50 protein-coding genes are annotated in these 57,671 nt (G+C 48.6%); 17 read left to right on the top strand and 33 right to left on the bottom strand.

The annotated features are described in order from the left end of the window. The first annotated feature begins 103 nt into the window (after positions 1 to 103). The gene (locus tag JFT56_RS06855; RefSeq protein WP_198782930.1) at positions 104 to 1,669 is read left to right on the top strand and encodes a S8 family serine peptidase; all 1,566 of its coding nucleotides are present in this window, start codon (positions 104 to 106) and stop codon (positions 1,667 to 1,669) included. 221 nt (positions 1,670 to 1,890) lie between these two features. On the opposite strand, the gene JFT56_RS06850 is transcribed toward JFT56_RS06855, so the two are convergent. From JFT56_RS06850 to JFT56_RS06830, 5 genes are all read right to left on the bottom strand, one after another. Then, positions 1,891 to 2,160, bottom strand: a complete 270-nt coding sequence (locus tag JFT56_RS06850) for a hypothetical protein (RefSeq protein ID WP_198782929.1) — start codon at positions 2,158 to 2,160, stop codon at positions 1,891 to 1,893. Positions 2,161 to 2,207: 47 nt separating this feature from the next. Further along, the gene (locus JFT56_RS06845; RefSeq protein ID WP_198782928.1) at positions 2,208 to 3,494 is read right to left on the bottom strand and encodes an acetyl-CoA hydrolase/transferase family protein; all 1,287 of its coding nucleotides are present in this window, start codon (positions 3,492 to 3,494) and stop codon (positions 2,208 to 2,210) included. 236 nt (positions 3,495 to 3,730) lie between these two features. Further along, complete coding sequence (locus JFT56_RS06840) at positions 3,731 to 4,801, bottom strand: ACP S-malonyltransferase (RefSeq protein WP_198782927.1); 1,071 nt, start codon at positions 4,799 to 4,801, stop codon at positions 3,731 to 3,733. Further along, the gene (locus tag JFT56_RS06835) at positions 4,798 to 7,125 is read right to left on the bottom strand and encodes a dehydrogenase E1 component subunit alpha/beta (protein WP_198782926.1); all 2,328 of its coding nucleotides are present in this window, start codon (positions 7,123 to 7,125) and stop codon (positions 4,798 to 4,800) included. Before JFT56_RS06835 ends, JFT56_RS06840 begins: the two co-directional genes overlap by 4 nt. A 73-nt stretch (positions 7,126 to 7,198) precedes the next feature. Next, positions 7,199 to 8,374 carry an acyl-CoA dehydrogenase gene (locus tag JFT56_RS06830; protein WP_198782925.1) on the bottom strand — a complete coding sequence of 392 codons (1,176 nt, stop codon included), beginning with the start codon at positions 8,372 to 8,374 and terminating at the stop codon, positions 7,199 to 7,201. A gap of 156 nt (positions 8,375 to 8,530) precedes the next feature. Here JFT56_RS06830 and JFT56_RS06825 point away from each other — a divergent pair, with 156 nt between their 5' ends. Next, a complete protein-coding gene (locus JFT56_RS06825) occupies positions 8,531 to 9,373 on the top strand; it encodes a LysR family transcriptional regulator (RefSeq protein ID WP_198782924.1) in 843 nt (280 codons plus the stop codon). Here the strand turns inward: JFT56_RS06825 and JFT56_RS06820 are convergent. From JFT56_RS06820 to JFT56_RS06800, 5 genes are all read right to left on the bottom strand, one after another. Continuing rightward, positions 9,357 to 10,478 carry an ABC transporter permease gene (locus tag JFT56_RS06820; protein WP_198782923.1) on the bottom strand — a complete coding sequence of 374 codons (1,122 nt, stop codon included), beginning with the start codon at positions 10,476 to 10,478 and terminating at the stop codon, positions 9,357 to 9,359. The genes JFT56_RS06825 and JFT56_RS06820 overlap by 17 nt on opposite strands. Next, positions 10,468 to 11,424, bottom strand: coding sequence for an ABC transporter ATP-binding protein (locus JFT56_RS06815; RefSeq protein ID WP_198782922.1), 957 nt, complete (start codon positions 11,422 to 11,424; stop codon positions 10,468 to 10,470). Before JFT56_RS06815 ends, JFT56_RS06820 begins: the two co-directional genes overlap by 11 nt. Next, entirely contained in the window at positions 11,421 to 12,395 is a 975-nt protein-coding gene (locus JFT56_RS06810; RefSeq protein WP_420136016.1) for an HlyD family secretion protein, read from the bottom strand. The genes JFT56_RS06815 and JFT56_RS06810 overlap by 4 nt, the downstream gene beginning before the upstream one ends. Continuing rightward, entirely contained in the window at positions 12,392 to 13,096 is a 705-nt protein-coding gene (locus JFT56_RS06805) for a TetR/AcrR family transcriptional regulator (RefSeq protein ID WP_198782921.1), read from the bottom strand. Before JFT56_RS06805 ends, JFT56_RS06810 begins: the two co-directional genes overlap by 4 nt. 220 nt (positions 13,097 to 13,316) lie before the next feature. After that, entirely contained in the window at positions 13,317 to 13,664 is a 348-nt protein-coding gene (locus tag JFT56_RS06800) for a hypothetical protein (RefSeq protein ID WP_198783514.1), read from the bottom strand. A 745-nt stretch (positions 13,665 to 14,409) separates the two neighbouring features. Here JFT56_RS06800 and JFT56_RS06795 point away from each other — a divergent pair. The 8 genes from JFT56_RS06795 to JFT56_RS06760 all read left to right on the top strand — a co-directional run bounded on the left by JFT56_RS06795 (position 14,410) and on the right by JFT56_RS06760 (position 24,793). After that, on the top strand, positions 14,410 to 15,267 hold the full coding sequence (locus JFT56_RS06795; RefSeq protein ID WP_198782920.1) for a hypothetical protein: 858 nt from the start codon (positions 14,410 to 14,412) through the stop codon (positions 15,265 to 15,267). A 26-nt stretch (positions 15,268 to 15,293) separates the two neighbouring features. After that, positions 15,294 to 16,613 carry a DUF4785 domain-containing protein gene (locus tag JFT56_RS06790; protein WP_198783513.1) on the top strand — a complete coding sequence of 440 codons (1,320 nt, stop codon included), beginning with the start codon at positions 15,294 to 15,296 and terminating at the stop codon, positions 16,611 to 16,613. 424 nt (positions 16,614 to 17,037) lie between these two features. Beyond that, the gene (locus JFT56_RS06785; RefSeq protein ID WP_198782919.1) at positions 17,038 to 20,280 is read left to right on the top strand and encodes a winged helix-turn-helix domain-containing protein; all 3,243 of its coding nucleotides are present in this window, start codon (positions 17,038 to 17,040) and stop codon (positions 20,278 to 20,280) included. An 18-nt stretch (positions 20,281 to 20,298) separates the two neighbouring features. Next, the gene (locus tag JFT56_RS06780; protein WP_198782918.1) at positions 20,299 to 20,676 is read left to right on the top strand and encodes a DP-EP family protein; all 378 of its coding nucleotides are present in this window, start codon (positions 20,299 to 20,301) and stop codon (positions 20,674 to 20,676) included. Between the two features lie 329 nt (positions 20,677 to 21,005). Further along, positions 21,006 to 22,025 carry a sensor domain-containing diguanylate cyclase gene (locus JFT56_RS06775; RefSeq protein ID WP_198782917.1) on the top strand — a complete coding sequence of 340 codons (1,020 nt, stop codon included), beginning with the start codon at positions 21,006 to 21,008 and terminating at the stop codon, positions 22,023 to 22,025. A 60-nt stretch (positions 22,026 to 22,085) separates the two neighbouring features. Further along, the gene (locus JFT56_RS06770; RefSeq protein ID WP_198782916.1) at positions 22,086 to 23,093 is read left to right on the top strand and encodes a LamG-like jellyroll fold domain-containing protein; all 1,008 of its coding nucleotides are present in this window, start codon (positions 22,086 to 22,088) and stop codon (positions 23,091 to 23,093) included. Between the two features lie 220 nt (positions 23,094 to 23,313). Beyond that, positions 23,314 to 24,216: a DMT family transporter gene (locus tag JFT56_RS06765; RefSeq protein WP_198782915.1), complete on the top strand. Its 903-nt coding sequence runs from the start codon at positions 23,314 to 23,316 to the stop codon at positions 24,214 to 24,216. 43 nt (positions 24,217 to 24,259) lie between these two features. Then, positions 24,260 to 24,793 (top strand): lipocalin family protein, encoded by a 534-nt coding sequence (locus JFT56_RS06760; protein WP_198782914.1) that lies wholly within the window; start codon positions 24,260 to 24,262, stop codon positions 24,791 to 24,793. A gap of 283 nt (positions 24,794 to 25,076) precedes the next feature. Here the strand turns inward: JFT56_RS06760 and JFT56_RS06755 are convergent, their stop codons facing one another. Continuing rightward, positions 25,077 to 26,669 (bottom strand): ABC-F family ATPase, encoded by a 1,593-nt coding sequence (locus JFT56_RS06755; protein WP_198782913.1) that lies wholly within the window; start codon positions 26,667 to 26,669, stop codon positions 25,077 to 25,079. Between the two features lie 207 nt (positions 26,670 to 26,876). Then, entirely contained in the window at positions 26,877 to 29,111 is a 2,235-nt protein-coding gene (locus JFT56_RS06750; protein WP_198782912.1) for a heavy metal translocating P-type ATPase, read from the bottom strand. 142 nt (positions 29,112 to 29,253) lie between these two features. On the opposite strand from JFT56_RS06750, the gene JFT56_RS06745 reads away from it, so the two are divergent. Then, positions 29,254 to 29,655 carry a MerR family DNA-binding protein gene (locus tag JFT56_RS06745; RefSeq protein ID WP_198782911.1) on the top strand — a complete coding sequence of 134 codons (402 nt, stop codon included), beginning with the start codon at positions 29,254 to 29,256 and terminating at the stop codon, positions 29,653 to 29,655. A gap of 125 nt (positions 29,656 to 29,780) precedes the next feature. On the opposite strand, the gene JFT56_RS06740 is transcribed toward JFT56_RS06745, so the two are convergent. The 12 genes from JFT56_RS06740 to JFT56_RS06685 form a co-directional block, all read right to left on the bottom strand. Beyond that, positions 29,781 to 31,820 (bottom strand): S9 family peptidase, encoded by a 2,040-nt coding sequence (locus tag JFT56_RS06740; protein ID WP_198782910.1) that lies wholly within the window; start codon positions 31,818 to 31,820, stop codon positions 29,781 to 29,783. Positions 31,821 to 31,878: 58 nt separating this feature from the next. Then, the gene (locus JFT56_RS06735) at positions 31,879 to 32,121 is read right to left on the bottom strand and encodes a hypothetical protein (RefSeq protein ID WP_198782909.1); all 243 of its coding nucleotides are present in this window, start codon (positions 32,119 to 32,121) and stop codon (positions 31,879 to 31,881) included. A 197-nt stretch (positions 32,122 to 32,318) separates the two neighbouring features. After that, positions 32,319 to 33,077: an SDR family oxidoreductase gene (locus JFT56_RS06730; RefSeq protein WP_198782908.1), complete on the bottom strand. Its 759-nt coding sequence runs from the start codon at positions 33,075 to 33,077 to the stop codon at positions 32,319 to 32,321. Between the two features lie 24 nt (positions 33,078 to 33,101). Then, positions 33,102 to 34,004, bottom strand: coding sequence for a 3-hydroxyisobutyrate dehydrogenase (gene mmsB, locus JFT56_RS06725; protein WP_198782907.1), 903 nt, complete (start codon positions 34,002 to 34,004; stop codon positions 33,102 to 33,104). A 28-nt stretch (positions 34,005 to 34,032) separates the two neighbouring features. Next, a complete protein-coding gene (locus tag JFT56_RS06720) occupies positions 34,033 to 35,175 on the bottom strand; it encodes an enoyl-CoA hydratase/isomerase family protein (RefSeq protein WP_198782906.1) in 1,143 nt (380 codons plus the stop codon). Next, complete coding sequence (locus tag JFT56_RS06715) at positions 35,175 to 35,948, bottom strand: enoyl-CoA hydratase (RefSeq protein WP_198782905.1); 774 nt, start codon at positions 35,946 to 35,948, stop codon at positions 35,175 to 35,177. The genes JFT56_RS06720 and JFT56_RS06715 overlap by 1 nt, the downstream gene beginning before the upstream one ends. A 71-nt stretch (positions 35,949 to 36,019) precedes the next feature. Then, positions 36,020 to 37,177, bottom strand: coding sequence for an acyl-CoA dehydrogenase family protein (locus JFT56_RS06710; RefSeq protein WP_007646873.1), 1,158 nt, complete (start codon positions 37,175 to 37,177; stop codon positions 36,020 to 36,022). A gap of 88 nt (positions 37,178 to 37,265) precedes the next feature. Further along, a complete protein-coding gene (locus JFT56_RS06705) occupies positions 37,266 to 38,765 on the bottom strand; it encodes a CoA-acylating methylmalonate-semialdehyde dehydrogenase (protein WP_198782904.1) in 1,500 nt (499 codons plus the stop codon). A gap of 130 nt (positions 38,766 to 38,895) precedes the next feature. Beyond that, positions 38,896 to 40,086 carry a thiolase family protein gene (locus JFT56_RS06700; protein WP_198782903.1) on the bottom strand — a complete coding sequence of 397 codons (1,191 nt, stop codon included), beginning with the start codon at positions 40,084 to 40,086 and terminating at the stop codon, positions 38,896 to 38,898. A 347-nt stretch (positions 40,087 to 40,433) separates the two neighbouring features. Then, the gene (locus JFT56_RS06695) at positions 40,434 to 41,483 is read right to left on the bottom strand and encodes an NAD(P)-dependent alcohol dehydrogenase (protein WP_198782902.1); all 1,050 of its coding nucleotides are present in this window, start codon (positions 41,481 to 41,483) and stop codon (positions 40,434 to 40,436) included. Between the two features lie 65 nt (positions 41,484 to 41,548). Then, a complete protein-coding gene (locus tag JFT56_RS06690; RefSeq protein WP_198782901.1) occupies positions 41,549 to 42,649 on the bottom strand; it encodes an alpha/beta hydrolase in 1,101 nt (366 codons plus the stop codon). Positions 42,650 to 42,666: 17 nt separating this feature from the next. Beyond that, positions 42,667 to 43,875, bottom strand: coding sequence for an MFS transporter (locus JFT56_RS06685; RefSeq protein ID WP_198782900.1), 1,209 nt, complete (start codon positions 43,873 to 43,875; stop codon positions 42,667 to 42,669). A gap of 104 nt (positions 43,876 to 43,979) precedes the next feature. On the opposite strand from JFT56_RS06685, the gene JFT56_RS06680 reads away from it, so the two are divergent. Beyond that, positions 43,980 to 44,891: a LysR family transcriptional regulator gene (locus JFT56_RS06680; protein WP_198782899.1), complete on the top strand. Its 912-nt coding sequence runs from the start codon at positions 43,980 to 43,982 to the stop codon at positions 44,889 to 44,891. 80 nt (positions 44,892 to 44,971) lie between these two features. Here the strand turns inward: JFT56_RS06680 and metA are convergent, their stop codons facing one another. Together metA and JFT56_RS06670 are read right to left on the bottom strand one after the other, a co-directional pair. After that, positions 44,972 to 45,913, bottom strand: coding sequence for a homoserine O-acetyltransferase MetA (metA, locus tag JFT56_RS06675; protein ID WP_198782898.1), 942 nt, complete (start codon positions 45,911 to 45,913; stop codon positions 44,972 to 44,974). A 70-nt stretch (positions 45,914 to 45,983) separates the two neighbouring features. Next, positions 45,984 to 46,418, bottom strand: coding sequence for a YbaY family lipoprotein (locus JFT56_RS06670; RefSeq protein ID WP_198782897.1), 435 nt, complete (start codon positions 46,416 to 46,418; stop codon positions 45,984 to 45,986). A 117-nt stretch (positions 46,419 to 46,535) separates the two neighbouring features. On the opposite strand from JFT56_RS06670, the gene JFT56_RS06665 reads away from it, so the two are divergent. Continuing rightward, positions 46,536 to 47,279, top strand: coding sequence for an SDR family NAD(P)-dependent oxidoreductase (locus JFT56_RS06665; protein ID WP_198782896.1), 744 nt, complete (start codon positions 46,536 to 46,538; stop codon positions 47,277 to 47,279). Between the two features lie 67 nt (positions 47,280 to 47,346). Here JFT56_RS06665 and ompW read toward each other — a convergent pair whose 3' ends face one another. The 7 genes from ompW to phhA form a co-directional block, all read right to left on the bottom strand. Then, entirely contained in the window at positions 47,347 to 47,994 is a 648-nt protein-coding gene (ompW, locus tag JFT56_RS06660) for an outer membrane protein OmpW (protein WP_198782895.1), read from the bottom strand. Positions 47,995 to 48,357: 363 nt separating this feature from the next. Then, the gene (locus JFT56_RS06655; protein WP_198782894.1) at positions 48,358 to 48,966 is read right to left on the bottom strand and encodes a nucleotidyltransferase family protein; all 609 of its coding nucleotides are present in this window, start codon (positions 48,964 to 48,966) and stop codon (positions 48,358 to 48,360) included. An 8-nt stretch (positions 48,967 to 48,974) separates the two neighbouring features. Further along, entirely contained in the window at positions 48,975 to 49,625 is a 651-nt protein-coding gene (maiA, locus tag JFT56_RS06650; RefSeq protein ID WP_198782893.1) for a maleylacetoacetate isomerase, read from the bottom strand. Positions 49,626 to 49,715: 90 nt separating this feature from the next. Next, the gene (locus JFT56_RS06645) at positions 49,716 to 50,702 is read right to left on the bottom strand and encodes a fumarylacetoacetate hydrolase family protein (RefSeq protein ID WP_198782892.1); all 987 of its coding nucleotides are present in this window, start codon (positions 50,700 to 50,702) and stop codon (positions 49,716 to 49,718) included. A gap of 326 nt (positions 50,703 to 51,028) precedes the next feature. Further along, positions 51,029 to 52,567, bottom strand: coding sequence for a transcriptional regulator TyrR (tyrR, locus tag JFT56_RS06640; RefSeq protein ID WP_198782891.1), 1,539 nt, complete (start codon positions 52,565 to 52,567; stop codon positions 51,029 to 51,031). A gap of 260 nt (positions 52,568 to 52,827) precedes the next feature. Next, positions 52,828 to 53,166 carry a 4a-hydroxytetrahydrobiopterin dehydratase gene (locus JFT56_RS06635; protein ID WP_007646849.1) on the bottom strand — a complete coding sequence of 113 codons (339 nt, stop codon included), beginning with the start codon at positions 53,164 to 53,166 and terminating at the stop codon, positions 52,828 to 52,830. A gap of 99 nt (positions 53,167 to 53,265) precedes the next feature. Next, positions 53,266 to 54,075 (bottom strand): phenylalanine 4-monooxygenase, encoded by an 810-nt coding sequence (gene phhA, locus JFT56_RS06630; RefSeq protein WP_198783512.1) that lies wholly within the window; start codon positions 54,073 to 54,075, stop codon positions 53,266 to 53,268. Positions 54,076 to 54,400: 325 nt separating this feature from the next. Here phhA and galU point away from each other — a divergent pair, with 325 nt between their 5' ends. The 4 genes from galU (at position 54,401) to JFT56_RS06610 (ending at position 57,419) form a co-directional block, all read left to right on the top strand. After that, entirely contained in the window at positions 54,401 to 55,309 is a 909-nt protein-coding gene (galU, locus tag JFT56_RS06625; RefSeq protein ID WP_198782890.1) for a UTP--glucose-1-phosphate uridylyltransferase GalU, read from the top strand. Further along, positions 55,309 to 56,322 (top strand): UDP-glucose 4-epimerase GalE, encoded by a 1,014-nt coding sequence (gene galE / locus JFT56_RS06620; protein WP_198782889.1) that lies wholly within the window; start codon positions 55,309 to 55,311, stop codon positions 56,320 to 56,322. The genes galU and galE overlap by 1 nt, the downstream gene beginning before the upstream one ends. 77 nt (positions 56,323 to 56,399) lie before the next feature. Further along, the gene (gene napF, locus JFT56_RS06615) at positions 56,400 to 56,894 is read left to right on the top strand and encodes a ferredoxin-type protein NapF (protein ID WP_198782888.1); all 495 of its coding nucleotides are present in this window, start codon (positions 56,400 to 56,402) and stop codon (positions 56,892 to 56,894) included. A gap of 84 nt (positions 56,895 to 56,978) precedes the next feature. Beyond that, entirely contained in the window at positions 56,979 to 57,419 is a 441-nt protein-coding gene (locus JFT56_RS06610; RefSeq protein WP_198783511.1) for a bactofilin family protein, read from the top strand. Positions 57,420 to 57,671: the final 252 nt, after the last annotated feature.

Here is a 57,671-nt window from a genome sequence, read left to right as displayed (position 1 = left end):
GCAATTTCCTAAGTACTCAGACTTTAGTCGCAGCATAGGGATGCAGCTAGATATTCCATGCAGCTTAGGACTTATAACTTTGATAACAAATGGAGCAAGAACAATGAAATTAACCAAAATTGCCAGTGCCATCATCGCTTTATCTGTTGGCGTTATCGCCCAAGCACAAGCCGATGACAATCGTTATGTCATTCAAGTTGAAGCGGGACACAAGGGCGTCGTTAAGGCACTCGCTAAAAAATTAGGCGGCGAAATCAAACTCGAAGGGGATGAGTTTATTGCGGCGACTTTTGCAGGGAAAGACCTAGCGCAAGTGAAAGGACTACTGAATAACCCACATATTACCCTAATTGAAGAAGACGTCCGTCGTCAGCCAATGGCGCTATATAACGACGATGCGGGCAACCCAATGACACAGCAAGTGACGCCCTATGCCGTATATCAATCCCGTGCAAATCAAGTGACTTTCAATCCAAATGCGGGCATTAAGGTCTGTGTTATTGACTCAGGTTTAGACAACTCAAACCCAGATTTCAACTGGAATAACATCACAGGCGATAACGATTCAGGTACTGGCAACTGGTTCCAAAACGGTGGCCCACATGGAACTCACGTCGCCGGCACCATTGGCGCGGCAGATAACAACATAGGTGTGGTCGGTATGGCACCTGGCGTACCTATGCACATTGTTAAAGTATTCAATGCATCCGGTTGGGGTTATTCATCTGACTTAGCCTATGCGGCGAACAAATGTAGCAATGCGGGCGCGAACATTATTAGCATGAGCTTAGGTGGCGGCGCGGCAAACAATACCGAAAAGAACGCCTTTGATGCCTTTACCGCCGCAGGTGGTTTAGTGGTCGCTGCCGCGGGTAACGACGGTAACTCTGTACGCTCATATCCTGCGGGTTACCCATCGGTCATGATGATTGGCGCCAACGATGCCAATAACAATATTGCCGATTTCTCACAGTTTCCAAGTTGCGTGAGCGGCCGTGGTAAAAAAGCCGTCAACGACGATGGTATCTGTGTTGAAGTCACCGCTGGCGGTGTCGATACCCTCTCAACCTACCCTGCTGGCATGGCAACCGCGTCAACCTTAACCGCCGATGGCGCAGCTGTAACCTCATCTGCAATGGAAAACGCAGGTTCAGCATCGGGCAACACTTATTTTATGGGCACAGCGCAAGCCGTTGATTCTGGCGCTAACGGTAAAGTCTGTGTTATCGACCGCGGCGTGATCTCCTTCCACGATAAAGTGCTGAACTGCGAAAACTCAGGCGGTGTGGGTGCAATCCTGATCAACAATGAAGCGGGCATGCTCTACGGCACTCTGGGTGATACCAATGCGACTTCTATTCCTGCAGTGGGCGCGGCATTAGAAGACAGAGCAAACTTGCTGGCAGCGCAAAATGCCACTGTCTCTATCGATTCAGTGGATTATGGCTTTATGAGCGGAACCTCAATGGCAACACCTGCGGTATCTGGTATGGCTGCACTGGTATGGTCTAACCATTCACAATGTACTGGTACCCAAATTCGTAAGGCGTTAAAAGCGACCGCTATGGATGCGGGTGCCGCAGGCAAAGATAACTACTTTGGTTACGGTATTGTCAACGCACAAGCCGCCAATGCCTACCTCACCACCTATGGCTGTTCAGGTAAATAATCACCTGACAGCATAAGGACAATGTTCTAGCAGCAAACACCAGCACTTGTGCTGGTGTTTTTATGTTGGAATAAACTGGTAGCCTTGGAATCCATCAATTAGTGCTCTCATTCCAGTGGATGCTTAAGCCAACTTCTGATACCCCAGAGCTTTCAAGAAAAAATCCAGATCTCTCATTTTTCGTGCCGAGCAAGCATTGAGATTGCAAATATGATGTCTACTTAAAATTCATCTTCCCACGGCAGTTCTGGCAATTTATCCAAGTTTTGATTGTAACGCTGAGGGTTAAATTCCTCTTCGTTTTGAAGTACACCAAATATTTCAATCGATAAGGCACAGGCGATATATTTTATTGATTCCTTTCGACTTATGCCCAAAGATTTTAGTCGTTTTAATGTTTGTTTTACCTTAGGTGGATCATTATTTTTTATTTGCTGTTCTACGGCGTCTAAGATGGCTTTTCCTGCTACTGAAGGTGCTTCTTGATTCATAGTGTTGGCTTCTCCAAAGCTTTAAAAACGGCTTAAAAACGCTAAAACTACACCCTTAATCCCCATACCTCAAAGGCATCGCGGCTCAGTTGGTCCCTAAAATCGGGGTGGGCGATGGCGATCAAGGCTTGTGCCCGCTCGCGCAGGCTGCGGCCGCGCAGATTGGCGGCGCCGTATTCGGTCACAATATAATGCACATGGGCCCGAGTGGTGACCACACCCGCACCCGGGGATAACACAGTGGCGATACGGGAAATAGTGCCCTCCGCGGCGGTGCTTGGCAGGGCAATCACAGAGCGACCGCCTTCGGATAAACAAGCGCCGCGAATAAAATCCATCTGTCCACCGACGCCGGAATAGATTTTAGTGCCAATGGAATCGGCGCACACTTGGCCGGAGATATCCACCTGTAACGCCGAGTTAATCGCCATCACATTGGGATTTTTTCGGATAATGGAAGTGTCGTTCACTTGCTCTATATCCATAAAAATCACCCCGGGATTATCGTCCACATAGTCGTATAATTTCTGACTACCAAGGGCAAAACCTGTCACCAATTTACCGGGATAAAAACGCTTCTTGCTGTTGTTAATCACACCCTTTTCAACCAGTTGCAGTATACCGTCAGAAAACAGCTCAGTATGAACGCCTAAATCCCTATGCTCGGTTAAGCAAGATAACACCGCATCGGGAATCGCGCCTATGCCCATTTGCAGGCAATCGCCATCGCGCACCAACTGGGCGACATTTTTGCCTATCGCCAAACTCACGGCATCGCCCGTGCCGAAGGAATGGATTGGCAGGGCCGCACTTTCTTCATACACGGCGGCAAAACGGTCGATATGGATAAAGCCATCGCCGTGGGTGCGTGGCATTTGCGGATTAATATGGGCGATGATCTTGCCTGCCACTTGGCAGGCGGCGAGTGTCGCTTCGACCGAAATCCCCAGCGAACACATACCATGCCTATCCGGCGGTGAGACTTGAATAATCGCGGTATCGATTTTTTGCTCACCGGAGCGAAACAGCTTAGGGACCTCAGAGAGAAAAATCGGCACATAATCCGCATCACCATTTTGCAGCAAGGCCCGCGTCGGCACGCCACCAAAAAAGCATCGATGGCGTAAATGTCCCTTTAAACTTGGATGACTTAAGGATTCAGCACCCTCGGTATGTAATTGTAATAATGTGAGATTATCTTTAGTGAGCGCGTGCTTGGCCAGCGCATCGAGTAGCACTCGTGGGGTTGCCCCCATGGAATGGGTCCACAGCGTCTCGCCGCTTTGAATTAACGCAACCGCATCGAGCGCACTGTTATATTTGATTGGAGGCATACTGAACGTCCTGGGATAACCGAGCTTGGCTGTATAGGGCAAATGCGAGTTAAGCATCATTTATTCAACATCTTACCCAAAGTGTTTACCTTTAACTTTGCGTTATATCAAAGGGGGGCTCGCAAGGCATATTTTGTAAGCCATATATTGTAAAACATAGTGAGCCTTCGACTTATGCGAAAAGGCTTAGGTAAAAATAGGGATAAAGCTTATCCCTATTCGTAGACACTGATGACTTAATCCGCCAGCGCCATTGGCCTTTGCTGTTCATTGCCCATGGCAATTAACTTGGGTTCGCTGCCCTGGGCGGCACTGAAATCGGCCTTTGTCTGCCAGCCAAAACCATTGATGGCGATCAGTGATTGCGCCACTGGGCCACCTAAGGTATTGCCAGGCCCGAGCACGATCACTTTATCGGGGGCAAATTCTTTTATTGCCACGGCAACTGCCTTAGAAAAATCATAGGGCTCAACTACTTGTTCGCCTAAAGTGTACTCCCTCAGTTTGGCCGTATCTGTACTGTATTGCGTCCAGATCTGACCTCGGCCGTCCACCAGCGGGACCTTAGGCGTTTGAAACAGGCTCAAGGGCAGCTGGGCAAACCCCTTGTTTGATACCCCATGCAACAGGGGCGAGTGGAATGCGCCGTGATTATATAAACGCATCGGATAGCGTTCATCGAGCGGGGGTAACTGCTCCTCGGCGAGTTTAAGCCCTGCCTCATTGCCCGCCAACACGCGATAACCGCCAAGGAAGATAGAAGTAAACAGCTCACAGCCCTCATGGCGATTAACATCCGCAATCACCTTATCGAGCAGTGCGGTTTTAGTCGCATCTCGGCGCCACTGTTCATCCATTTCAGGATAGATCAATTGGCCGCCAATTAAGCCCTCGGACATCATGGAGCCCATAGTGTTGATCACTTCAATGGCGGCCTCGGGTGTCAATGCCCCCGCTAACGCCAAGGCGATATACCAACCCATGGAATTTCCCGTCACTGCGACTATCTCAAACTGATCTGTGTCTATATCCATAAAATCCGCCATGGCACAGGCGTAGATCAGGGCCGAGGCGTTTTCCCCCGGAGTGTGCAGTTTGAATGAATACTTGGCTTCGGCATCTAAGGCGGCAATACCCACTTGGCCTAGGGCTTTGCGATATACATCAATATCGGCAATAAACTCTTGTTTATCAGTATGAAAGCGAGCCAGATAACCGAGTTCTTCCTTGTTGTAACAGCCGCGTCCCGGCGCGATAACCACGACACGTTGCTTAGGCTTAGCGCCGTCTATCGATATGGCACTCATGGTTGCACCTCCCTCTCAATTATCTCCTCCCTTTCCATTAAAGGCGTCACATTCGACGCCCTCTTTAATGTGCTTTGGCCCTGTGGCCTGACTAAGGCCAACGCGGCACTGACTATGCCCTCGACACTCGGCAGCGGCAAGGTCGCGGCATCCGCGAGCGGAATAAAACAATCTTCGGCGTTTAAGCGCAGGATCGGCGGACAATGGGCACCTAAGTGCTCGTGTAAGCTAGTGTAGATGGCCTCACTCACAGATCCGCTGCGACGGCATTCGTCGACAATTAAGATATGTTCACATTGGCCCGCCGCATTGGCGATGGCCTGTTCATTGAGTGGCACCAAATAACGTAAATCGAGGACAGTGCAATCGATACCCTGCTCGCTTAAGCGCTGTTCAGCCTGCCTGCTGAGGTAATAACCATTGCCATAGCTGATGATACACAGGCGCTTACCTTTGCCATATTGGCCAATCTCACCAAAGGGCAATCTTGGGGCCTGATGCTGGTGTTGGTATTCGGCGCTCCACAAATTATCGCCCGCTTGGTGTAAGTCTCGCGTCATATAGAGTGCGATTGGTTCTAAGAAAATCACCACCCGCTGCTCCTCTTGGGCTAAGCGCACGCATTCCCTGAGCATGCCCATGGCATCTTGGCCATTGGACGGACAGGCCAAAATCAACCCAGGAATATCCCTAAACACAGTAAAAGAGTTGTCATTGTGGAAATGCCCACCAAACCCTTTCTGATACCCTAGGCCCGCAATACGGATCACCATAGGATTGGTAAATTGGCCATTAGAGAAGAAGGAGAGCGTCGCCGCCTCGCCACGAATTTGATCTTCGGCATTATGGACATAGGCCAAAAACTGGACCTCGGGGATAGGCAAAATGCCATTGTGCGCCATGCCGATGGCGAGCCCGAGGATCGAGGTTTCATCCAGCAGAGTGTTAATCACCCTATTGGGCCCAAACCGTTCCACTAAGCGCGATGTCACATGGTACACCCCACCTTTCTTGCCCACATCCTCACCACAGATAACGATATTAGACTGGCTCGCCATCAACTCGGTTAAGGTTAAATTGATAAGTTTGCCCATATGCACTGGTTTACCTAGGGATAACTTATCGGCGATAAACAATGATTCCAGCGCCTGGGGGGAAAGCGCTGTCCCCAAGCTCTCGGTTTTCAAGCTATCAGGCCCCAAGAGCGCCGACTCGCGTTTAGGTGGCACTATGGATGCCATGGCCGCGGTGACTGTCGTCAACTTAGGCCGAGTCACAGCGACGGCGGCAATGGCGGCAATCCTCGCCTTTAATTCGGCGTATAGCGCGACAATTTGTGTCGGCGTCATCAATCCCGCGCGAATAATTTGCTCGGCACTGACCAACAAAGGATCTTGGGCCTCATTATCGAGTATTTGCTGTTTCTTCATATAGGCGATTTCGGCATCACTGCCGGCGTGGCCCATTAAACGCACGGTGCGAACATGCAAAAATACTGGCTTACGTTTGCTGCGCGCATAGTCGGCGGCCTGCCGACTGACACGGTAACAATCCAGCAGATCGCGGCCATCACAGTAAAAATATTCAATGCCTGGGCGTTGGCTAAAGTTCGCCGCTATCCAGCCCTTAGGTGTGGGAGTTGAGATCCCGATGCCATTGTCTTCACAGACAAACATAAGCGGCAGAGGCACCTGTTGATAGGCAGCCCAACCCGCCGCATTAATGGCCGTCTGCGCGCTAGCATGATTAGCCGACGCATCGCCAAAGTTACACATGACTATGGCATCCTTGGGCAAATTAGCCGGCAAATTAAGCCGCTCGGTCAACGGAATACTCAATGCCGCCCCAACGGCCTTAGGAAGATGGGAAGCTATAGTCGAGGTTTGCGGCGGGATCATTAAGCTCTTACTGCCCAGCACTTTATGGCGGCCACCCGAAATCGGATCCTCACTGGAGGCGGCGAAGGATAACAACATATCCCAGAGCTGCGTCTCCCCCGGCACATGGCGGCCCCGCTCCAGCATAAATGCCGCACTGCGGTAGTGCAGAAACGCCATATCCGTGGGACGCAGCGCCATCCCATAGGCGGCATTGCCCTCGTGGCCCGAGCTACCTATGGTATAAAAACCTTGGTTGCGGGCACGCATACGACGTGACTCTAGATCCAATAACCGACTCTTAAGCTGAGATTCAAACATGCCCAAAAAGTCGGCGTCACTCAGGCCCAATTGCCTATGATCCCAACCCTGGCTCAGGGGTTGAAACTCTTCCTTTAGCACTCGTTCGACAAATTGTCTGTCGAGGGCAATTGCTCTGTCTTCCATTATTCACCACCAAATTGACCGTTTTAAGGGGCTGACACAGACTGATACCAACAGGAGGCTAACGCCTTAGCGGCTAGCCAAACGCTTGGATGCCCGTCTGGGCACGGCCTAAAATCAGTGCGTGAATATCATGGGTGCCTTCGTAGGTGTTGACCGCCTCAAGATTCATCACATGGCGGATCACATGGAATTCATCGCTAATACCATTGCCGCCGTGCATATCACGGGCAAGGCGGGCGATATCTAATGCCTTACCGCAGGAATTGCGTTTAATAAGCGAAATCGCCTCCACGGGTAAGCAGTCTGCATCCATCAAACGCCCCGCCTGCAGACAGGTAAATAGCCCTAGGGTGATCTCGGTTTGCATATCGGCCAATTTCTTTTGGATCAACTGATTAGCGGCAAGTGGACGATTAAATTGGATGCGATCTAGGCTATATTGACGTGCCCTATGCCAGCAAAACTCCGCCGCACCTAACGCCCCCCATGCGATACCATAACGGGCCTTATTTAAGCAACCGAAGGGGCCTTTCAAGCCCTCAACATTGGGCAATAGGGCCTCTTCACCCACTTCGACGTTATCCATCACGATTTCCCCCGTGATAGAAGCACGCAGGGAAAACTTACCCTCAATCTTAGGGGCGCTTAGGCCTTTCATGCCCTTTTCAAGCACGAACCCACGGATGACGCCATCGAGTTTTGCCCACACCACAAACACATCGGCGATAGGCGAGTTAGTGATCCACATTTTGGCCCCCGAGATCCGGTAGCCGCCATCGATGCGCTCCGCACGGGTTCTCATGCCACCGGGATCTGAGCCGACATCGGGCTCAGTTAAACCAAAACAGCCGACCCATTCACCCTTGGCCAATTTAGGCAAATATTTACGTCGCTGCGCCTCGCTGCCATAGGCATAAATGGGGTGCATAACGAGGGAGGATTGCACACTCATGGCGCTGCGATATCCGCTATCGACCCGCTCAATTTCCCGCGCGACTAAGCCGTAACTCACATAGTTGCTATTGGCGCAACCATACTCCTCGGGCAGAGTAGCCCCGAGCAGGCCTAACTCCCCGAGTTCATTCATGATCTCGCGGTCAAAATGCTCATTACGGTTGGCCATTAACACCCGGCTCATCAACTTTTCCTGGGCATATTCATGCACCATGTCACGGATCATCCGCTCTTCTTCGCTCAATAGGGAGTTAAACTGCAATGGGTCTTGCCAGTCAAAGTTAACACGGGCCATAGGTCGATTCCTTTCCAGAAAATGATGGTAATAAGGTACGCGCATGGGCGGTACCGCTTGCTAATTTGCCTAGCATAGGCATAATTTTGCCCTAGGAAAAATATTCTTTTTCTCTATCATCCATAGTTATTTCCTATATCTTACGCAAAGGTAAAGATGAATTTACGTGCCCTAAGCTATTTCGTGGTGGTGTTTGAGAAAGGCAGTATTAGCGCCGCGGCAAAACACTGTTATATCGCCCAGCCGTCGATTTCGGCGGCCATTTCAAGCCTAGAATCTGAGCTCAATACCCAATTATTCCAGCGCCATGGCAAGGGCGTGAACCCCACCGATGCGGGCCATAGGCTATATCCATTGGCAAAACGGCTATTAAATGAATCCAAGGCCATTAGCTCCCTGTTCAGTAAGCCTGAAATCCAAGTCCCCTTTAAATTAGGCTTGATCCGCTCCCTCGGGGTTCAGCGTATGAGCATGTTATTAAAAGATTTTACTAATGCCTGTCCTGATATGGATCTCACCTTAGTGGAGCCCACAGAGGATGCCGATGCGCGCATCATCACCACCAGCGACTTAACCACCCAGGAAAGTTTTTTACCGCTGTGGCATGACACTTATCTGCTCGCCATTCCACCGTCCTTTAGCCTGAGCCTGCAAGATACGATTCGCTTGGAGGATCTGCATCAGCAGCCCTTTATTCACCGCGCGCCCTGTGAGGCCCTGACGAGTTTGCAACAATTGTTAGATATGGAAGGGATTAAGCTGCAGATCAGGGCGAGGATCCAAACCGTGGAATATGCCGTGGGTTTAGTGGCAGCCGGTTTAGGTATCGCGCTGATCCCCGCGATACCGGCATTGCTCGAACAGGCCGATATCGTATTTCGCCCCTTGCACGATATCGAACTTAAACGCACAGTCGGATTAGCCATGCCCCTAGGCCACTCCCCCACAGCTCAGCAAAAACAACTGATGGAACTTTGTAAACTCAATCTAAGCGCTTAGAGAAGCGCAAACTGGCGATCAGCAAACCTATGCAGGTAAAGGCTATCAACCACAGGGCGTCAAATTGCAGATCCATCACCTCGGCGTCCCGCAGCACTATGGCCCGTGACATCCGCATAAAATGGGTGGCGGGTAGCACTTCGGCAATCCACTGCGCCGCGATAGGCATGGCCTCATAGGGGAACATAAAGCCAGAGAGCAGAATCGAGGGCAGCAGTACAAATACCGTCATTTGCATCGATTGTAGCTGGGTTTTGGCTATGGTTGAAATCACTAAGCCTAAGGTTAAACTGGCGCAAATAAACAGCATGGCCGCCAAGGCGATGGAATCTAAGCCACCGCGGATAGGCACAGCAAATAACAGGTGCCCAGCGGTTAAGATAATGCTCACCTGCACTAACCCCACCAACACATAGGGCACGATTTTCCCGAGCATCAACTCCAATGGCCGCACTGGCGTGGTGATCAAAAACTCCATATTGCCCTGCTCACGCTCGCGCACTATGGCGGCGGAGGTAAACATCACCATGGTCATAGTCAAAATCACCCCGAGCAGGCCGGGCACTATATTGACCACAGAGCGCTGCTCTGGGTTGAAATATTGCACCACTTCAAAACTCGGCTGGCTGGTTTTTAGCGCTCTGCCCGCGATTTCATCCAGCGGCATTTGCCTTAGACTGCGAATGGTTGAGGCAACAACCGTATCCGAGCCATCCACCAACCATTGGCCTACCGGTTGTGATAAATAAGCATTCCCCGCAAAGGCGGGATGACGCACTAAGCGCTCATCGAGATCGGCACCAAGGTACAGCACGGCCTTCACTTCACCGCGGGTAATGGCCGCCTCGGCCTCCTGAGCACTGAAATAAGTGCGTTTAAAATCGACCACTTGGGTCGCTTCTACCGCTTTAATTAAGGCTCGGCTGTAGGCGGAATCACTTAAATTGACCAGCCCAGCGGGCAAATGGCGCGCATCGGTATTAATCGCGTAACCAAACAGCATCAGTTGCACCAGCGGGATCATCACTATCATGCCAAAGGTCATGCGATCCCGAGACAGTTGCCTAAGCTCTTTGATCACTATCGCAAAAATTCTACGCCACATGGCTAGCCTCCCCCTGAACATTCACGGGAGCCCGCCCACCAGTGCAAGTGACAAACACATCCTCAAGACTGGCGCGCACTTCTTCCATGGTTCGGCTCGCGACCCTAGGTTTAAGCCAAGCAAGTGGCTCACTGATATTGCTACGCACTAACACCCGCAAACGACTGCCGATCTGCGCCGCCGACAAGACCTCGGGCTCACTGATCAGCGATTGTTTTAATGTGCGTAAATCATCACCACTGACTTCAACCACCCTAGCGCCCATCGCCGCCATCAGCTGCTGGGGTGAACCATCGGCGCGTTTGATCCCCCGCTCTAGAATGGCTAAACCGTGACAACGCTCGGCCTCATCCATATAGTGGGTCGAGACCAAAATCGTGGTGCCTTGGGCGCAAAGATCGAATAAGCGCTCCCAAAACTCACGGCGATTTTCAGGGTCGACCGCCGAGGTGGGCTCATCGAGAAACAGTAACTCTGGATGATGTAAGGTCGCCGCCGCGAGGGCTAAACGTTGCCTCTGGCCGCCACTCATCGAGCCCGCCATTTGCTTCTCGCGGCCATTTAGCTCATACAGTGCTAAGAGTTCCACTAAGCGTTGTGCGGACTGGCGACGGCTTAGCCCATAAATTTGTGCAACAAATTCAAGGTTTTCTCGCACCGAAAGATTGTCATACAGGGAGAATTTTTGCGTCATATAGCCGATGCGACGGCGCAATTTTTCCTCGGCGCCGGGCAAGGTTTCCCCCAGAACGCGAATATGCCCCGAGGTGGGGCTAAGTAGCCCAGTCAACATCCGAATCGAAGTGGATTTTCCGCAGCCATTGGGGCCAAGAAAACCGTAAATTGTGCCCTTGGGTATGGCTAGATCGAGATTTTCCACCGCATTAACGCCGCCAAAGGCACGGGTCATGCCCTGGGTCTCGATGGCAAAATCGGCGTTTTTCATGGCAGTTCCACCTCGACTGCCATGCCCGTTGGCAAGTCCTGATCCGCAGCGGAAATCGTGATATCGGTCAGATACATCAGCCTTGCCCTATCGCGCTCATTTAGGGCATAAAACGGTGTGTAGGCGGGTTGGCTGCGGATATTACGCACTGTGCCAACAATCGGCGTCTCGCGGCCATCAACTAAAATGTTGACACTATCCCCCGCCTTCACTCTGTCTAACCAAGTCGCCGGCAGATACACCCGCGCATAGGGATTAGCGCTCGCCAGTAAACCAATCAACTGAGTGCCTGCGGCAACGCGATCGCCCACCCGCCAGGGCAGAGTATCGACAATCCCATCTCGCGCCGCCACTAAGCTTAAGTCTGCTAAGGCTTTTTGCTCGATGGCGACACTGGCGCTGGCCGCGGCAACCGCCGCCTTGGCCTGCTCTAGCTGCTCACTGCGGGTGCCATTTTCTAGCAGCCGTAGGCTCTGCTGCGCCTCGGCTTGTTTAGCTAAACTCGTATCCCGCGCCGCACGGGCCGCGTCTAAATCCGCTTGGCTAAGCACTTTTGTGGCAAATAATCGATTTGTGCGCTCAAAACTCAGCAAGGCTTCTTTCACACTGGCATTGGCGCCGTCTAGGGCAGCTTTGGCTTTCTCAATATCCTCTAAACGTGCACCTGTCACCGCCTCAGCAAGTTTCGCCTTGGCCTGTTCCAGTTCAGCTTGGCGCTGGACAAGGCGCGCATTGGCCGAAGTCGTATCGAGTATAAGTAATACCTCGCCCGCCTTAACCTGTTGACCTTCAACCACATTCACTTGAGTAATCAACTCTCCTACTGGCGCGGTCAGTGTTAATCTGTCACGCTCGATGGTGCCAAATACCCTCAGCGAGTCATCGCTGCATCCTATTAGTTGCAGCAGTAAACAGCCGAAAAGTGACCCTATGATTTTTTTATTTAAATTCATTTTTCTTTCGCAATTCATAGGGTACTCCTAGGTTCAGCTAACACGCCCTGGGAAAACACGTGCATATTGTGCCGTGCTAGTCGCTGTAAACCCTCGGCATCGGCACTAAAAATGCCAAACTGACGCATCAATACTGACGGTGCGATCAGCGGAAAGACCATCAAACTCACAAAACTTAGGCGTGCTAAATTAGGATCTATGCCTTCTTTTAATAACCCTGCATCGACTAAGGTGGTTTCAAGCCATTGTCGAGACAAAGATAACACTTGTTCAAATACGGACAACAAAATGCGGTAGGGTTCTGAGCCATCCCCCTCCTGCAGTACCCGCATAATTAACCGTGGCAATCCGGGGTTAGGCGCCATAACGCGATAATATGTCTGCATTAGTTCAGCCACATTATTCGGGGCTCCGGCTGCGGAGATTTCACGTAGACGCGCTAATACTGGCTCAAGGGTTTCCCGCACCATATGTTCGAACAGACCCGCTTTTGAACCGAAATAGTAGCGAATAAGTGCGGCATCAACCTCGGCTTCGCGGGCGATTTCACGGGTAGATACGGTTGGATAACTACGATGACCAAAGAGGTTTAAGGCGGCGGAAATTAAGCGTTGGCGTGCGTCTGAGTTGCCCTTAGGACGACCTTGGATCTGCGGCTGTGATGCAGACAAACCAGTAAATGGGACCATCCCTTTCGGGCGAGCGGGGATAAGCGACATGGCAAGCTCCAGCAAAATTCATCTATTGATGAATATACTGAAAAGCCGCATAAAAAGGCAGCAGTTAAATTCCTCATTTTCATCAAATTTGAGGAATTTAATCCGGGCTCACAACGGAGAAAAACTCCCCGCTGCATTGCCACCCAGACTCGAAACGGCTCAATTTGTGTCCTTTTACTTATGCCCTTTTACTTATGCCCTTTTACTTATGCCCTTTTGCTTATGATCCTTTTACGATAGCACTCAAACGGCTGATAAATTGCTGCACGGCTTCGACGGTATCAAAACTAAAAGCGAGGCCGTAGTGGGTTTCGGTCAGGCTCTTATGCAAACGCTTAGGGAAGCGCGTCATCTCCCCATTATGAAAGTAATCGTATTTAGCATGCACACCTGCAATCGTGGCCAATTCGCCGGAAAAAACCTCAAAGGCGGGGCGAATAATGAGATTGGGGGATTTACCGTCGAGGTGTAAATAAAAGGCCTCTTTGGTCTCTGGTAGCATGTATTCGGTAATGTTTTTTATGGTGAAGTTAGTGCGACATTGCAGCCCACTTAAGCAGCTCACCATCTCATTGTGTTCTATTGCCAAATGTATTCTCCCTTTTTGCCCGTAGAGTTCCGCCCATTACCCTAACATCTCTTCGCCGCTCGCACGATGGCGCAGGATTGTAAGATATAGGCGGTATTAGTGTTAATCAGATTTAAGCTCAGACTAATAGGTTTAGCCCTTAAATGCACTAAAGGGATGCTTATATCGAGGAACAATACTTAAGCTTAAAACGTCCATCACAAAAGTCTTTAATATACAGAATGATAAACTAATTAACTTCAATGTAAGACGAGTGTCACAGAAAATTCTTTTGCTTACACTGGCCAAAATTTCAAACGCAACAAAACGGCATACCGTTTATTAGCCATTGCTTATCATCGGTTTACCACTCCCCCTATTAACATTAAAACGAAGCCAACCAAATGCTGCCATGCCATTAAAATCTATGGCAATTTTTTTACTTGCCAGCAGAAAATGTTGCGTTTAGGTTAATTAACTTGAATTGAGTCCTGTTGATGATTGCCGATTGCATCAGCCCCATGTAATGCCGACGCAAACTAGCGCATTTAATCTATCCCGTCGTATTCAGGCCTTGAATCATGTTTTACCCAAAATGAGTAACCTGCGCTTAAGCGCATATAAACAGAGCCATGCCAGCCGATTGCTAATTTAGGGCAAATCCTGAGCGTCACCCATTTGCCTTTAACTGCCTTAGCGGACTGCGCGGCCACTCTCAACAAGACCAACAACACGAGATATACCCATGAAGATCAACAAAGCCCTTATGCTCTTGGGTCTGTTAGCTGTCAGCCCAGCGACATTAGCCGCAACTGGTATTGCCTTTATCCACGGCACGGGTCATCAGACCAATGCCCTCGCCGATTACTGGACGTCCGAATTTGTGAACTCGGTGCGCCAGGGCATCCCAGTACCCAACAATTACACAGTGATCAACTGTGACTTTGACCAATATATGTGGGAAGAAAGCGCCGCAGGTTGCCTCGCTACCCAGCTCAACGGTTTTATCCAAGCCAAGAATATCGACGACTTGATCTTGCTCACCCACTCCAATGGCGGCAATGTCGTGCGCTGGATTTTATCTAACCCCACCTGGGATAGCCGTTATCCCGCGGTGATCAACGCCACCTCAAGGGTTATCGCCCTCGCGCCATCGAGTGGCGGCACACCACTGGCCGATGCCGTTAACCAAGGTAATGTGTTCGAAACCAGCTTAGGTTGGCTCCTAGGTTATGGCAGCAATGCGGTCAAACAACAGCAAGTAGGTTGGATGACCAACTACAACAGCACTTGGCTCTATGGCACGTCGGGGCGCCCAGCCTTAGGCAAACCCTTCGAGGTGGTTGTGGGCTCGGATGTGGATTCCGCCATTTGGGACAGCGACAGCTACTGCGCGGGTTATCAGTATCAAGTGGCCCTGGAAACCACCCAAAACTGGCTCGATAGCTGCTCCGACGGCTTCTTAAATTGCAGCTCGCAGAAGGCGGCAGGCACCGTCTGGTTTACCGATAAACAAAAGACCCGTGGCCAAGAACCGCTAAGCCATCAGCAGAGTCGCCGTGCCTGCTTTAACTTAGACACGCTGATCCGTAGCCATATTTAAGGAGTCCTCCCATGCCTACATTTAACATGCACACACTCGGCAAACTTGCCAGTGTTTTAGCCCTAAGCGGATTGCTTAGCGCCTGTCAGGATGATGCGCCAACACCTGAGCCGCAAAAAGAAGCCAGCCCTATGTATGCCAAGGGGTTAACCTTAACCGCGCCAAGCGATACCGATCTTGTCGATAGCAATATTGCCAGCCCAACACTTGCGCCCATCAATACCAATACGGATTACGTCAGTTTTATCACCCCGCTCTACGGCGAATATCAAGCGAGCCTTCCCATACTGGAACAAGCTAGCCAAAGTGATGAATATTGGCTCAATGTCACCGGCGCTGAGCTTAATACGGGCGTAACGCTCACCATGAGCCAAGCGGCCAGCTTAGTGCGAATCGCACCTCGAGGCGATATCAGCTCCGGCGCCTTAATGCACGCAGAGACGATAGCCCCCGAGCGCGTACAAATTCAGCGAGTAAGCCAAGCACCACAGGGCAAAGCCGCGGCCAGCAGTGCAATAGCAACTGAGTCCTTGGTCAAATCTATGGTCAGCGCCGAAGTCCTAGCGAGCGCAGGATTAACCGATGATTCCAGCGCCCTGCAAATGTCGGAAAAGGCCACACCGGGAGAATATCGCCTGCAGGTCAGTCAGCCACTAACGCCGAGCGCCAGTTACTTAATCAATGTGAAGGAAAAAGGTTCGCCCTACCAACTGAGTCTGAAAGCCCCGACAGTGGTCGCGGCAGATGCACAAACCCTCGGACTTAAACTCGCATTAAGTCAAAGTGATAACACTTTCGAGCCCCAGGCAAAACTTAAGCAAGCCGATGGCGAAATTCAAAATGTTACCATGGTAAAACAAGGTGATACCTGGCAAGCCCAAATCCCCCAGGGCATGCAATTAGCCAATAGCAATGCGGGTTTCAGTGAAATTGAAGTCACAGTACAAACGAGGGTCGATGGTCGCCCAGTACTGCGCACTGTGAAATCCGTCTTTAAGTCCTATGTGAATTCGGCCAGTATCAAGCCAGAAGTGCTGACCGTGTGGGATAAGGGATTGCCAAACCAAGTGAATTTTGAACTGGATGTCGCCGAGGCTGGACGTTTTGGCTTAAGTGGCGTGCTCACAGGCACCAATGCCGAAGGGCAAAAGGTGGCGATTATGCGCACCCAAGCGGCCAATTGGTTAACGCCTGAATCCTCTAAGCTCAAGCTGATATTTGACCCTAAGCTAATCCAAGCCTCGGGTTTACAGTCGCCCTTCGAACTCAATGGGTTAGAGCTGCAGGATCAAGGGCAAATGGCACGGTTAAGTTTTCAGGCCAATGCGCTCGTGCTCTCCCGTTAAGCTGAATATTGCATTCGGCTAATCAGATTTTCGCCATCCCATACAGCGTGCACGATTAAGGGCACGCTTCTTAAAATCCCCCTTAGTCCGCCAGGCTCTCGTCCCCTGCTCTTCTATCTGCACAAATTGCACAAACTGCATAAATTGCATAAATTGCACAAAACGCGCCTCTATTGGCGCAAAAAAATGCTGCCAAACGGCCCATTAGCGCCAGAGTTTCTCGCTTAAATTTACATTGATCATCAATAACTATTCCTTTTAAATAACAAGTTCAATCGGCATAATGCCTATGTTTTAACATCATACAAATTAATGACAACACAGCTTATTTCAGCATAAAAGTTAAACAATTTGAGAAGACTCGCAGCGACTCACGGTGCAATTCCTGCCGCACACTGATTAATATTCGATAAATGGAAACCCTATGAGTGACAGCACATTTTTCTTTGGTGAATGGCAAGTTAATCCCAGCGCCAACAGCCTACGCCTTGGTCATCAGGTCAAACAGCTTGAACCTAAGGCAATGGATGTGTTGTTGTTTCTCTGCCAAAGGGCGGGCGAAGTGGTCAGCGGCGATGAAATCGTTAGCCATTGCTGGCCGGGGGTGGATACGGGCGATAACCCGCTGCACAAGATTATCAACCAGTTACGTCGCGCCTTAGGCGATAGCGCCACCGAATCTAGCTACATTGAAACCATTCGCAAACGCGGCTATCGCACCTTAGCCGAAGTGCGCTTTCCCGTTGGCCACGAGGCCAGCGCCGCGCCGCAAACCTGGCAAGGTGGCTCGCCCTTTCCGGGCCTGCAAGCCTATAGCGCTAACTATGCCGAGGTATTCTTCGGCCGCAGCGAGCAAATTAGTACCCTGCTCAATCGCATTAGCCAGCAAATCCAATTTGGCCGCGCCTTCTGCTTAATTTTAGGCCCAAGTGGCAGCGGTAAATCCTCCTTAATTAATGCAGGCGTATTGCCTAACTTAATGGCCGCCAATGGCTTTAATGGCGTTGGCGTGGTGGCCTATAGCAGCCTCGATTTTGCCGATGTCGCCAAGGGGCAACTGCTCACCGATCTTGCCAGTGCCATGCTCGATTGGGAGGTAAACGATACCCCAGTGTTTGAGGGGATGAGCGCCGACTCGCTCGCCGCCAAGCTTGAGCAAGATCCGCAGGGCATTGTCGAAATATGTAAACAGAGCCTTAAAAATCAGACTTATGCTACGCCACGCTTTGCCTTGTTTATCGACAGATTAGAAGTATTGCTATCATCGCCGCTGTTTAGCGATACCGAGCGCAGCGCCTTTATCACGCTGTTAGAGCACCTTGCCACTTCCCATGCGGTATTGATTTTAAGTGCCTGTCGCAACGACTTTTATCCGCTGCTGGTCAATTATCCCAGCCTGATGGCGGGTAAGGCCCGCGGTGCCCATTTCGACTTAGCGCCGCCCAGCCGCACCGAACTGTTGCAGATGATCCGCCTGCCGGCGATTGCCGCCAATTTAACCTGGGACATTGACAGCGACACCGCCATGCCGCTCGATGAAATGCTCTGTAGCGATGCCGCCAGCAACCCAGACGCCCTGCCCATGTTGCAATACACTTTACAGGCGCTGTATTTACAACGCAGTGACGATGACAAGCTATTAGTCTCTGTGTATCGCACCTTGGGCGGCATCGAAGGCGCTATCGGCAAAAATGCCGAGCAGGCCATCTCCCATTTAAGCGAGGCCGAAAAAGCCAGTCTGCCGCGGATTTTATCCCTGTTAGTCACCCTGCGTGAGGATGAAAAGTCCATCACTAGCCGCACTGCCCGCTGGTCGCAACTGCAAAGCACGGCCGAAACCGCCCTAGTGCAAGCCATGGTCGATAGCCGATTATTTGTGTCCCACCTGCAAAATGGTGAGCCCTGTTTTAGCATCGCCCACGAAGCCCTGCTGCGTCGCTGGCCAAGGGCAACGGCATGGATCAGCGAACATAATGACAGCCTAAGCATTAAGAGCCGCCTCCAGCATTTATCTAAGCGCTGGCTGAGCGAAGCCAAACACAGCGCCTATCTGCTCGCCGAGGGTAAACCCTTAAAAGAAGCACAGAGCCTCAGTCAAAACCCGTTATTTATATTAGATGAACGGGAAACCGACTTTATTGCCGCCTCCAGCAAACGCGCCACTATGCTGCGCAGGACGAGGCGCGTCACCGTCGCCCTGCTGTGTGTACTCACCTTAACCTCAGTGATTATGAGCGTGCGCAGTATCGAAGCCGAAAAGCTTGCCCAGCAAAAACGCCTCGCAGCCGAAGATCTACTTGGGTTTATGGTGGGCGACTTCGCCGATAAAATGCGTGGCATCGGCCGAATGGACTTACTCGACGGGATCAGCAATAAGGCATTGGAATATTTCACGGATTTCTCCAGCCAAGACGATGAAAAATACTTAAGCTTCGACGCCCGCTTCCAACATGGGCAGACCCTAGAGGCCATGGGCGAAGTCGCCTATTCACGCAATAAAATCGATGAAGCCCGCAGCGCCCTGCTCGCCGCGCAGGAAAAAATGCTGCCGCTGCTCGAATTGCAGCCAGAAAACTTAGCCCTGTTAAAAACCTTAGGCGCCAATGCCTTTTGGTTGGGTCAAATAGAGTACGATGATAGAAAGTGGGAATCGGTCACCCCCTTCTTTGAACTGTATTTACAATACAGTTCAAAGATGTATTCCTTAGCACCTGATGATAAGGATGCATTGATGGAACTATCATATGCTTACAATTCATTAGGCTCACTTTTTATGAGGCAACAAAACTTTTCTCAAGCAAAGCCTAAATTTGAAGAGTCCTTGAGGCTAAAACTCGTAGCAAGCCAACAAGATCAAAACAATGCCCAACTTCATGCAGATATAGCAGACACTCGTTCTTGGCTAGCTAGTGCAACAAGTGCGACAGGTGATTTTTTCTCCGCCATTTCTATTCATGAACAACTACAAAACGAACTACTGAATACTTCACTTAATCCTTATTCATTAGAGAGACTAGCAAGTAGCTATTTTTTATTAGCCGACCTATTGAAATATCAAAATAATGATAGTCAAGCCTTAGTTAAGGCTCAGAAAGGGTTAATAGCAGTAAAGAAAGCTCTCGAACAAGATCCCAAAAATGACACATGGAAAAAGCTACAGTATGATTTAGCAATAAAAAACATAGAATTAAACAAAGATATTTCTATAGATGGTGACGAATCACAAGCCATAAAAAATGAAATAGAAAATGATTCTTTTAACTCCAAAAGGCAAAAAAAAGAATTATTAGCCAAGTACAACTTAGCTTTAGCTCATAATCTTCACTCAAAATATTTATTTTCTGAAAGCGAAATTTATGTTGACATGTCAATTGAAAACTATAAAGAATTATCTTCTGAAAACTTAAGTAATACTCCATACTTGGCTTTACTATCGGAGAGTTATTTGATGAAGGCAAAGATATTTAAAATTAAGAAAGATGAGAGAAATAGCTTTAACTCCTGTAAAAAGGCATTAGAAAATATTGACAATATATTTAAATCAAATAAAGCTCCTCAGTATGCTGAAACCTACTTAAAAACACTAGACTGCCTAGGGGAATTAGATAAGAACAATGAAATGCTTAACTTCATAAAAAGTAGTGGAATTAAGAATTACAAATTTTAACTAACACGGAGAACTAAAATGTCACAAACATCTGGAATAGCCAATCTGTATAAAGTTGTCGTAACTCTAGATAATGATGTTCCATCATTCCAGTATTTTAACTTTGACGATACACCATGTTGTGGCAACGTAGTTGTCACGCAGAATGGGACAATCACCTATCAACTCATTGACAAAACAAATCAAGGACTAAAATTTATTGGTGCTGCATTCCAAACCCCCTTCGATCATATTGTTGATGCAGTAACACTAAGCAGTGACGGTTCTTTAATTCAACTACTCGATTTAGACAAAACTCTAGGTACAACCAAATTCCAGTTTGTTTTAAGTAATACAACAAACACGCTGTTGTTACTTAGCCCGGACCCACAGGTAGTAAATCGCCCTGAAGTGTAAAAATTATTGGGACAGTTAATCCTGTCCCCTTTTTCCCTCTCCACATTCCCTTCAACCCCCTATCCAACACTCCATAAAGCAAGTTACTAGGCCTGTTCTACCAATTCCTCTTCACAAATTTGTGCGTTATTTCGCCTTAACATTAAATAAATCGCACCGAATAGGCGTGAATACGACCCAAACCGCTCGAAAAACTAATTTTTTATTCATTTATAAACAATAAGTTAAACCAGAAGGTAAGCAGAAGGTATCTTTTCTTCCGCCAGAATAAAGTCATCCTCAGAAAAGCGCCTAGCGCAGATGATTAAAGTTCACGGAGAAAGATAACAATGACAAACTCACCGAAACTGGCACGCCAACAACCCGCCTTATCCATTGTCGATGATGCTGCATTGCCCGCAACTCAGCATGCAAAGGCTGCCGAGCTACCGCTGAACTTTTTCGAGCATTCTTCCCTCGAGACCATTGAGCTCTTTATTCAACATTTAACCGAGCCAGTGATCCTAGTGAATGCCAACGGTTTTATCCGTTCGTGCAATCAGCGCAGTGCCGAGCTACTCGATTGTCCACAGGTCAGCTTAAAGGGCCAAGATTGGCGCAATTTTTTAACCGAGCACCACCAAGCCCATTATGACAATCTGCTCAGTCACGATATCCAATTGGGTAAAAACTGCGGTCAGCCAGTGCAACACCCCGCGAAGGAAATGACCTTGATCAGCGCCTCCGGTAAGGCAAAGGACATCGAACTCTCTGTCTCCTATATTCCAAGCCATGAACCATTGTTTGTGATGGTGATGCACGATTTAACTCAACATAAGGTGGAAAACCAAAAACTGCGCAAACTCGCCGCCACGGATTCCCTCACCCAGCTGGCCAACCGCCGTTATTTCGATGAAATGCTGCAACAACATTGGGAAGAATGCACCGCCAAACTGCGCCCCATTAGCGTGGTCATTATCGATGTGGATTACTTTAAGGTGTTTAACGATCAGTTTGGTCATATCCAAGGTGATGAATGCCTTAGAAAAATTGCCAAAGTCATCGCGGATATTGTGCCTATCGAAATTGGCCTTGCGGCTCGCTACGGCGGCGAAGAGTTTGCGCTGATCCTGCCCAATCATAATGCCAAAATGGCACTCACTATTGCGCAAAAAATCCAGCAAGGCATTAATAACATTCGCTTTAGCGATCAAGGACTCAGGGATTATGTCTCAGTGAGTGCCAGCCAAGGCATTGCGAGCGAAATTAATGGGCAATTTCGCACCTCACTCGCCATGCTGTGCGCCGCCGATACGGCCCTTTACCGTGCTAAGGCCGATGGCCGCGATAGAATTAATGCCTCCCTGTGATGGTATTTATCGGAAATAAAGCCAAAGGGTTATGGATGACATAACCCAAGGATATCGCCCATGAAAACCTCAAAAACCTTATATGCTGGCTCGAATAGCTTAACTCAGGATGTATCTCGAGAAATAGCGCAAGAGACGCCAGACAATACGGCTAAAACACGCCTATTAGGCACGGGGACACTCGATGTTTTCACCTTTCAAGCTTGGATAAAAACTTCGCATGGGGGGCTGGTCTTTCAATATTTTTGTGAGTTTAATCATACCGGTTTTATGGTCAAGCTTAATGCACAGGGCCATATTGAATCTGTCGTTAATAGTCGGTTATTATCTATTGAAATGGTATCAATTCCTGGTGAATTCAATGATGATTATTGGCATTTATTATCCATCAGCTATCAATACCATAAGCTAAAATGCTATATAGATGGCGATGAAATCGAGCTTCAGCAGCAAATTACTCCTTTGACGGTTCAAAATACATTAAAAGCCATATGTACTGAAATAGCCTTGTTCGATGGTGAAATCACGAATATCAGTTTAATTGAAAACTGCTTAACGGATAATCAAATCTTAGACTATTATCGGCAGCCATATGTTCAAGACTCCATCACTGATAATAATCTTTATACCTATTCAGATAAACAGTCAAAAATGAATATCGATTTAAACCCGCTTTATTCAGTAAGACAGGAAGTGATGCTGATTATTTTTAACGATACCGAATATCAATTTATCAAAAACGCCTTAAACACGAACAACTTTAATAAACAACTCCCCAATAGCATTCCCGCCAATGAGCGCTGCGCTTATATCATTGAGTCAAACAATCAAACGTGGCCACACTTTATTTATCAAGCAAATTATATTACCGAAGAAAAACCCGATATTGAATTAACTTTTGATATATTAAAATCCCTCACCCCGAAACGTTCCCATGTTCATTTGCAGCTCGCTAATGAACTGACCTTTGATTGTTTTATCAGCCAATCAACCCCGAGTCGATTAATCGCCGAAATTCGTATCAGTGAAACTAGAAGTGAACAGGCGCGCCCCTTATATCGTCGATAACAAAGATCCCCTTATCATTAATGGCATAAGTGGCCTTTAGCACTAGCACTATAACCACAGTAACCACAGTAACCACAGTAACCACAGTAACCACAGTAACCACAGTAACCACAGTGCAATCTAATACCTCTCTAGCCTAGTGGCGTATTTTAGGGCAAACTCAGCGTCCTTACTCCTTGGGATACTTCTACGGTACGCAATCGCACGCTAAAGGTGACACATGAATCCGCCCCCCGCTTTGGCCTTAATTTTTGCCCTATTGGCTGCCACCTTAATGGGCACTATTGGCGTATTCGCACGCTTTGCAGCCCTGCCCGCCGAACATATTACCTTTTATCGTTTACTCTTTGGTGCCTTGTTTTTAACCGCTTACATGGTGTTTAACGGCAAGCGGCAGGAGATCCACCATAGGCCCAGCAAACGAACCTTGATTAATGGCGCTATGCTCGCGGGATTTATGGCCTTTTATATTGAAGCCATTCAGTACACCCAGATGGCAACCGTGATTATGATTATCTACCTCGCGCCTGTGGTGTCTTCGGTATTTGCGCACTTTGTGTTTAATGAAAGACTCAACCGATTCAGTATGGCAAGCGTGGTACTCGCCTTAGCGGGCTTTATATTAATGCTGCCTATGACATCGAGCCAGTCGCTATATGATTCTGAAATATTGGGATATTTTTATGCTTTACTGTCGTTATTGACCTATAGCGGCTTTATCTTAATCAATCGAAAACCCAGCGCGGCCTCGCCCTACCAAAGCACGCTCGTACAGTTAAGTGTTGGCGCTTTATGCCTGCTGCCCTTAGTGTTAACCACGCCATTGCTGCCAAGCCTTAATCAATTTGCTTGGCTACTCGCCATTGGATTCTTTCCGGGATTTTTAGCGATTTTATTTGCGGTAAAAGCCCTAAGCCAACTGCCCTCTGTCACCTATGGCACACTCTCCTATGTAGAACCTGTCGTAGTGGTGGCGCTGGCATGGTGGCTATTTAATGAGGCCTTAACGGCGCAGCAGCTGTGCGGTGTTGGATTGATTATTCTGGCTGGCATAACTCAAGGTTGGCTAAGTCAGAGAAAAGCCCTAAAAAGCACAGAAGATCCCTCGGCTTGCCATAATTAATTGATGAGTATAATAAACTAAACCTTATAGATAGGAGCCGCACTTGAAAAAACTACTCTTAATGCTCAGCGCCTTGGTCCTGACAGGCTGCCTAGGAATGCCCAACTATGTCGAACCCGTTAAGGATTTTGAACTCGACCGCTACTTAGGCAAATGGTACGAGATAGCGAGGCTTGACCACTCTTTCGAACGCGGCTTAACCCAAGTCACCGCCGAATACAGCCTTAAGCCCGATGGCGGCGTTAAGGTGATTAATCGGGGTTATTCCGCCGCTAAACAGGAATGGAAAGAGGCTGAAGGTAAAGCCTATTTTGTGAATGGTGAGAATGAAGCCTACTTAAAAGTCTCCTTCTTTGGGCCATTTTATGGCGCCTATGTGGTGTTCGGGCTCGATCAACAAAATTACCAATACGCCTTTATCTCAGGGCCGGATACGGATTATTTATGGCTTTTAGCCAGAACCCCAACGGTATCCCCCGAGGTAATTCAGCAATTTGTCGAGATGGCGAGCGCCCGCGGCTTTGATACCAACAGCCTGATTTATGTCGAGCAAAAAGCCGCCGAGGTAAAGCAATAGTCGCTCATCTAGGAAACCGTTTCCAATAGTAGAGCACTTTATAGGGCGAGCAGGATATCGGTAAGCAGGCCCTCTGCGCCAAGGATGGCGCGGTGGAGCCTTCAGAAGAGTTGATGGCGTGTCTGCGTGCGATACCCTGCGATGTAACATATTTATGATCAGTTAGTTAGGGCAAACTCCCTAAACAAAAACGCCACTCAATTTGAGCGGCGTTTTATTCAAACAGGGTTTGTAAACACGTAAGGCAATTTAATACTTAAAGTTTAATACTTAAAGTAACTGATTAGCCTTCGATGCCCTTGCTGGCAAGGAATTCATCGTAGGTGCCCTTGAAGTCATTCACGCCATTAGGGGTGATTTCAAGGATACGGTTTGCCAATGACGATACAAATGCGCGATCGTGACTCACAAACAACAGTGTTCCTTCGTATTTTTCTAAGGCGTTGTTTAATGACTCGATAGATTCCATATCCATATGGTTAGTCGGTTCGTCGAGCATCAGAATATTGGCTTTTTGCATGATAAGCTTGCCAAATAACATCCGGCCCTTCTCACCACCCGACAGCACTTTAACGGACTTTTTAATGTCGTCGGCGCCAAATAACATACGGCCTAAAATGCCACGGACAGATTGATCGTCATCTTCGGGTTTGCGCCACTGGCTCATCCATTCGAATAAAGTCATGTCGTTCGCGAAATCAGACTCGTGATCCTGGGCGTAGTAGCCAATGTTGGCGTTTTCGGACCATTGAATATGGCCTTCATCCTGTGGAATATCATGGATTAAGGTGCGCAGCAGGGTCGTTTTACCCACCCCGTTTTCACCTAGAATCGCAATACGCTCGCCCACTTCGACGATCAGATTCAAATCTTTAAATAGGGGCGTGCCATAACCTTTGGTTAAGTTTTCAACCACTAAGGCGTTGCGGAACAGTTTCTTTTCCTGTTCGAAACGAATAAAGGGGTTCACGCGGCTAGAGGCTTTGACTTCATCCAGCTTAATTTTGTCGATTTGACGGGCGCGGGAAGTCGCTTGTTTTGCCTTAGAAGCGTTAGCGGAGAAACGTGCAACGAAGGTTTGCAGCTCAGAAATTTGAGCCTTTTTCTTCGCATTATCCGCAATTAAACGCTCGCGTGCCTGGGTGGCCGCTTGCATATATTCGTCGTAGTTACCTGGGTAAACGCGCAGCTCACCGTAGTCTAAGTCCGCCATATGGGTACAGACTGAGTTTAGGAAGTAACGGTCGTGGGAAATGATGATCATGGTACTGTCGCGTTGGTTCAATACGTCCTGTAACCAGCGGATGGTGTCGATGTCCAAGTTGTTGGTTGGTTCGTCGAGCAGCAGTACATCTGGGTCAGAGAACAGGGCTTGAGCAAGCAAAACCCGCAGTTTTAAACCTGGGGCGATTTCAGACATCAAACCAAAGTGGCTTTCAATGCCAATACCCACACCGAGCAACAACTCGCCCGCACGGGATTCGGCGGTGTAACCGTCCATCTCGGCAAATTCCATCTCAAGGTTTGCCACGGCAATGCCGTCTTCTTCGCTCATTTCTGGCAGTGAATAAATTCGGTCGCGCTCTTGTTTTACCTTCCACAGCTCACGGTGGCCCATGATCACTGTGTCGATCAGGGTGTATTCCTCATAACCGAATTGGTTCTGGCTTAGTTTACCCAGACGCTCGTTCACGTCTAAAGATACGTTACCGCTGCTTGGCTCTAGATCACCGCAAAGGATCTTCATGAAGGTTGATTTACCGCAGCCGTTTGCACCGATAAGACCGTAACGGTTACCGCCGCCAAATTTAACTGAGATGTTTTCAAACAGTGGCTTAGAGCCAAACTGCATGGTGATATTCGCTGTTGTGATCAAAATGAACTTCCAAATCGAGTAATGTTGGCCAGATTATTGGCAGTGCAAATAAGCATAAACCAATTTCCACCAGCCTGAGGGGGTAAAAATAAACGTGGCACTATAGCAGTTTGGGCTAAATTATCAACTAAAAAGGCCTCATCCTTCTCCCCTGCAACGCCTTGTCATGGCGGCGAAATCCAAATCGGATCTGCGTCAAGGCTGAGGCTACAACTGCTGTTTCCTTAAACGATTGGCGTTGGTTACCACGGTAAGCGAAGATAAGGCCATCGCCGCGCCAGCAATCACAGGGCTTAACAACATGCCCGTTAGTGGATAAAGCACGCCCGCCGCCACCGGAATACCTAAACTGTTATACACAAAGGCACCGAACAGATTCTGCTTAATGTTGGTAATGGTCGCCCGCGACAGGGCCAATAAGTTAGCAATCACTATCAACTGATGGGAGAGCAGCGTCATATCGGCGCTCTCAATCGCCACCTCAGTACCCGATCCCATGGCAATGCCGACGTCGGCGCTCATCAAGGCCGGCGCATCGTTAATGCCATCCCCGACCATGGCAACCCTGTGCCCCTGTTGTTGCAATGCTTTAATATGTTGCTGTTTTTGCTCGGGTAATACGCCGGCTATCACTTCGGTAATGCCGACGCTATCGGCAACGGCCTGCGCCGTTAACGGATTATCCCCCGTTAATAGCACCACACGGATCCCCTGTTGCTGCATAGCCTCGATCGCACTTTTGGCATCGGGCTTAATCGGATCGGCAAGGGCGATAGTGGCCACTAACTTGCCCGCTTTGGCCACATAGATAGGCGTTTTACCTTGTTTAGCAAAGTGTGATGTCGCCTCAATATCTAATCCAGAGCCATCCTCTTCGACCACATTAAATGCCATCATCAGGGCAAGGTTGCCCACCAGCAGAGTAACGCCATCCACTTGTCCCTCAATCCCTTTACCTTGATGGTTAGTGAAGGCTTGCGTCTCTGGCAATAGGGTTAAGGATTGCTTGGCATAATGGACAATCGCACTCGCCAGTGGATGTTCGGAGTGCTGCTCTAGGCTCGCAATCGCGCCGAGTAGGGATAATTGTTCCTCTTCAGCCATTACAGATAACCAATTCACATCCGTCACTTGGGGTTTACCGAGTGTCACAGTGCCGGTTTTATCGAGCACCACACAATCGACTTGGCTGGCGCTCTGTAGGGCTTCACCATTTTTAACCAATACGCCCATCTGTGCGGCGCGGCCCACGGCCACCATGATTGACATGGGTGTTGCTAGCCCTAGGGCGCAGGGGCATGCAATGATAAGTACACTGGTCAGCACCACGAGTGCGTGACTTAAAGCGGGAGCGGGGCCAACAATGTACCATATTGCCGCCGCCAGCAGCGCAATCACCACCACACTCGGCACAAATACCGCCGAGATCTTATCCGCCAGTCGGCCAATGGGCATCTTCGATGTTTGCGCCTCCTGCACTAAGGTGATAATTTTCGCAAGCCGCGTATCCTTAAGCCCAGCTGTCACCCGATACACTAAGCTGCCATTGCCGTTGACAGTGCCTGCACTGAGGCTATCACCGATATTTTTAGGCACGGGAATAGGTTCACCCGTGAGCATGGCTTCATCTAGCAGTGATTGTCCCGACTCCACCACCCCATCTAAAGCGACTCTGTCTCCTGGGCGTAAACGCAGTTTATCCCCCAGTTTAAGCTGATCGATTTCAACCTCTTCATCGCCCTTTTCCCCAATGCGGATAGCGGTAGAAGATTGCAGGCCGAGTAAACGCTGCACGGCTTCACTGGTTTTACCCCGCGCCTTAAGCTCGAGGGCATGGCCTAGGTTAATCAGACCTAAGATCATCACACTCGCCTCAAAATACACATGGCGGGTATCCATGGGGAATGCCGTTGGGATCAAGACCACCAGCATGGAATAGGCCCATGCCGTACTCGTCCCCAGCACGATCAAGGTGTCCATATTGGTGGTTTTAGCCTTAAGCGCGCGCCACATTCCTTGATAGAAATGGCGCCCTGTGCCGACCAAGAGTGCCAGCGTAACTAAGCCCATAATGCCCCAGCCTAACTGCATGCTAGGGCTATTGATCATCATCTCACCGCCCAGTAATCCCCAGAGCATCATAGGCACGCCGACCGCCAGTGCCGCTAGCGCTTGGCGCATCCGCAGCCGATACTCGGCCGCATCTTCTCGCCGCTTTTCCTCTGCAGCAGCCTTAGCATCGATAACCACCTGCGCCGGATAGCCCGCATTTGCCATCAGCACCAATGCGGTATCTGTGCTCATTGCACCTTTTACTGTGACTTGCTTATCGGCGAGATTGACCCTAGCTTCGATACCCTGCTGGGCGGCAAACGTCTTTTCAATTTTGGCCACACAGCCAGCACAATTCATATTGGCGACATAGAGTTTTATCTGAGACATGGATATTCCTTGGTTGAACTTAAACCGGATAGTCTTAAGATAGAGTCTCCCACCGTGGGAGAGTCAAGGATGAATTATCAGCAGTTCACCTTTACACTATATGTGCGTAAAAAACAGGTGTATCAACAATAGGTATATCAAAATGAAGATAGGCGAAGTGGCAAAACAGACGGGCTTAAGCGTTAAGAGTATCCGTTATTATCACGATATTGGTTTGGTCTGCGGTGGTCGAAATGAAGCGGGATATCGCGTCTATCGTCAGCGGGATATTGAATCCCTTAAATTTGTACACCAATGCCGCGATCTCGGCTTTAGCCTAGAGGACTGTAAACAACTGCTGGAATTAAGGAATAACGAGAGTCGCAATGCCGAGGATGTGAAGCAACTGACCCGCAGCCACCTTGACTATGTCGAGCAACAAATTTTGAAGCTACACAGTCTGAGGGCACAGTTACAGCAGATGGTGAACGAGTGCCAAGGGGGAACACAACCCCACTGCGCGATAATCGATTGCCTAAACCATGAGCCTAAGCAATCAACCTAAACAATGAGCCTAATCCGTAAAGCTAAGCCGTAAATCTAGGCCGTACATTTAGGCGATAAAAAGCGAGGGCATAAACCGTCAACCCATTCACAAGCCTTTGTTAGTATTATTTTAGTTTGACGCATTTATCTGCGTCGCAGTGCAGATGCATTATCCAGCACAAGTTTTGGTAGCTTACCCGCCGGGGTAAATTCAAATACTTTGCCATAGAAAGCCAATTCGGTTTCTAACCCCGCCGCCTTATGCTCTGGCGTTCTGCCCTCATCGGGCTCATCCTCATAACCTATATAGGCCGTAGGTACACCCTTTGCTTTAAGCGCCTCATATATTTGCCGCGATTGCTGCGCCGGCACTATCTTATTTCTTAGCCCTTGAAAGATAAGCAAAGGTTCATTGAGTCCCTCTAGATGGTAAAAAGGCGATAGCTCACGGTAGCGGGCTTTATTTTCAGCATAGGGGCCAATCAGTTGGTCTAAATAACCCGTCTCAAACTTATGGGTGCCTTTGGCAAGTTGTTCAAAATCGCTGATCCCCTCATAGCTCACCCCAGCTTGGAAGACATCGTAAAAAGCCAAGGATGACATCACAGTCAAACCACCCGCGCTGATCCCACGGATCGCCAATTTGCTGCCGTCAACCCAGCCCTTAGCGACTAAATACTTGGCCGCGTTGATCGCATCTTCCACATCACTCTGCCCCCATTTGCCATAGAGACTCTGGCGGTAAGCGCGGCCAAAACCACTGCTGCCGCGAAAATTTAAATCGAGCACCGCAAAGCCGCGGCTGGTCCAAAATTGAATATCACTGCGATAGGCGAGGCTCGCCCTTGCCGTCGGGCCGCCGTGCAACATGACAATTAACGGCGGGCGCGTATCGTTTGGTGCAATATAATTTGGATTCACGGGCCCATAAAAATAGCCATAGGCCTGCTGATGTTTACCCGTCGTGAAGGCAATATTTTTCGCCCGCGACACATAGTTAGGATCCAGTTTAGGCAGCGCTGGGGCGTAGACTAGCTCAGTACCACGGCCAACGACACGGTAAATGCCTTTTTCAGGGGTCGCTTTAGCGCCAACAAAGTAAACGCCGTTTTCCCCCTTCACGACTTGGGCTATTTCGGCAAAATCCACCGCTAAAGACTCGGTTAATCCTGAGTCTAAATGTATGCGGATCAACGCCGCCTGATTACCTTCAACATAACTGGCAATCAAGGTATTGGCGCTTTCAAAGGCGTAATTATGATTCCCTAAGCGCCAATCGGGAACGGCAAACTCGGCGCTTTTAGCCAGCACAGGCGCGAGCGAGCCCTCAGGCGTGACGCGGTAGATATTCCACCAATTATTGATATCGGATACCACATAAAGCTGACCATCTGGGCTAAACAGCGGCTGGGTTACGGAGGAGTCTTTAGGGGTGTTTATTCTGCGGACATGACGCAACTGGCCCTTACGGTCTAAATCCCCCACCCACAACACACTGTTATCCCAAGGCATATAGGGATGTTCCCAGGTGATCCAGGCAAGCTGAGTGTTATCGGGGGAAATCCGAGGGGAAGTAATAAAATCATGGCCAGAGACAAAGGTATCCCCCTCACCCGCAAAGTTCAGATTGATAGTGACTAGGCTCGCCTTTGGCTCCCCTGACTGGCGGTGATCCTCCCGTACGCAGATAATGCGTGACCCCTTAGGATAGGAAATACAATCGGCATGGCGCGTGCCATTTGGAGTTAAGGGAAACGGAGGTTGATTGGGGGCAAAACGGTAGAATAGCTGATCCTGCTGCTTGGTCACAAACAGACTCTGGCCTATGCCTAAGAATGCCGCGCCGCCATATTCATATACCGCAGATTTAGCATTGAACTCAGGGGGAACCACCTCAGTGACATTGGCAAATTTATCGAGGCGTTTAATCCCAACCTTACCCTGTGCTTTGCCGCTGGACTCGGAAAAATAAATCGCCTCACCCACACTCTGTAACTCGGCAATATCATCTACCTGTTCAAAGACTTCTGCCGCAGAAAGGGGCGATTGCCAGCTACCATAGGGAGCAACAATTCTATCGCCATGTTCCTTGGCGGATGAGCTCTGTGTATCCGTACGCTCACAGCCATTAAGCAGCAGTAAAACTAGGCTTAACAGATATGGAAAATAGCGTCGTAATTCCATTTTTTCCCCAAGTTCGATCATGTTAGCAACCGCAGCGGTATCTCAATGTACCTTTAGGCTATTTTTTAAACTTTTGAACAAACCAATTTAACACTTTTAGCTGCTGCACCTGTGTCAAACCAAAATAAATGCAGATCCAAGGCGACACGAGGAAAAACCACGGAATGACAGCCAGCGAACGACCCGTAAAGAGGAGGAAAAAGAAACCGCTGTAGATCACTAACACACCTAAAATACCGACCATCAGCATCATACGTTTGGTGATTTTCTCAAGCCAAAGGGCTTTTTCCTGCCAAGACATTCAGATAATCAACTCCATCATCATGTCGTTAAACATGTTTGTAAACTTATGTAAAAAAGTGGCTGGCGATTGTTGAAGGTTAACAACCAAATGTCAACTCCAGCAAGCAAATTCCACCAAGGGCGAGCAATATATTAGCAATAAATAAAAAACCGAGCCTAGACTCGGTTTTGCTTAACAACGGTAGGGAATTCCCATTAGATGCGAATGCCGCCATCGACTTCAAAGACACGCCCATTGACATAGTCGTTCTCAATAATAAAGCGTACGGTCGATGCGATTTCATCGGCATGGCCTAAACGACCAACGGGTACCAACTTCTCTAACCGCTCTAACGCTTCAGGCTTCATTGCTGCCGTCATCTCGGTGGCGATCACTCCAGGAGCTACCGCAGCACTACGGATATTGTAACGCGCCAGTTCCTTAGCCCAGCCTACCGACATGGCCGCCACGCCCGCCTTAGAGGCCGCGTAGTTTGACTGGCCCATATTGCCCGCCTTGGCAAGGCTTGAAATGTTTACAATCACGCCCGCTTGACCGGATTCGATCATCGCCGCCGCTGCTTCACGGCCGCAGAGGAAACTGCCCGTCAGGTTGACATTGATCACCGACTGGAACTGTTCAAATGACATACGGTCAGTCACTTTACCGTCTTTGGCTTTGACTAACATGCCATCGCGTAAAATACCGGCATTATTAACCAGCACGTTAACTTGGCCAAAGTCTTCGAGAATATAGGCAAAGCCTGCGACTACGTCTTCTTCATCGGTAATGTCTAACGCATAACCTTGGACTTCAGTGGTGGCACCGAGATCGGCACAGGCACGTTCAAGTTTTTCTTGATCCACATCGATAAGCGCCAACTTAGCACCCGCCTGGGCAAAGTTTTGCGCCATTGCTAAGCCTAAACCACCCGCGCCGCCAGTAATGACGACAACCTTATCTTTTAAATCCATCTGGTTATCCCTTGTTTTTAATGTCTATTTTTTTAGTGGTGCAAATTGCTCAAAAATACTGGAAAAATCTCGGCGGCCATTACCTTGTCTCGCATGATTCACATACAAGCTACGGGCAAGTGCCCCCATTGGCGTGCTGGAGTTGCTCAATAATGCGGCTTCCTGTGACAGGCCGAGATCTTTAACCATCAAATCTACCATAAAGCCGCCCTGATAGCCCTTAGAAGAAGGCACAGACTCCATCACACCTGGGCATGGGTTGTACTTCTCTAACGTCCAGTTACCGCCGCTGCTGACCTTCATAATGTCCGACAGCACTTTAGGATCGAGACCATGGTCAATCCCCATTTGCAGCGCCTCGGAAGTGCCCACCATCAGCACAGATAACAGCATGTTATTGCAGATTTTAGCGACTTGACCCGCACCGGCTCCGCCCGCGTGGAAAATATTCTTACCCATAGCGTTCAGTACGGGTTGTGCGCGCTCAAATGCCGTATCCGAGCCACCACAAATAAAGGTTAGGGTTCCCGCCGCTGCGCCTGCCGTGCCGCCGGAAACGGGGGCATCCATAAATTCGATGCCGCTTTTGGCCGCTTCGGCCGCCACTAACTGGGCGCTTTGGGCATCGATAGTCGAGCAATCGATCAGCAAAGTATCGCCAGCGACCACCTCGAGCAGGCCTTTATCTGTGCCATTACCAAGATATAAACTTTTTACATGCTTGCCCGCGGGCAACATAGTGATCACCACATTCGCGCCCGCCGCGGCGCCACAGGCGGTGGTAGACACTAATGCGCCTTGGTCGGCAAGGCTTTGCATCGCCTCGGGCACTAAGTCGAATACCCGAACCGTCATGCCCGCTTTTAACAAGTTGGCCGCCATTGGGCCGCCCATATTACCTAAACCGATAAATGCTACTGTACTCATACCATCACTCCTGTGTGCTGTTCTCTTTTTAGCTTAACTGGCTTAAAGGATGCGCCTCGCCCCAGGGGGAAGCCAATATTTGCTCAAGCACGGCCGTAGGCACAGCTTGCACATCCTTAAAGCGCCACTGGGGTTGTCTGTCTTTATCGATCAGCAGCGCCCGCACGCCTTCGCAGAAATCACCGTGGGCACACACATTGACACTGACAGTTAATTCCCATTGGAAACACTGGGCTAGGCTGAGTTTAGTGCCAAGCTGCGCTTGAACATTCACTAAGTGCCAACTGATAGGGCTACCCGCGAGGAAAGTATCCCGCGCCTTCATTAGCCAAGCATCCTCTGACACTAACGTCGACATACGCGCGACGATATCCTCAAGGCTGCCCGCCATCAGCCGGTCGATAATCTCTTGACTCTCGGCCAGTAAACTATCGCCCTTAGGGATATTCACTTGGTTAGACAGCTCGTTGATCATGCTATCGAGGCGTTGATGGTTTAACGCGGGCGTATCGCTCCAATCTAAGGTTGCCATGGCATCAAACATCAGTTCTTTGTCATCGCGATTTAAATAGTGATCCGCAAGTCCCACATAACAGGCATCGGCCGCATTCATATGGTAGGCGGTGAGTCCTAAAAACAGTCCCATTTTGCCCGGCATACGATTGAGGAAATAACTGCCGCCCACATCGGGGTACAGGCCAATAGTCACCTCAGGCATAGCAATGCGCGAGGTTTCGGTCACGACTCTGTGGCTCGCCCCCGCCATTAAACCTAGGCCGCCGCCCATGACGATACCATCGCCCCATACGAGCACAGGTTTGCCATAGGTATGCAGTAGATGATCGAGGCGATACTCCTCCTCAAAGAACACTTTCGCGACTTCAGTCACTTGTCCCTTAGACGCCACGGAGGCATGGTACAGTGCCCGCACATCTCCCCCGGCACAAAATGCCTTTTCACCACTACCATCTAAAACGATACAGGCGATAAGGGGGTCTTTCTTCCACAGATTGAGCTGCGCCGTCATCGCGCGCACCATGCCTAAATCTAAGGCATTGAGGGCTTTTTCGACATTGAGTGTCACCACTCCAATCAACTTGCCAGAAGCGGTGGCTAAGGTCTGAAACACCACATTTTGTGTGGTCGTGGCCTGTTCTACTGCATGGGTCATTAGCGGTTTCTCCACTCGGCTTTACGTTTCCCTAAAAACGCATTCACGCCTTCGGCCTGATCTTCGGTATCGAATAACCCGACAAATAATTCACGCTCTATTGGTAAGGCTTGGCTACGCGGCATATTACGGCCCGCTTGGATAAGGGTTTTACAGGCGGTGACGCTGCTCGGGCTCTGATTCGCCACCTTCGCCGCAAGGGCAATAGCCGCATTGAGGGCTTCACCCGTTTCAACCACTTCCTCGACTAAACGCAAATTTAATGCCTGGGTTGCATCGATACGCTCGCCGCATAAAATCATCCGCTTAGCCCAACCTTCGCCCACTAAAGCAGTCAGATTTTGAGTGCCACCCGCGCAGGGTAATAACCCGACTGTCGCTTCGGGTAATGCCATTACCGCTTGGATTTCGGCAATGCGAATATCACAGGCGAGCGCCACTTCTAAACCGCCGCCCATAGCGTAGCCGTTGATCGCCGCAATCGACACACCGCGGAATTGACTTAAGGTTTCAAAGGCTTCACCAAAATGCTTTGCCATCGTCGCCGCATTGCCTTTGTCGCCGTCGCTAAACAACTTTAAATCGGCGCCGGCGGAGAAAAACTTTTGCCCTTGGCCCGTAAGCACTAAAGCATAAATCTCTTTATTGGCATTCAGCTCAAGCACTTTAGCCTTGAGTGCCTGCAAACTCTCGGCGGTCCAAGTGTTTGCTGGCGGATTATTCATCGTCAGAATGGCCGTATGGCCTTCGATACGTTCAACTAAATATTCCATCTATATCGACTCCTTTATGTTTTTGCCAATGTGTTATCGCCACATCCTAACTTCCCATAGAAAGGGAAGATTTACAGAATTTGTCCTGCATTTTCATCGAGCAAACGACGGGCGATAATTAAGCGCATAATTTCGTTGGTGCCTTCTAAAATCTGGTGTACGCGCACATCGCGGAAATGACGTTCCAGCGGGTACTCCCTGATATAACCATATCCACCATGAATTTGCAGCGCCGCATCACAGACTTGAAAGCCCACATCGGTGGCAAAGCGTTTCGCCATGGCGCAATAAGCCGTGGCTTCTGGATCGCCACTATCGAGTTTAAAGGCCGCGAGGCGCACCATTTGGCGGGCTGCCACTAACTCAGTTGCCATATCGGCAAGCTTAAATTGTAGCGCCTGGAATGCCGCCAGGGGTTTACCAAATTGCTGCCGCTCATTCATATATTGAGTTGCACGCTCAAGGGCCGCCTGCGCCGTCCCCACTGAACAGGTCGCGATATTGATACGACCGCCATCTAAGCCTTTCATTGCAAAAGTAAAACCTTGGCCTTCTTCACCGAGCAAGTTAGCTACTGGCACGCGCACGTTTTCAAAGGTGATTTGGCGAGTCGGCTGGGCATTCCAGCCCATTTTATCTTCGGCTTTACCGTAGATAACGCCAGCGGCATCCGCCGGGATCGCAATCGCCGAAATACCCTTAGGTCCAGCTTGGCCCGTACGGCACATCACCACTAAAAGCTCAGTGGCGCCCGCGCCCGAGATAAACATTTTCGAGCCTGAAATCACATATTCATCACCGTCACGCACCGCTTTAGTTTGCAAAGATGCAGCGTCCGAACCCGCGCCCGGCTCAGTCAAACAGTATGACGCTAACATCTGCCCAGTGGTTAACGGCTCAGACCAAGTCTGACGCAGGGTTTCAGTGCCCCAAGTCGTCACCATCCAAGTCGCCATATTGTGAATGGTCAGCATGGCCGTGGTCGCGGTGCAGCCCTTGGCAAGTTCTTCAAAAATAATCGAGGCATCGAGGCGCGATAAGCCCATGCCACCTTCGGATTCTGGCGAATACAGAGAGCAAAAACCTAGCTCACCGGCTTTTTGGATCACGTCTTTGGGGAAATGATGTTCTTCATCCCACTTGGCGGCGAACGGGGTTAATTCTTCCGCGGCAAACTGGCGCGCAAGATCGGCAAACTGACGTTGGTCATCGTTGAAATTAAAATCCATTGGGCTCTCCTATGACTCTGTGGTCACTTTTTTATTGAATAAATTGGGCGCCGTAAAGACGCCGTGGTTTATCGATTAATCACCGAGCTTAGCGTAGGTTAATGCTCATATTTGGCGTTGAAGCTACTGCGATATCGGACTCGAACCAGCGGGAAGTGATGGTCTTGGTCTCGGTATAGAAACGCACCGCTTGCTTACCGTAGGCATGTTGATCGCCATAGAAACTGCCCTTCCAACCGGTAAATGAGAAGAAAGGTAATGGCACAGGAATAGGCACGTTAATCCCCACTTGGCCGACTTCGATTTCATGTTGATATTTACGGGCAGCGGCACCGCTAGCGGTAAAGATAGACGTGCCGTTGCCATAAGGGCTGGCGTTAACTAATTCGATGGCGGCTTCTAAGGAGTCTGATTCCATACAACAGAGTACAGGGCCAAAGATTTCTTCCTTGTAAATGCTCATCTCAGTGGTGACTTTATCGAACATGGTTGGGCCAATCCAATTACCGGATTCATAACCTTCCACGGTAAAATCGCTGCCATCGAGTAAACACTCGGCGCCTTCGGCTTTACCTTGGGCGATAAGTTTAAGCACCCGCGCCTTAGCTGCAGGGCTGATAACTGGACCATAACCCGCTTCTTTATCGTCCCATAAACCTGGGCGAACTTTGGCTAAGGCTTCTTTTAATTCTGGGATCCACTCTTTAGCGGCACCAACAAACACGGCAACCGAAATCGCCATACAACGCTGACCCGCCGCGCCCACAGAAGCGCCAACTAAGTTGTTGATCACTTGCTGTTTGTTTGCATCTGGCATGATAACGCAGTGGTTTTTTGCGCCCGCAAAGGCTTGTACGCGTTTTAAGTTATCTGTACCGGTTTTATAAATATATTGACCCACAGCCACAGAACCGACAAAGGAAATGGCTTTAATCGCAGGGTCTGCCAGCAGAATATCTACGGCAGTTTTGTCGCCATGCACTAATTGCAATACGCCCTTAGGTGCACCCGCCTCAACAAACAGCTCAACCAGGCGCTGCGGCGTCATAGGGTCTTGTTCAGAAGGCTTTAAAATGAAAGTGTTACCGCAGGCAATCGACAATGGAAACATCCATAACGGGATCATCGCAGGAAAGTTAAATGGCGTAATACCCGCACACACACCGAGTGGTTGAGTGTAACTGTAAGTATCAATTGAACGCGCGACGTTCTCGACGGTTTCGCCCATCAATAATGACGCCACGTTACAAGCATGTTCAGCAACTTCGATACCACGCCATACATCGCCCTTGGCATCTTCAAAGGTTTTACCAGTTTCCTTTGCAAGAATGGTCGCCAGCTCGTCGTGGTGCTCTTTTAACAGATGCTGATAACGCAACATGACGCGCGCACGCTCTGACACTGGCACTTCTTTCCAGGTTTTAAAGGCCGCTTTGGCGCTGGCAATCGCGGCGTGAACTTCATCGCTAGTGGCGGCATTAATCACGGCAATCGGCGAGTTATTCGCGGGATTGGTGACAATAATCTGTGATGTGCCAGTACCTTGGATAAACTCGCCGTCAATGTAATGCTTTACTTGTGTGGTCATGTTGCAATCCTTTTCCTTGTAGAGTGATAGGCTAGCGGTGCGATATTATGATTATCCTCAAGGGAAGTGATTGCCCTTGCTAGCCCGTCTTGTTGATTTAAGCCTTGTTGATTTAACTAAATCTTAGCCATTAGACCTCGATAGCCATTGCCGTCGCTTCACCGCCGCCGATACACAGCGAGGCAACTCCGCGCTTAAGGCCGCGGGCTTTTAATGCATGGATTAAGGTCACCAGCAGACGTGAACCCGAGCAGCCAATAGGATGACCTAAGGCACAGGCGCCGCCATTAACGTTAACCTTAGCAATATCTAAACCCAGTTCAGACACGGCAAGCATAGTCACCATGGCGAAGGCTTCATTGATCTCAAACAGATCCACTTCATCCGTTGACCAACCCACATTAGCCAGCAATTTCGCCATAGCGCCAACCGGTGCAGTGGTAAAGAGTGAAGGCTCTTGGGCGTGGGTAGTGTGACCTTTAATGGTCGCTAACACAGTTAAACCTAAACGCTCAGCTTCGCCACGGGAGGTCAACATTAAGGCCGCCGCACCATCGGAAATCGAGCTAGAGTTGGCCGCTGTGATAGTGCCGTCTTTGCTAAAGGCTGGACGCAGGGCTGGAATTTTTTCAGGGCGGGCATTACCGGGCTGCTCGTCGGTATCGATAGTCACATCACCACGGCGGTCACTGACAGTGACTGGGGTAATTTCGGCTTTAAAGGCACCCGAGTTAATCGCCGCATTGGCTTTTTCGAGCGAGCTTAGGGCAAAAGCGTCCATTTGCTCGCGGGTAATGCCGTATTCATCGGCGGTTTTCTGGGCAAAAGTCCCCATAGCGCCACCCGTGTAGGCATCTTCAAGACCGTCTAAAAACATATGGTCGAGCATTTTTCCGTGGCCCATACGCATGCCGCTACGGGCTTTATCCAAGAGATACGGTGCTTGGCTCATGCTTTCCATACCGCCAGCGATCACCACTTTTGCACTGCCCGCTTTAATCAAATCGTGGGCTAACATGACAGTCTTCATGCCTGAACCACAGACCTTGTTTACTGTCGTCGCGCCGACAGACAGCGGCAATCCGGCCCCCAAGGTTGCCTGACGCGCAGGCGCTTGACCTAAACCTGCGGGTAATACGCAGCCCATCAAGACTTCATCGACATGTTCACCCGCCAATTGGGTATCGGCTAGCAAGCCTTTGATCGCCGTCGCCGCTAAGGCTGGTGATGCTACGGATGACAAACAACCTTGAAATCCCCCCATTGGGGTACGTTTAGCGGCAACGATAACGATATCTTGATTTAACTGTTCAGTACTCATGGAAACTCCAACCTAAATTGACCACTAAGCCTAGTGCTAGTCTCGGGACGTTTAATAAAATCGACATTAAAACCACTCTGACGTTTACGCGAACGTAAAGCAAGTATTCCTTGGTCTAATGTGCAGATTTTCTCGGGTGGAAATGTCAGCAAGGATTTACAGCAAAGAACAATTAAACGAGGGGGGGTCAGTTGATATCATGTGTTGACTCGCAAAGAGCGCCCCCTATGGTACTAAGACCCTAGGAAGCACAATCCAATAGCAGCCAAGCTAGAGTGACATGGGCAACTTCATCAGTAGAATGTCCAGCTACCTTGATGCATGCCCATCACTCATCGTCAGATCAGTTATCGCGTTAATGTTGCGTTATCAATAACAAACCGATACTTCACATCGCCCTTCAGCATGCGCTCATAGGCGGTATTAATCTCATCAGCCCTGATCAGTTCTATATCTGAAACTATGTTGTTTTCTGCACAAAAATCTAGCATCTCTTGGGTTTCAAGGATCCCGCCGATCATTGAACCAGCAAGGGTACGGCGTTTCATTATCAAATTAAAAACATCGGGTGATGGATGGTTTGTTGCAGGTGCGCCAACCAAGGTCATAGTGCCATCGCGTTTTAATAGGCTAAGTAAAGCGTCCAGATCATGGGGAGCTGCAACGGTATTCACAATCAAATCAAAACTCTGCACATGTTTCGCCATTTCATCGGCATTCTTGGAAATAACCACTTCATCAGCACCCAAAGCTTTGGCTGCATCACGTTTAGATTCTGAAGTGGTAAATGCAACAACATACGCCCCCATTGCATGGGCGAGCTTAATGCCCATATGCCCAAGACCACCAATGCCAACAATACCGACTTTTTTACCCGGTCCAACATTCCAATGGCGAAGCGGAGAATAAGTGGTAATACCCGCGCATAAGAGAGGAGCCACTGCCGCTAATTGCGTTTGAGGATGACGGATACGCAGCACATAACGCTCATGAACCACGATTTGTTCAGCATAGCCACCGAGCGTATGACCTGGCGCATCTGTGGTTGGGGCGTTATAAGTGCCGATCATATGATCACAGTAATTTTCTAGGTTGTCGTCACAATCAGCGCATTGTTTACAGCTATCAACAATGCAGCCTACGCCCACTAAATCACCTATCTTAAATTTGGTGACATGTTCACCCACAGCGGTAACCCTCCCAACGATCTCATGCCCTGGCACACAGGGATATAAGGTACCCGCCCATTCCGAGCGTACAGTATGTAAATCGGAATGACATACACCGCAAAAATCGATAGCAATTTGGATATCATGGGCACTAGGTGCGCGGCGGCTGATATTCAGTGGGCCAAGGGGTTGATCGGCGGCAACAGCACCGAACGCTTTGATGGTCATCGTAAATTCCTTATATAAATCATCGTGGATTGTAATAGAGTGTTGCGGCTAAACGCCGCAGTCACTTACAGGTATTGATGGAAAAATTGGGTCATTTTATCAAAGGGAATAACATCAACCCTGTCATACAAGTCAATATGAGTAGCACCTTTAATTATCATCAACTCTTTAGGTTCTGCGGCAGCGGCAAAGGCCGTTTCCGCGAAGTAGCGCGAGTGCGCTTTTTCACCATGAACTAACAACATAGGGCGTGGGGATATTTCATCAATGTACGACAATAAAGGCATATTCATAAAGGACAATGGGTTAGTAATAGTCCAAGAGCTGTTTGAATTAATGGCTCTTGGGTGAAAACCACGGTCACGAGATTTATAGTAGTTAGCATAATCCACTACAAATTGCGGCTCACCGCCTTTGAGTTCGTTAAAAATGGGGCCTAATTCCGGCTCGCCTTTCTCTGCATCACGCCAACGTTGTAAACTAAGCTGCTCTAGCGTTTTAGTGCGTTGTTCTTTGGTCATACTGTCGTTATAACCTTTCGACATCACTCGAGTCATATCATACATAGTGCTGGCAACGACTGCTTTTACTCGCTTGTCGACAGCGGTTGCATTTAAGGCCATACCTCCCCAACCACAAATCCCAATAATACCGATTCGCTCGCGATCAACTGAGGGCAATAAACCAAGACAATCGACGGCGGCACTGAAATCCTCCGTATTGATGTCTGGCGATGCCACATGGCGCGGTTCTCCCCCACTTTCTCCGGTAAAAGAAGGATCAAATGCGAGTGTAACAAAACCACGCTCTGCCATGATTTGCGCATACAAACCGGAAGATTGTTCTTTAATGGCCCCAAAAGGACCACCAACGGCAATAGCTGCACATTTACCACTGAGATTTTTTGGCTGATAAAGATCAGCGACTAAAGTGATGCCATAACGGTTTTTAAAGGTGACTTTTTTATGGTCAACCTTATCACTTTTAGCAAAAGTTTTATCCCACTCAGCTCCAAGCTGTAATTGAGTATCCGCCACAACTGGCATGGCTGCCATTGATGAAACACTGGCAGTTACGATACCGACACCTGCTATTTTCAACAGATTTCGACGTGATGTATCTGGTGTATCATCATTTTGTGTGACTTGCTCTAAATGTTCACCCATGATTTTTCCTTATATCTTCAGTTGTTGTGAATAGTGTTAGTCGAGGCCTGTGCCGTGAGTATTGAAAGTAATGCTGATATCAGCAAAAGTGTGGCACTGAGCAAAAAGGTGCTTTGATAGCCACTGTAGTCAAACAGGAGACCCCCGAGTGTAGAACCGAGCGCAATAGAGAGTTGAATGATGGCAACAAAGAGACCGCCTGCCGCTTCAGCATCGTTTGGAAAGACCTTGGTAATCCACGTCCACCAGCCGACAGGAGCTGAAGTGCCAGTCAGTCCCCATAGTGCAAGTAGCGCAATCACAGCCGTAAACCATGTACCTGCGGCGATCAGACCAAGTGCCGTTGCGGCCATTAGGAGTGGTATCACGACCAATGTCTGATAAAACCCCCATTGCAAAACTCTGGCCACCAACAAAGTGCCAATAACCCCGGCGACACCTATTACCAACAGCGCAAATGAAAGAGTGGTGCCATGCAACTGAGTGACAGTTTCCAAAAACGGCCGGATATAAGTGAATAATGCAAACTGCCCCATAAACATCATGCTGCTGGCCACGAGCCCCATCTTGATGCCCGAAAGTTTTAATAACAGAACCATCTGCAATACATGACCAGAACGGCTTGATCGCCCAGTAACAGGCATAAAAGGTAACGCGTACCATTGCCATACTAAGGCGATGAATGCGATGGGAACCAAACAGAAGAAAGCACTACGCCAACCAAGAACGTCACCAAGCCATGCCCCCAATGGCGCAGCTAATACCGTTGCCAAGGCATTACCGCCGTTGACTATGGCTAAGGCGAGAGGAACCTGATGTGTAGGAACTAAACGCATAGCCGTGGCCGCTGACATAGACCAAAAACCGCCAATAACCACACCAATCAACGCCCGTCCGAGCATGTAGATTGGGTAGTTGGGAGCAAGGGCAATGATAGCGCCGGATATCCCCATAGCAGTAGTGAGCCCCAACAATAGGAGCTTGCGGTCAAGGTTGCCTGAGAGCGAAGAAATAAACAGGCTCGTTATGACGGCGAAAATGCCGGAAATAGCGATCCCTTGCCCAGCCATTCCCTCTGTAACATCGAGGTCCCTCGCAATGGGAGTCAATAAACTGACCGGCAAAAACTCTGAAGTAACTAATGCGAAAGCACAAATTGATAACGCAACAACCCCACTCCAGCAATTCAATATTGCGGTATGACCCGCAGAACTAGTTGTATTCATTCCAACACATGATTAACTGACAAAAACATAAGTTCATATTGACAGACAGTTTAAGATTTGATTAGTAGGTATAATCTTTATGTAGTTGTGAGATAAATTCAGTAATGGCAAACCAGAAGTTGAACGATTTGCAGGCATTTTTGGCCGTGGCTCAGCTACAAAGTTTCACCAAAGCCGCAGCCCTGTTGCGTGTAACCCCCTCGGCACTTAGTCATACCATTCGAGGTCTAGAGGAAAGATTAGGCGTACGCTTACTTACTCGCACCACACGAAACGTATCGCTCACCGAAGCCGGCATTCGCTTATCCCAGTCCCTAACTCCGCTGTTTGAGCAGATCAACTTAGAAATAGAAGCATTAAGTGAGCTCAGGGATAAACCTAAAGGCACGATTAGGCTCACCTGCACCGATGATCAGATCCAATTACATTTACGGCCGATACTGGCGACATTTTTGCGTCAGTACCCAGAAATCAAGCTAGAAATGTATATTGATTACGGTTTTACCAATATGGTTGAGGAGCGTTTTGATGCAGGGATCCGCTTGGGAGAGGCTATCAGCAAAGACATGATCGCAGTCCGCATCGGGCCAGATTGGCGATTGGTGGTGGTGGGTTCACCCGATTATTTTGAGCGAAACCCAGCACCGATAACACCTGATGAATTAACCGCACATGCATGCATTAACATTAGACATCGAATAGCGGGCTCTATTTATGCTTGGGAGTTTGAAAAACAACAACGAGCCTTCACAGTGAAAGTCGATGGACAACTAGTGTTCAACAGCATTATCCATGTACTCAATGCCGCACTGGACGGCATTGGGTTAGCGTATGTACCCGAACCTTTAGCTGCTCCTTATTTGGCTGATGGCAGACTAAAAATGATATTAACCGATTGGAGTCCCTATTTTCAGGGTTACCATTTGTACTATCCAAATCGCCGCCAAGCTTCACCAGCCTTTATGGCATTCGTCGATGCGATTAGATACAAGCCAAATCAGCATAAAGCAACCTAATCATCAATGATAATGGAAGCTAACCGCGACGATGTCTCGTATCCCTGTTGCGCTATGGGAAAATATTAGCTCGACATCTTCTAACGCGATTCCCACGGTGTCATCGCCGTCATATCGCTTAAATCGTAGGGTGTTAACTGGTAAACGTAATAATTGAGCCAGTTACTGACCAGCAGGCTACCGTGGCTGTGCCAGCGGGCAATCGCTTCGGCTTTCGGGTCATTATTGCGATAGTAATTTTGTGGCACATTTGGATTTAAGCCCTGTGCCAAATCCCTGCGATATTCATCATTTAGGGTCGATTTTTGATATTCAGGATGGCCCATCACAAACAAGTTGCGATTATTGCGGCTAAGAACCAGATAGGCCCCCGCCTCATCGGATTCGGCAAGCACTTGCAACTGTGGATGTTGCCTAATTTCTTCTAGGTCCATTTCGGCAAATCGGGAATGGGGCGCAAAAAATTCATCGTCAAAACCACGTAACAGCGGAAAATGCTGGCAAGTGCGGCGGTGCACGAACACGCCAGAGCGCTTTTGCTGCAGAATTTTTCGATGTAAACCATAGAGGTGATATAAACCCGCATGGGCCGCCCAACATAAAAACAGCACTGAGGTGACATGCTCTTGGGACCAGTCGATAATTTCACGAATATGGTCCCAATAGACCACATCTTCAAAATCGATTTGCCCCAGCGGCGCCCCAGTAATGATCAGGCCGTCGTAGTTTTTGTGGCGCACATCCTCAAAGTCACGGTAGAAGGTATTCATATGATCGATGGAGGTGTGTTTGGATTCTTTATCGTGAATGCGCAATAAATCCACATCCACCTGCAGCGGCGTGTTACCGAGTAAGCGCAATAACTGGGTTTCTGTCTCGATTTTATTGGGCATGAGATTCAGGATCAGCACCTTCATCGGCCTGATATCCTGATTCGCCGCCCGCGTTTCGGACATCACGAAAATATTTTCTGACTCTAAAACCCCTGCTGCGGGCAGATGATCTGGAATTTTAACCGGCATACCGCGCCTCTTCTGTTCGTAAATACCAACGGATTCGGCGCGTATGTCAGCTCACTTCTGAGTGGGCTAACTAGCCACCGACTTTCTCAAGCATTATGGTCATAGCTGCGGTCGAATTAAGATCGACATGATAGGCTTGAGTGTTAATAAACAATAACTTATCACCGAGCATTATCCTTGCGCCTACGGCATAGGTATGCCCAGCTTCAAACTGATCCCGGCCCATAGTAAAACTAAACTGTGTTGGGGTTTGTGCCCCTTGGCTCACACGTTCGGCCATCACTATGGCAGGCACATCCATTTTAGACACATCGAGCAACTGAACGATGAGTTTGGCTTCGCTGGGCAACGCGATTCGCTCGCGGTACATTGCCTCACCTTTGATCTCGACCACCGCATTGGGGGTTGCACAACCTGCTAATAACCCCGTCACAGCAATTAATGCGATTGCGGTGAATTTTTGCACCGCCGAGATCAGCACACTCAAGTTTGACCATTGACTCATTTTGTTTCTCCTAATCATACATAAAGACTTCTAGATGTCCACATGTCCATGCTATAAATCTTGTCTTGCTGAACATATCTTCCTATCATAAGCCACCATTTCGTTGCCGAAAAATTTATGACCCAAGCAACTGCGATAATTGTGGGCGCTAGCTCACATTTAAGCCGCGAACTTGCAAAGCAACTGGCAGATCAACAGGTTGAATTAGCCTTATTTGCTCAAGATCCAGAATCGCTAAGGGAGTTTGCCTCAAGATTACCGACAAAAGTACAAGTATTTGCACTACAGATAGATCAGCCTCAAGCCATTATCAAGCAACTTGAAACCGTCTGGCATAGCCTAGGTGGCGCCCATTTAGTCTTAGTCAATACTGGCCTTAATAGCTACGATCCAGAGCTGCCTTGGCTGCCAGAGCAGGACATTATCGACGTTAATGTGCGAGGTTTTGCTGCTATCTGCAATACGGCATTTAGACTATTTCGCGAACAAGGGTATGGGCAACTGGCGGCAATTAATTCGATTGCAGGACTGCGCGGTGGACCGAGTGTGGCCTACCACGCCTCGAAGGCCTTTGGGCAAAATTACCTTGAAGGTTTAAGTATGCATGCCCAGCGCCTCAAGTTGCCTATTACCATCACCGATATCCAATTAGGTTTGCTCGATAAGGCAGCCATGCAACAAAGTGCGCTTTGGCTTGCGCCTCTTCCCCAAGTGGCAGCGCAGATCATTAAAGCCATGCAACAGGGAAAACGCCGCGTTTATGTGACTAAACGTTGGCGCCTCGTGGCTTGGCTCACTAAGCTATTGCCAGAATTTATCTATAACACTCGCCACTGGAAAGCTAAAAAGCCAAAAAGTTAGCTTAACGTCTTGGTAATAAACAAAAAAGGAGCCTAGGGCTCCTTTTTGTTTAATGCTTATTCAGCAATTAGAAAGTGTAACCCACACTCACCATATAAACCCATGGGTCAATATCGGTTTCAATGGTGACAGGCGCATCGGCCAGTTTGAATTTCACGTCACTGTCAATTTTGGCGTACCACACAGAAGCGTTAAGTAACCAGTTTTTGCTCATTTGAAAATCTAAACCGACCTGAGCCGCTAAACCCCAAGAAGTACTCATGCTAAGGTCAGTTAAGGCGCCACCTAAGTCATTTGTAAATTCATTATCATAGAAGTTGGTGTAGTTCACACCGACGCCAATATAGGGGCGTAATTTTGACTGCGCATCACCAAAGTAATACTGGGCCACTAATGTTGGAGGCAGTTGCTTAGTTTCGGCAATTTTACCCACACCATCTAAAGAGACATCATGGCTAAAGGGGGTGGCTGCTAATAATTCAACCCCAAAGTTATCGGTCAGCATATAACCGAAGTTCAAACCTAACTGGGTATCGCTGCTCACAATAAACTCACCGTTACCCGCAACATCTTGGCTTGATTCATTCGGCGCAACAACGACCACACCGGCACGAACGATAATATCGCCCGCTTGATGTGCAGAAACAGAAGCAGTAAAACCAGCGGCTAGTAAGGTCGCAGCGATCAGTGTAGAAACAGTCGTTTTATTCATCATCATACTCCATATGTACAACATAGGTTTTTGTTTTATATTACATCCTTAACAATTGAGGCCTACACTGCCAGAGAAATGCGACCACTTTATTGATCCAAATCAAAGGCGCACCTATGTACTTACTTTTAGGTATGATGCATGGGATCTTGATCACGTAAAGTGAACATTTATTGATAATACAGGTTCATTTTTTGTGAGCTGCGCCATTTATTAGCCATCACTAAACCACCTCGATATGGGTAGCACCTAAAAAGCAACTTAACATTTGAGCTACATAACTAGGACTAGAGCAATGCCCTAAATCGCCGTGGTATTAGCCACAAAGAAGCCATTGCCCATAAAAATACGACCAATAGAAAATCGTTATTCGAGACAGAGGAGAGGATATCGACTAAGCCAGCCTTTAGCGGCGATCCTTTGCTGGCATATTGCTAATACCCTGCGGGGATTAGGACTTAATTTCAGCGCAAAGAGTGACTGCAAGCCAAAGGGAGTGATAAGCCTGTAGGGAGAGTTAAGGCTGCCAGCGGCGAGCCCATTGGATAAGGCACAAATGCCCACTGCGGTTTCTAATTCGGGCCAATGGGCCATAGCATCAAGGCAGGAAATATAGGGTGCGTCTTGATTTTTAAGATGCATCCGAGCCTGATTTTTCACCGACCAAGGCAAATCAGGCGCTAAACGGCGTAGATAGGCTTCAATTGCCCTATCCCGCTCAGGGCGGGTGTCTAGCGGGCAATAGTAAATCAGGTCAATATCGTTCAACGGACGAGGCTCAAAGCCATGCAAACGATCCCACACTAAATTACGGACAAAACCCGCAGCAAGGCACCACTGCGGGAGGGCATATTCTGCCGCACACTGCGCGGCAAGTTGAAGCGCCCTAACCCGCTCACTGTCTTGGGTTATCCATTCAAGTAAACGGGACTGTAACTCAAGTTCATGTGGCGCGCTGTTATCGCCTTGGATCACTGGGGACTCTATACTGCATCCGCCTGGCGCTCAGGCATCGCCTCGATGAAGGCGGTAAGCTGATTGCACTCGGCCCACACGCGCATAATATTAGGGTATGGGGTTAAATCCACATTAAAACGCTGGGCGTTATACACCTGCGGCACTAGGCAGATATCGGCGATGGTTATCGCATCCCCAAAACAATAACGGCCACTATGGCGTATAAGCAGAGTTTCTAAGGCCGCAAACCCACTCGCAATCCAGTGGTGATACCAACTATTTTTTGCCGTCTCATCAACCCCTAAGGTTTGGGTTAAATACTGCAGCACGCGCAGGTTATTTAACGGGTGGATTTCACAGGCAATAGTCAGCGCCATCGCACGCACATGGGCACGCTCGAGTGCCGATGCCGGCAATAACGGGGTTTTGGGATATAGCTCATCGAGGTATTCAACAATCGCGAGGGATTGTGACAGTACATCGCTATCGTCTTCATCGCCCACGACTAAGGTGGGCACCAATTCCAGAGAATTTAGGGCGCTATAGGCCGCTTTATGCTGCTCACCACCATCGCGCACTAAATGCACCGACAGCTGCTCAGCGCTAACGCCCTTAAGATTAAGCGCGATACGAACACGATAGGCGGCGCTGGAACGCCAATAACCGTAGAGTTTCATCTGACTACTTCCTTATAAAATAAAAGTGCTTATAAAAACGGGGCCATTCAGCCCCGTTGTTATGATAGATACATCCCGTTAGGGGCAATATCAAGCTTTATACTCAACCACTTTTTGATCGATTGAACCAAAAATGGAGGCGCCATTATCATCGAGCATTTCAATGCGCACTGTGTCGCCAAAGCGCATAAAGGGCGTAGTGGCTTTGCCGTCGGCAATCACTTCTAACATACGTTTTTCAGCGAGACAGCTCGAACCTGCGCTGCGGTCGTAATTAGAAATAGTCCCAGAACCAATAATGGCACCAGCGCCTAATGGGCGAGTTTTGGCAACATGTGAAACTAACTGGCTGAAATTAAAAGTCATATCAACGCCCGCATTCGGACGACCAAATAATTCACCGTTTAAATGGGTGATCAGCGGTAAATGCACCTTTGAATCTTCCCAACGAGAGCCCAATTCATCTGGTGTTACCGCCACAGGAGAAAAACTGCTCGATGGTTTAGATTGGAAGAAACCAAACCCTTTAGCCAGCTCACCAGGAATTAAGTTACGCAGCGACACATCGTTCACTAGCATGAGTAACTTGATATGCTTAGCCGCATTTTCACTGCTCACACCCATAGGGACATCGTCGGTGACAACCGCAATTTCAGATTCAAAGTCGATACCCCAATCTTCACTCGCCAGCGGGATATCGGCCTTAGGTGCGATAAAGCTATCGGAGCCGCCCTGGTAAAAGAGTGGATCTGTCCAGAAGGTTTCCGGCATTTCAGCACCACGGGCTTTACGCACTAACTCAACATGGTTTACATAGGCGCTACCATCGGCCCACTGGTAAGCACGGGGTAATGGCGATAAACACTTAGCTTCATCAAAGGCTTGGGCGTTATCTAATTTGCCCTCGTTAAGCGCATCGTACAATTCCTGTAATTGGGGCTGTAGCAGCACCCAACCGTCGAGCAGTTGCTGCATAGTGTGGGCAATCGCGGGAACGGCAACCGCTTGGCTGAGATCACGGCTGACTAACATCAACTGACCATCGCGGCGTCCATTGTTATAACTTGCAAGTTTCATATTTGCTCCTGTGCTTCTACGGCTCGGCGTACTGTCTTTTTATGTTGGACTAAAAGAATTTGCCAACTGAAATTCGGTTAATTGCGCGGGTTTTACACTAACGAAAGCCCCCGATGATTCGGCCCAAAGGGATTTACTGCGCGTAGGAATACCCGATGCACGGCCAGATTCCTATAGCGTGAGCAAAATCACATTTAGCGCTATTATTTCACATTTTGTAAACTAACTATTACACCTAGAATCGAATTGGCACGCTTCAATGTATAGGTGAACAATATGACTAAAAAGTCGACAATTAAGTGGAACGATAATGTTACATCTCTCCCTTAACGGCGCTTAGAAATCTTGTACTCCCTGAGTTTATTGGCGATAGCGGTGTGGGACACGCCCAGCTTTTTCGCTAACTGCCGCGTACTCGGGTAAGCCGGATACAGGCGCCGTAGGAGACTCGCCTCAAACTGCTTCATCGCATCGTCAAGGTTCCCCTCAAAGGCGTTATCGAAGTAACCAAACCCTTCGGCGTAGGACGGTAATTTAAGCTGCTCGACCGTCAGCTCGGCCGAACCATCCCACATAGACACGGCTCTAAATACCGCGTTCTTCAATTGGCGAACGTTACCAGGCCAGGCATAGGTCAATAAATGATCCCGGCACTGGGCCGAAATCCGCCGTACCGGGCTCGATAGCTGCTGACTATAATGCTCGAGGAACATTTCGGTCAGTGGAATAATATCGACCTTACGCTCACGTAATGAGGGAATGTGATAACTGAGCACATGGATGCGATAGTAGAGATCCTCCCTAAACTCCCCCGTTTGGCAAAGTTCGGCGAGATTCTTCTGGGTTGAACAGATAATCCGCACATCGGCGCGCACTTCCTCATCGCCGCCAATACGCCTAAAAGTACCATCCTGCAACAGGCGCAGCAGTTTCACCTGCGCGGCCTTAGACATTTCCGCCACTTCGTCGAGAAACACAGTGCCGCCCTTGGCCTCTTCAAAAAAGCCGCGTTTAATCACTTTACCTTGGCTGACATAACCGAATAATTCTTCTTCGGCGGCGCTGTCGGGAAGAGCCGCGCAGTTAATGGCAATAAAGGGTTTTTCGCGGCGCATACTGGCATCATGGCTGGCTCTGGCCATGAGTTCTTTCCCTGTGCCGGTTTCACCTGTGATAAGCAGCGGTGCATCGAGCTGTGCCATACGGCGTGCTTGCTTGAGCACCTCCTTCATTTTGTCACTGCTGGCGAGCACATTTTCAAAGCCGGTGGTTTGATTTTGCAGCGCGTTAAACTGTTTCCCTACTCGGGCTGGGGATTTTAACGACACTACGGCCCCCACAAGGATGGTTTTATCGTCCTCATCGGGCAGGTAGATAGGCAGCATCTCGGCGAGATATTCATTCGGACCAATTTGCACCCTGGCCGCCTGGGGGAGCACTTGGTTTTCGCTCAGCCAGCGGCTGAAGTTAAAGCCTTGTACCCAATGATTTAACGACTCATCAAGCACCTCATGCTCCGCCATGCCAATATTCAGCAGTGCCGATTCGTTAACAATCCGAATACGGGCTTTGGCATCAATGGAAAACACTGAGTCGGGTAAGGTCTTAAGTAAGGTTTTGAGGGCGTAATGTTCCTGCTCCGATGGCATAAAAGAGACAGTCCGCACATCGTGGACGCTTTCCACTTTGCGGATCTGTGGCATCAGCGCACTTAAGGTTTCAAAACTGATTTCGGCAAACTGTAGGTACAAAAAGCCTTGGTTACTGGCATCGATGGCAATTAAATTAATGCCATAACGTTCTAACACGACTAAGATATCTTTCGCTAAACCCACGCGATCTTGACAGCTAACTTCCAAGCGCATAATGACTGATATTCCCTTTTTGATTCGAATTTTGGGATAAACCGTGCAGAGCTATTGTCCATCCACTTTGCTTAAAGTGATCTTTGCTGGATGAGCGCGCTCACCTTTACGCAGACGTAAGCGGTAGGATTGATAGCTGGGCGTATATACGTTAGAAGGTAAATGCGAAAGTGGCAAGTCAAGTTTACAGTACATTTGTAACAGCAAAGAAAAATCAGCGCCAAATTAACAATAAGGCGCTGATTTAATAGTTTAATTTTTTAATCTAATAACTGGTCTGTCTTGGCAGCCATGATGAAGTCGTTCTTATGTAGTCCTTTAATCGAGTGCGACCACCAAGTGACTGTCACTTTGCCCCATTCAGTTAAAATGCCGGGGTGATGAAATTCTTCTTCGGCAAGATCGGCAAGTTTATTGGTGAAGGCCATCGCCAATTTAAAATTTTTAAATTTATACACTCGCTCAAGCTGCATAATGCCATCGCGTACTTGCACGCTCCAATCGGGGATCATTCTCACCAGCTCGGCAAGTTCTTCATCGGTCACTTTCGGTGCATCGGCCTGGCAAGCTTCACATTTCATATTCGATAACGCGGTCATACATACTCCTATTCGCAACGCATCTTTTCGCAGCACATAATGTGCCTATCGTTGCCTTTTTTACTTAACTAAATCAGAGGGATTTCTAATATCGCTGGTTTAACTTGCCTTCGCCTTAGGTGGATATTTAGGGGCAAACAAGCCTAACTGACGGGCCTTAGTGACATAAGCCATAATATCCATTTTGGCGATTTCATCTAACATATCAATATGTTCAATCACGTAATAAACGGGTTGCATGATATCGATACGATAAGGCGTACGCAGCACATCTAATAGGTCGAAGGGTTTACGCTCCGGCACTTCGCTCTCCATCGCATACAAGGTCTCGCCGGGCGAACTTAAGATCCCACCGCCATAGATACACAGTTGCCCATCCTTTGGCTTTAGCAGACCAAATTCGACGGTAAACCAATATAAACGGGCTAAGAAAACCCTTTCTTCCTTGCTGGCATTTAAGCCCAGTTGGCCATACATATGGGAAAAATGTGCGAATGATGGATTGGTCAGCAAAGGGCAATGGCCAAATATTTCGTGAAAAATATCAGGCTCTTGCAGGTAATCAAATTCTTCTTTACGGCGGATAAAGGTCGCTACCGGAAATTCTTTATTGGCTAAAAGCTCAAAAAAACGCCCAAAGGAAATCAATGCGGGCACGGCCGCCGTTTTCCAACCTGTCGTTGCCTGCAATACTGTATCAATTTCAGCAAGTTGTGGAATACGATCCTTTGGCATCGCCAAGGCATCTAACCCTTGCAGGTATTCTTTACAGGCTCGACCGGGCAAATTGACTGCCTGGCGGGCATAAAGCTGGCTCCATATCTCATGTTCTTCTTGCGGGTAATCTATATACCCAGAGTCATCGGCTCTTCTGGCAACATAGGGAGCGGTGTGGACTGTTTTAGTCATAAAATTCACTTCATGGCTGACGCTAATATCATCCATAGTGATCTAAGCCTCGTTTTTTGTTAACTCCCTCACAGTTTATTGTTGGTGTTATTAGGTGACGCAAACGTAAAGCAAATATTACATATTCATTAAAAACGATGACTTAGAGGGCAACTATAGTGGTCAGTGTGCAGGCAAAGCTTGACAGCCAATCTCAAAAACTAAAACGATAGACTGATAAAACGCAGAAATACCGATAAATTTCAGCGTTTACAAATAGCTTTTCTGTGTAGGTCATTTACAATATTGGCCAATACCCGCATCTCCTTGACCTAAAAGGTTCGCAATGAAACAACATCAAATTCGTAAAGCCGTGATCCCTGTCGCAGGCCTAGGCACTCGTATGCTGCCAGCAACGAAAGCTATTCCTAAGGAAATGCTACCCGTTGTTGATAAGCCATTGATCCAATACGTTGTTAGTGAAGCTATTGCCGCAGGCATCAAAGAAATTGTACTGGTGACCCACGCCAGTAAAAACTCTATCGAAAACCATTTCGATACCAGTTTTGAATTAGAAGCCCAGCTAGAGCGCCGGGTAAAACGTCAGTTATTAGAAGCGGTACAGTCAATTTGTCCAAAAGACGTGACTGTGATCAGCGTGCGTCAATCCCAGGCGAAAGGCTTAGGACACGCCATTTTATGTGCTAAATCTGTGGTAGGCGACGCCCCCTTCGCGGTGTTACTGCCAGACGTCATTATTGATGATGCGAGTTGCGATCTCAGCAAAGACAACTTAGCCGCGATGGTGAACCTATTCGATGAAACCCAAGTGGGTCAGATCATGGTCGAGGGTGTACCACACAACTTAGTGAACCAATACGGTATTGCCGACGTTAACGGCCACGATCTACAACCCGGTGAGTCGGAGCCATTAGTCGAGCTAGTTGAAAAACCCGCCGTTGATGACGCACCTTCTAACCTCGCCGTTGTTGGTCGTTACGTGTTACCTGCAGCCATTTGGCCACTGCTGGCCAAGACTCCAGCGGGTGCGGGTGATGAAATCCAATTGACGGATGCGATTGCCATGTTAATGCAGCAAGAAACGGTGAATGCTTACTACATGGAAGGTAAGAGCCACGATTGCGGTAACAAGCAAGGTTATATGCGCGCAAACGTGGAATACGCTCTGCGCCACAGCGAAATCGGTGAAGATTTTGCCCACTACTTAAAAACCGTTGTAAAAGGAATTAAATAATGACGATTTTAGTGACCGGAGGCGCCGGTTATATTGGCACCCATACTGTGGTGGAATTACTCAATGCGGGAAGCGAAGTGATCGTGTTAGACAACCTGTCTAATTCGAGCATCGAAGCCTTAAACCGTGTAGAGCAAATCACAGGCAAAACGGTCACATTTTACCAGGGCGACATTCTTAATAAGGCATTGTTGCAGAAGGTCTTTAGTGACCACGCTATCGACTCTGTTATCCATTTTGCGGGATTAAAAGCGGTGGGAGAATCCGTCGCTAAACCCCTCAAATATTATGAGAATAACGTCACAGGAACCTTAATACTCTGCCAAGTCATGGCGGAGTTTAAGGTTAAAAATCTAGTATTTAGTTCATCGGCAACCGTCTATGGTGACCCCGCGAGCCTGCCGATCACCGAAGATTTTCCAACGGGAGCTACCAATCCCTATGGCCAATCTAAACTGATGGTCGAGCATATTCTTGCCGATCTTCACCATAGCGACCCAAGTTGGAATATCGCCCGTCTGCGCTACTTTAATCCCGTTGGCGCCCACGCCAGTGGTTTAATTGGCGAGGATCCTAATGATATTCCTAACAATTTAATGCCATTTATTGCGCAAGTTGCCGTAGGTAAGCGCCCTGCCCTGAGTGTGTTTGGTAATGATTATCCGACCCACGATGGCACTGGGGTGCGTGACTATATCCATGTGGTGGATTTAGCCAATGGCCATTTAAAGGCCCTTGAAAAGCTAGCCACTCAGCCAGGACTTGTGACCTATAACTTAGGTACGGGTCAAGGCTATAGCGTATTAGATATGGTCAAGGCCTTTGAAAAAGCCTGTGGCAAAGCCATTGCCTACCAAATTGCTCCTCGCCGTCCCGGTGATATTGCCGCCTGTTATGCCGATCCTACCCATGCGCGGGAAGATCTGGGCTGGCAAGCCACCCATAGTCTAGAGGACATGGCAAACAGTAGCTGGCACTGGCAGTCAAGTAATCCTAATGGCTATCACGGCTAGTCAACTCAATGGCTTGTGGTTTTCCCCAAGCCATTTTTCTTTAAGGTTTGACCGCTTAATCTTGTTCGAGAAACCACATGACGCAAAGCATTAACCATAGTCGTCGCAGTCTCTTTAATCGCCGTAAAAGTACAGCGATAAGACCGCCATGGGTTCGTGAAGATATTGAATTTACGGATGTTTGCACCCGTTGTTCCGCCTGTATTACGGCCTGTGAAACTCACATTATTCGCAAAGGTGATGGCGGCTTTCCCGAATTATCCTTTCAGGATAACGAGTGTACTTTCTGTACCCTTTGCGCTAAAGCGTGTCCTGAAGCCCTGTTCGATTTAACCCAAACCCCTTGGCATTACAAAGCTCATGTCCAAGATAATTGCTTAACCCAGCAAGGTATTTGGTGCCAAAGCTGTAAAGACGCCTGTGAACCTAGAGCCATTACTTTCACGCTTAGCATTGGTAAAGCGCCCACACCAAAGATAGATCTTAATCTGTGTACTGGCTGTGGTGCCTGTGTCGCCCCTTGCCCAAGTCAGGCCATACAGATAAAAACAGATGAACAAACTAAAAACTAAGGCACTACCCTTAGGATAAGCCTTAGCTTTAAACTGGCATTAACGATACTATCGACCCTCATTCTATTGAGCAGCATCATGATCATGTTTGGCAAAAAACTCTTTTTCCCCAAAAAACCGCCCACCACACTTAGCTTTATCGCCAAGGGGACTAAACTCACGGGGAATATTGAATTTATCGGTGATGTTTTGATTGGTGGCGATGTCAGCGGCCAAATCCTTTCCCAGGCGAATATTACGGTTGAGCAAGGCGGCAGACTTGAAGGCGAAATCAAGTGCCAAGAATTTATCGTTGATGGTTTCTTTAAAGGCCGCTTAATCTGCGAACGCTTAGTGATCCAGCGCCATGGTGTCGTAGATGGTGATGTGGCAAGTACCTCAATGCAGATAATGGAAGGTGGACAATTTATTGGTTTGCGGATAAAAGAAGATATTTGCACCATCCAAACCCACGGTTTAGCCGCGCCCAACGAACCTAAAAATTTACCGCTAGCCTCAGATCCACTCAAAACCGATATTCCCTAAGGATTTATCGGTTAATCCCACAACTCCCCCATCGGCAATTTAACCGCCAATAACTTACCTATCGTATTTCCCTGCAATTTACAATGGTTACAGATTTGTTAATTTGCAGATGACGATCACAGTAAATCCACAGAACTGATGCTAAGTTAATACCCTATAGCGTAGGGTTTACACAGCATACCAAGAGGAAATGGTGCCGATATAACCCGTAAATCCCATTAGCAAACAGTCAAGATAAGCACTCAAAGACTC

It is taken from the genome of Shewanella putrefaciens (genome assembly GCF_016406305.1).
Lineage (GTDB): Bacteria > Pseudomonadota > Gammaproteobacteria > Enterobacterales > Shewanellaceae > Shewanella > Shewanella putrefaciens_C.
The sequence above is the reverse complement of the archived record's forward strand: the minus strand, read 5'-3'. Positions and strand labels throughout refer to the sequence as shown.

Excerpts from the sequence above, each read along its gene's own strand:
- JFT56_RS06855 (WP_198782930.1), top strand. The coding sequence starts at position 104 with ATGAAATTAACCAAAATTGCCAGTGCCATCATCGCTTTATCTGTTGGC.
- JFT56_RS06850 (WP_198782929.1), bottom strand. The coding sequence starts at position 2,160 with ATGAATCAAGAAGCACCTTCAGTAGCAGGAAAAGCCATCTTAGACGCC.
- JFT56_RS06845 (WP_198782928.1), bottom strand. The coding sequence starts at position 3,494 with ATGCCTCCAATCAAATATAACAGTGCGCTCGATGCGGTTGCGTTAATT.
- JFT56_RS06840 (WP_198782927.1), bottom strand. The coding sequence starts at position 4,801 with ATGAGTGCCATATCGATAGACGGCGCTAAGCCTAAGCAACGTGTCGTG.
- JFT56_RS06835 (WP_198782926.1), bottom strand. The coding sequence starts at position 7,125 with ATGGAAGACAGAGCAATTGCCCTCGACAGACAATTTGTCGAACGAGTG.
- JFT56_RS06830 (WP_198782925.1), bottom strand. The coding sequence starts at position 8,374 with ATGGCCCGTGTTAACTTTGACTGGCAAGACCCATTGCAGTTTAACTCC.
- JFT56_RS06825 (WP_198782924.1), top strand. The coding sequence starts at position 8,531 with ATGAATTTACGTGCCCTAAGCTATTTCGTGGTGGTGTTTGAGAAAGGC.
- JFT56_RS06820 (WP_198782923.1), bottom strand. The coding sequence starts at position 10,478 with ATGTGGCGTAGAATTTTTGCGATAGTGATCAAAGAGCTTAGGCAACTG.
- JFT56_RS06815 (WP_198782922.1), bottom strand. The coding sequence starts at position 11,424 with ATGAAAAACGCCGATTTTGCCATCGAGACCCAGGGCATGACCCGTGCC.
- JFT56_RS06810 (WP_420136016.1), bottom strand. The coding sequence starts at position 12,395 with ATGAATTGCGAAAGAAAAATGAATTTAAATAAAAAAATCATAGGGTCA.
- JFT56_RS06805 (WP_198782921.1), bottom strand. The coding sequence starts at position 13,096 with ATGTCGCTTATCCCCGCTCGCCCGAAAGGGATGGTCCCATTTACTGGT.
- JFT56_RS06800 (WP_198783514.1), bottom strand. The coding sequence starts at position 13,664 with ATGGTGAGCTGCTTAAGTGGGCTGCAATGTCGCACTAACTTCACCATA.
- JFT56_RS06795 (WP_198782920.1), top strand. The coding sequence starts at position 14,410 with ATGAAGATCAACAAAGCCCTTATGCTCTTGGGTCTGTTAGCTGTCAGC.
- JFT56_RS06790 (WP_198783513.1), top strand. The coding sequence starts at position 15,294 with ATGCACACACTCGGCAAACTTGCCAGTGTTTTAGCCCTAAGCGGATTG.
- JFT56_RS06785 (WP_198782919.1), top strand. The coding sequence starts at position 17,038 with ATGAGTGACAGCACATTTTTCTTTGGTGAATGGCAAGTTAATCCCAGC.
- JFT56_RS06780 (WP_198782918.1), top strand. The coding sequence starts at position 20,299 with ATGTCACAAACATCTGGAATAGCCAATCTGTATAAAGTTGTCGTAACT.
- JFT56_RS06775 (WP_198782917.1), top strand. The coding sequence starts at position 21,006 with ATGACAAACTCACCGAAACTGGCACGCCAACAACCCGCCTTATCCATT.
- JFT56_RS06770 (WP_198782916.1), top strand. The coding sequence starts at position 22,086 with ATGAAAACCTCAAAAACCTTATATGCTGGCTCGAATAGCTTAACTCAG.
- JFT56_RS06765 (WP_198782915.1), top strand. The coding sequence starts at position 23,314 with ATGAATCCGCCCCCCGCTTTGGCCTTAATTTTTGCCCTATTGGCTGCC.
- JFT56_RS06750 (WP_198782912.1), bottom strand. The coding sequence starts at position 29,111 with ATGTCTCAGATAAAACTCTATGTCGCCAATATGAATTGTGCTGGCTGT.
- JFT56_RS06745 (WP_198782911.1), top strand. The coding sequence starts at position 29,254 with ATGAAGATAGGCGAAGTGGCAAAACAGACGGGCTTAAGCGTTAAGAGT.
- JFT56_RS06740 (WP_198782910.1), bottom strand. The coding sequence starts at position 31,820 with ATGGAATTACGACGCTATTTTCCATATCTGTTAAGCCTAGTTTTACTG.
- JFT56_RS06735 (WP_198782909.1), bottom strand. The coding sequence starts at position 32,121 with ATGTCTTGGCAGGAAAAAGCCCTTTGGCTTGAGAAAATCACCAAACGT.
- JFT56_RS06730 (WP_198782908.1), bottom strand. The coding sequence starts at position 33,077 with ATGGATTTAAAAGATAAGGTTGTCGTCATTACTGGCGGCGCGGGTGGT.
- mmsB (WP_198782907.1), bottom strand. The coding sequence starts at position 34,004 with ATGAGTACAGTAGCATTTATCGGTTTAGGTAATATGGGCGGCCCAATG.
- JFT56_RS06720 (WP_198782906.1), bottom strand. The coding sequence starts at position 35,175 with ATGACCCATGCAGTAGAACAGGCCACGACCACACAAAATGTGGTGTTT.
- JFT56_RS06715 (WP_198782905.1), bottom strand. The coding sequence starts at position 35,948 with ATGGAATATTTAGTTGAACGTATCGAAGGCCATACGGCCATTCTGACG.
- JFT56_RS06710 (WP_007646873.1), bottom strand. The coding sequence starts at position 37,177 with ATGGATTTTAATTTCAACGATGACCAACGTCAGTTTGCCGATCTTGCG.
- JFT56_RS06705 (WP_198782904.1), bottom strand. The coding sequence starts at position 38,765 with ATGACCACACAAGTAAAGCATTACATTGACGGCGAGTTTATCCAAGGT.
- JFT56_RS06700 (WP_198782903.1), bottom strand. The coding sequence starts at position 40,086 with ATGAGTACTGAACAGTTAAATCAAGATATCGTTATCGTTGCCGCTAAA.
- JFT56_RS06695 (WP_198782902.1), bottom strand. The coding sequence starts at position 41,483 with ATGACCATCAAAGCGTTCGGTGCTGTTGCCGCCGATCAACCCCTTGGC.
- JFT56_RS06690 (WP_198782901.1), bottom strand. The coding sequence starts at position 42,649 with ATGGGTGAACATTTAGAGCAAGTCACACAAAATGATGATACACCAGAT.
- JFT56_RS06685 (WP_198782900.1), bottom strand. The coding sequence starts at position 43,875 with ATGAATACAACTAGTTCTGCGGGTCATACCGCAATATTGAATTGCTGG.
- JFT56_RS06680 (WP_198782899.1), top strand. The coding sequence starts at position 43,980 with ATGGCAAACCAGAAGTTGAACGATTTGCAGGCATTTTTGGCCGTGGCT.
- metA (WP_198782898.1), bottom strand. The coding sequence starts at position 45,913 with ATGCCGGTTAAAATTCCAGATCATCTGCCCGCAGCAGGGGTTTTAGAG.
- JFT56_RS06670 (WP_198782897.1), bottom strand. The coding sequence starts at position 46,418 with ATGAGTCAATGGTCAAACTTGAGTGTGCTGATCTCGGCGGTGCAAAAA.
- JFT56_RS06665 (WP_198782896.1), top strand. The coding sequence starts at position 46,536 with ATGACCCAAGCAACTGCGATAATTGTGGGCGCTAGCTCACATTTAAGC.
- ompW (WP_198782895.1), bottom strand. The coding sequence starts at position 47,994 with ATGATGAATAAAACGACTGTTTCTACACTGATCGCTGCGACCTTACTA.
- maiA (WP_198782893.1), bottom strand. The coding sequence starts at position 49,625 with ATGAAACTCTACGGTTATTGGCGTTCCAGCGCCGCCTATCGTGTTCGT.
- JFT56_RS06645 (WP_198782892.1), bottom strand. The coding sequence starts at position 50,702 with ATGAAACTTGCAAGTTATAACAATGGACGCCGCGATGGTCAGTTGATG.
- tyrR (WP_198782891.1), bottom strand. The coding sequence starts at position 52,567 with ATGCGCTTGGAAGTTAGCTGTCAAGATCGCGTGGGTTTAGCGAAAGAT.
- JFT56_RS06635 (WP_007646849.1), bottom strand. The coding sequence starts at position 53,166 with ATGACCGCGTTATCGAATATGAAATGTGAAGCTTGCCAGGCCGATGCA.
- phhA (WP_198783512.1), bottom strand. The coding sequence starts at position 54,075 with ATGACTAAAACAGTCCACACCGCTCCCTATGTTGCCAGAAGAGCCGAT.
- galU (WP_198782890.1), top strand. The coding sequence starts at position 54,401 with ATGAAACAACATCAAATTCGTAAAGCCGTGATCCCTGTCGCAGGCCTA.
- galE (WP_198782889.1), top strand. The coding sequence starts at position 55,309 with ATGACGATTTTAGTGACCGGAGGCGCCGGTTATATTGGCACCCATACT.
- napF (WP_198782888.1), top strand. The coding sequence starts at position 56,400 with ATGACGCAAAGCATTAACCATAGTCGTCGCAGTCTCTTTAATCGCCGT.
- JFT56_RS06610 (WP_198783511.1), top strand. The coding sequence starts at position 56,979 with ATGTTTGGCAAAAAACTCTTTTTCCCCAAAAAACCGCCCACCACACTT.